Genomic DNA, 55,570 nt, shown 5'->3' with positions numbered 1-55,570 from the left:
CGGCGTACCTGATCGTAGAGAACGGCCGCGCTGCCTTCGTCGATTGTGGAACGTCGCTGGCCGTACCGGCGATGCTGCAGGCGCTGGCCGATGCCGGGCTGACACCCGATGCGGTGGACTGGCTGCTGTTGACCCACGTCCACCTGGACCACGCCGGCGGTGCCGGTCTGCTGATGCAGCAGTTGCCGAACGCACGCGCCGTGCTGCATCCGCGTGGCGCGCCGCACATGATCGATCCCGCGCGGCTGATCGCCGGCGCTACCGCCGTGTACGGCGAGGAAGAAATCGCACGCAGCTACGGCCGCATCGACGCGATTCCTGCCGAGCGGGTGGTGATTGCCGACGACGGTCACCGCATCGACGTGGGCGGGCGCACGCTGCTGCTGGTGCACACGCCGGGGCATGCCCTGCATCACTACTGCGTGTGGGATGACCGCAGTCGCAGCTGGTTCACCGGCGATACGTTCGGACTGTCCTACCGCGAACTGGACAGCGCACAGGGTGCTTTCATCATCCCGACCTCATCGCCAGTGCAGTTCGATCCTGATGCGATGAAGTCGTCCATCCAGCGCCTGCTGGCGTGCCAGCCCATTGCCATGTATCTCACCCACTACGGCCGCGTGGAGGGGGTCGCGGCGCGCGGCGATGATCTGCTGGAGCAGATCGATGCGATGGTGGCCATCGGTCGCCAGTGCGATGGGCGTCCCGACCGCCACCGGCACCTGCTGGCGGCGCTGCGCGCGCTGTACCTCGAACGTGCGTTGGCACACGGGTGTTCGCTGGACCAGGAGGCCGTGGCGCGGGTACTGGCGATGGATATCGAGCTCAACGCGCAGGGCCTCGCGTGCTGGCTGGACCGCGGCCGCCGCTGATCATTCCGCGTCATCGCGCTGTCACGTACACTCGGGAGCATCCCTGTTTTCCTGTCCCGGTGATCCGTGAATCCGATGCGCGTGCTGTTGTTGTCGTCCTGCCTGTTCGTCGGTGGCCTTGCCCATGCGGCGAATGATCTTCCTGGCGGCGGCATCGATCCGCAGGCGCTCTCCCGCCATGTGCGCGTGCTCGCATCGGACGAATTCGAAGGACGTGCGCCTGCCACCGAGGGGGAGGAGCGCACCGTGCAATACCTCATCGAACAGTTCCGCAGCTACGGCCTGCAGCCTGGCGGTGTCGATGGCACCTGGGTACAGCCGGTGCCGCTGGTGCGCGCGCAGCTGGCGGGTCCGGCGGTCGCGACGCTGTCGTTGAAGGGCGGCACGCGTCGCCTGGTGAACGGTGAGGATGTGACCCTGCAGAGCCTGCAGCCGCGCGACAGCGTGCAGCTGAAGGACGCGCCGCTGGTGTTCGTCGGCTACGGCATCGATGCGCCGGAGCGTAACTGGGACGACTACAAGGGCACGGATCTGCGCGGCAAGATCGCGGTGATGCTGATCAACGATGCCGACTTCGAGACCGATGCCCCGGGCGCGTTCGATGGCAAGGCCGTCACGTACTACGGTCGCTGGACTTACAAGTTCGAAGAAGCGGCCCGCCGCGGTGCGGCCGGCGTCCTGATCGTGCACGAGACCGCACCGGCGGCCTATGGCTGGGCCACGGTGAAGAGCTCGGGTACCTCGCCGCTGTTCGACATCCAGCGCAGCAACGACGACGCGATGGCGCAGCACACGCCGTTGCGCGGCTGGATGCAGCGCTCGCTGGCCGAGGCGATCTTCGCCGATGCCGGCCTCGATTTCGATGCGGAGAAGCGCAAGGCGCAGAAGGCGGATTTCAAGCCGGTGGTGCTGGACAATGCCACGCTGAGTGCGGCCTTCAAGCTCAAGCGCGAAGCGGTGGTCACCCGCAACGTGGTGGCCAAGCTGCACGGTGGAGAGCACGGCGATGAAGCGGTGATCTTCTCCGCCCATTGGGATGCCTTCGGCATCGGCCAGCCGGATGCCAAGGGTGACCGGGTGCGCCACGGTGCCATCGACAACGCCACCGGCGTGGCGACCGTGCTCGAACTCGGCCGCGTGTTCGCGGCGGGCCCGCAGCCGCAGCGCACCCTGTACTTCGTTGCGCTGACCGCCGAAGAAAAGGGCCTGCTGGGCGCGAGTTACTACGCCACGCATCCGCTGGCGCCGCTGGAGAAGACTGCGGCGGTGCTGAACATCGAGATGTTCAGTCCGGACGGCGCAACGCGCGATATTGCCTCATGGGGCAAGGGGCGTGTGTCGCTGGAAGGCGACCTGGAGCGGGTGGCGAAGGCGCGCGGCCGCACCTACAGCCCCGATCCGAATCTGGAAGCGGGTTTCTTCTACCGGGCCGACCACTTCGCGTTCGCCCGTCTGGGCGTGCCGGCGATCACCGTAGGCCCGGGCCTGGACAAGCGGGAAGGCGGTGTCGAAGCGGGCCGCGCGTTGCGGGAGAAGTACTTCGCCGACTGCTACCACCAGGCCTGCGATGCCTGGACCCCCACGTGGGATCCGGCCGGCCATGCCGCTGACACGCTGCTGGTTTACGACCTGGGCGCGGAACTCGCCAACAGCCGTACGTGGCCGACGTGGGAAGAAGGATCGGAGTTCCGCAAGGCACGCGAGGCCAGCGACGCCGCGCGGCGCTGAAGCGGGGCGATTACCCGGGAGGTAGCGGGGGTCGGCACGCGTTCGCTTGGCGAAACGGCGCTGCCCCCGGTTGGTGCGCGCTGTCGGCTTGCGTCCAACGTCCTGTCGGCCGCACGTGCACGTCAGGGCGTTGGTGACTTGCTCGCGGGCAGCAGCAGGTTCAGTGCGATCGCCACCACCGCGCACAGCGCGATGCCCTTCAGGCCGAAGTCATCCGGGCCCGTGCCGGTGCCGACCAGCACGCCGCCGATGCCGAACACCAGCGTCACCGATACGATCACCAGGTTGCGGGCTTCGCCCAGATCGATCCGGTGACGGATCAGGGTGTTCATGCCCACCGCCGCGATGGAGCCGAACAGCAGGCACAGGATGCCGCCCATCACCGGCACGGGAATGCTCTGCAGCAGCGCGCCGAATTTGCCGATGAAGGCCAGGCTGACGGCAAAGATCGCCGCCCACGTCATGATCTTCGGGTTGTAGTTCCTGGTCAGCATCACCGCGCCGGTCACTTCAGCGTAGGTGGTGTTGGGTGGGCCTCCGAACAGGCCGGCCGCGGTGGTCGCCACGCCATCACCGAACAACGTGCGGTGCAGGCCCGGCTTCTTCAGGTAATCACGCCCGGTCACGCTGCCCACCGCGATCACCCCGCCGATGTGTTCGATGGCCGGCGCCAGCGCCACGGGCACGATGAACAGGATCGCCTGCCAGTTGAAGGCCGGCGCGGTGAAGTGGGGCAAGGCGAACCACGGTGCGGCGGCGATACGCGCGGTGTCGACCACGCCGAACGCGAACGACAGCCCGAACCCCACCAGTACGCCGAACATGATCGGCAGCAGGCGGAACATGCCGCGCCCGAACACCGCCACCACCAGCGTGGTCAGCAAGGCGGGCATCGAGATCAGCATGGCGGTCTGGTAGGGGATGAGCACCGTGCCGTCGGCATCCTTGCCCATCGCCATGTTCGCTGCGATCGGTGCCATCGCCAGACCGATCGAGATGATCACCGGGCCGATCACGACGGGGGGCAGCACGCGATCGATGAACCCGGTGCCTTTGATCTTCACGGCGAAGCCAAGGAACGTGTACACGAAGCCGGCCGCCATCACCCCGCCCATGGTTTCGGCCAACCCGAATTGTTGCTTGGCAAGAATGATCGGGGTGATGAAGGCGAAACTGGAGGCCAGGAATACCGGCACCTGCCGGCCGGTCACCAGTTGGAACAACAAGGTGCCCAGCCCGGCGGTGAACAGCGCGACGTTGGGGTCCAGGCCCGTGATCAGCGGCATCAGCACCAGCGCGCCGAAGGCCACGAACAGCATCTGCGCACCGGACAGCACCTGGCGCCACAGCGGATCGTTGAATTCATCCTGCATCGTCAGGCCTTCCTCGGTGTGGCGCCGGCAAACTATTCGCGGGCAGTGCCGGAGCGCCATGATATAGACGGCTGCGGCCATCCGTCGAAAACAGCATGCCGCGTTATTGACTGCTCGCGGGGCCGGCAAAGGCCTAGAATCCCCCTTCCCCCGCATCGTGGTGGCCCATGGCCGTCGTCCCTGAATCTCCCGCCGCCCCGCGCGGTGGTGCCGTCGCCCTGGCCTTGCTGCTGGTCTATGTGGTGTGGGGCTCGACGTACCTGGGCATTGCCAAGGCGCTGCAGGCCGGCGTGCTGCCGCTGACGTCGGTGTCCGGGGCGCGCTTCATCGTGGCGGGCAGCCTGATGTATGCGGCGCTGCGGCTGTTCTGGAAGGTGCCCCGGCCGACGCTGCCCCAGTGGCGCAACCTGGCCATCATGGGCTTCACCATGCTGCTGCTGGGCAACGGCATGGTGGTGCTGGCCGAGCGGGATGTATCGTCCGGACTGGCGGCCACCGCGGTGGCATCGGTGCCCCTGTGGATGGCGTTGTTCTCCGCCGTGCGCGGCCAGCATGCCACGCGCGGGGAGTGGCTGGGCATCGCCATCGGGTTCCTCGGTGTGGTCTGGCTCAATGCGGGCAGCAGCCTGGCCGCCTCGCCGACCGGCCTGGTCCTGCTGCTGGTGGCACCGGTGGGTTGGGCCTTCGGCTCGGTCTGGGTGCGCGGGCAGAACCTGCCCACGCCGTTCATGACCGCGGCCGGGCAGATGATCTGCGGTGGCGTGCTGTTGGTCATCACCGGGCTGGCCGTCGGCGAGCGGCCGACCAGCCTGCCCACCCGCGAGGGCCTGTTGGCCGTGGCCTACCTGTGCGTGTTCGGTTCCATCATCGCCTTCACCGCCTACGTGTGGCTGCTGCACAACGTGCGCCCGGCGCTGGCCGGCAGCTATGCCTACGTCAATCCGGTGATCGCGGTGCTGTTGGGCGTGCTGCTCAACGGCGAGCATTTCGGCTGGCGCGACTTGGTGGCGATGGCGGTGATCCTGGTCGGCGTGGTGGTGCTGATGCTGGCGAGGGCGCGCAAGTGAGCGTGGCACTGGTCAGTGAGCAGGAGCAGCGACGCGGCTTTGCGGTTACCGCCTTCACCTTCGTGTTGTGGGGGCTGGTGCCGGTGTACTGGCATCTGCTGCGCGAGGTGCCCTCGTTCCAGATCATCGCCCATCGCATCATCTGGAGCACGGTGCTGGTGGTGGCGTGGCTGCTGCTCAGCAGCCGGCTGCAGTGGTTCAGGGCCATCGCCGCACAACCGCGGGCGCTGGCGACGCTGGCCATCAGCAGCATCGCCATTGCCTTCAACTGGGGGCTGTACATCTGGGCGATCAACGCCGGCCATGTGATCGATACCAGCCTCGGCTACTTCATCAACCCCTTGGTGAGCGTAGTGCTGGGCGTGGTGGTCCTGAAGGAGCGCCTGCGCCGCCTGCAGTGGCTGGCCGTGGCCTGCGCCGCAGTGGGAGTCGCGTGGCTGACCTGGCAGGCCGGCGCACCGCCGTGGATCGCCTTGGGTCTGGCCGGCTCGTTCGGCCTGTACGGCCTGCTGCGCAAATTGATCTCGGTGGATCCGGTGGCCGGATTGGCGGTGGAAAGCCTGTACCTGTTCCTCCCCGCGCTGGGCTTCGCGCTGTGGAGCGAAAGCGGTCATGGCGGCGGTTTCTTCGGCGGGTGGGGCTGGCGCAACGACCTGCTGCTGATCTTCGGTGGCGTGGTCACTGCCGCTCCACTGATCGGTTTCGCTTACGGCGTGAAGCGCATCGCGCTGTCGACCGTGGGCGTGCTGCAGTTCATCGCGCCCAGCCTGGGCCTGGTGTTGGGCGTGTTCTTCTTCAACGAACCGTTCGACAGCGCCCGCGCCGTCGGCTTCGCCGCCATCTGGGCCGGCCTGGCCCTGTTCGTCTTCGACGGCCTGCGCCGAACCCGCCGCTGAAAAAAGGGGACGGAGGGGATTAAGTCGTTTTTGGCTCTTCTGGTGCCAAAAACGACTTAATCCCCTCCGTCCCCGTTTCTTTGTGATTTGCAGCATTTATGGAAGTCCTGCAGCGGATATCCACTTTCAATGACGGCTCTTGCCCAGCGGGCTGCACGGAGAGTCACCATGCGATGCGTTGCATTGTTGTTCCTGCTTTTCGCCCCCTCGGCCTGGGCAGATGATCCGATCGCCTACACCTGCTACTACTGCACCCCGGCAGAGATGGAGCATGTCGCCCTCCAGCAGGGGCTGGGTGAGCATTACGTCTATGATGCGGCCCGCGTGGACATCACCGGATTCACGGTAACGGCGCAGGGCAACCAACTGCGTGCAGTGTCATTCACCCCAGCGGCCTGGATCAGGACCCAGTTCGAAGCCATGTTGGCGGCCTATGACACCGACCGTGACGAGACCATCCATGTGTTCTCGGACACCTTTCTCCATGCACCCGGCAGCTCCCATGGGCGGAGCATGACCGTCCTTTGGGGACATCACCTGGGTGGGCTTAATCCGGATCGCGAAACCGGGCGTGAGATCGTACGGCGGCACCTGTCTGACCAGCCTGGACTGGCCTACCTCTCCGCCGATGTGCAAGAGGGGCGCGTGCTGCGCTTCTGGTTCGAGCGTGATGATGCAAAGCCTTTGCTCGCTCGTCTTTACTTCACCAGTCTTCCCGGCTACCTGAGGCCACTCGGCACTGCGACTTTCTACTTCGACCGTGGCACGCGTCGATGGGAGTATCTGGCGTCGGAGGGAATCTCGTCCCGTGCCGTACCCGACAGTGCAGAGGATATTGTTGGTCCGGACGGATCTGAATCCTACAGCTTTCCCGTTTATACATCGGCCGGGGACGAGCTGCCGGCCTTTCTGCAGTGGCTGGACTGGGCGGGGATTCCGGTTACTGGCGAAGTAAAGCCCGGTAGTTCGGTCGCCTTCAACTGCAGAAAGACCAACGGGCACATTGCCTGCGAACGCAGATGAAAAAAGGGGACGGAGGGTGTTAAGTCGTTTTCCGCACCTTAAGGGCCAGAAACGACTTAATCCCCTCCGTCCCCTTTTTGCTCAGACCTCGCGCAGGGCGGTGGTGATTGGCAGGCGGGCGGCGCGCAGGGCGGGGAACAGGCCGCCGACCAGGCCGATGCCGAGTGCCCACTTCAGGCCGCTCCACAGCAGCTCCGGCGAGACGTGGAACTTGAACACCACGGCGCTGAAGTTGCTGCCGATCGTCGATACGCTGTAGCCGTTGAACAGCAGCCACGCTACCGCGCAGCCCAGCAGGCCACCCAGCAGGGCCAGCAGCATCGTTTCCAGCATCACGGCGGTCACCACGGGCAGGCCGCGGAAACCGATCGCGCGCATGGTGGCGATCTCGCGGGCGCGTGTGGCGACGGCGGCATACATGGTGTTCAGCGCGCCGAACACCGCACCGATGGCCATGATCGTGCCGATCACCTTGCCCAGGATGTTGATCAGGGTGGTCAGGCCGCCGCCCTGCTTGCTGTAGTAGACCCGGGTGGTTTCCACGTCGAGCTTCAGCCGGGGATCGCCGGCGACCGCTGCCTTGAACTGTTCGAAACCGGGCTCGCCGTCGGTGCGCACCGTCACCGACTGCAGGGCACTCCGCTGGTAGGTGGTGGCCAGCGTATCGACGTCGGTCCACAGCTCCGAATCGTGCGCATCGCCGGAGGCGAACACGCCTACCACCGTCCACGTCTGGTTGCCCAGGTTCAGCGTGCTGCCCACGTCCATGTCGCGGAACTGGGTCTTCGCCCCTTGGCCGACCACCATCTCGCGCTTGCCGCTGGCGAACTTGCGGCCTTCGATGATGCGCACCTTGTCGTGTACCGCCCAGGCCATGTCGCCCACCCCGCGGAACTGCGCGTTGACATCGGTGCCGTCGGACTTCGATACCAGGTTGACCACCTGTGACAGCTCCGGCGACAACAGGGCGCGTCCCTTGTCGTCCCGCGCTACGCCGGGCAGCGTCGACAGCAGCGGTACCTGCGTGCGGGTGATCACCGAGTTGGTCTCTGCCTGCGAGCCGCCACGCAGCACGATGGCGGTGGTGTCATCGCCGGTACTGTTGAGCGTGGCCTGGAAGCCGGCACCCATCGCCAGCATCGCCACCAGTACGCCGACCACGCCGGCGATGCCGACCACGATCACCGACGAGGCGCCCCAGCGCTGCGGCAGGCTGGCGATGCCGATGCGGGTGGCCGCCAGCGCAAGCCGTCCACTGCGGCCCAGCAGCAGCCACAGCGCCAGCAGCACGGTGACGGCCAGCACGCCCCACCAGGGCAGCCAGACCCAGAACGCCAGGCCGACCGCGAGCGCGAACAGCATCGCGGCATTGAGCAGCCACTTCTTCAGGGTGTTCTTCATGGTCATGTCCTCAGCGTCCGGCCAGCGCGTCGACGATCTTCAGCCGCTTGGCGCGCAGCGCCGGCAGCAGTCCGACCACGATGCCGATCACGATGATCAGGGCGATGCCCACCAGCCACGTGGCGGTGGGTACATGCGGCGGCAACAGGCCGCGCGTCTGTGGCGCCAGTACCGGCAGGATGAGCGCCGCCAGGCCCATGCCGATCGCACCGCCCAGACCGACCAGCAGGATGGCTTCCACCATCACCAGGGTCAGTACGGTGCGGTCCTGGAAGCCCAGTGTCTTCAGCGTGGCCAGCTCGGGTATGCGTTCGCGCACGGCCTGCGCCATGGTGTTGCCGGTCAGCAGCAGCAGGGTGAAGAACACCGCGCCCATGATCGAAGTAACGATCATGCCGATGTCCGCGAACTGCTTGACGAAGGCCTGCTGGAACGCCGATTCGGTCTGGGTCTTGGTCTCATGGTCGGAGTTGGCCGAGATCGCGTCGATGGCCTGGGCGACGCGCGAGGCGTGGTCCGGATTGTCCAGGGTGATGGTGTACCAGCTCACCTGGCTCTTGATGTAGTCGTTGGACTCATCGAAATATTTCCAGTTCATCACCAGCTGCTGCTCTTCATTGCCGGCCACGGTGCGGTCTTTGGAGCGGAACGTGCCGACCAGCTCCAGCGGCCAGTCATTGCTGCCACCGCGCGGGAAGATGGTGGCCTGCAAGGGAATGGTGTCGCCGACCTTCCAGCCGAACTTCTTCGCCAGGGATTCGCCGACGATGGCGCCGGTACGGGTGTCCTGCCAGCGCTTCAGCTGGTCGGGGGCGACCTCCAGCTCGCGGTAGATGTCGAAGTAGTTCGGTGCCACCGAGAAGTTGGGGAAGAAATCCTTGGGATCGCGGTAGATGCCCCCGAACCACATGCCGTAGGTGACGTCGCGTACGCCGGCGACCTGCCGGATCTGTGCGTCCAGGCGGATCGGCAGCGACTGGGTGATGGACAGCCGCGAGGCCGTGATCAGCCGATTGGCGCCTTCCACGCTGCCGCCCGCGGTGAACGCCACGCGGACCGAATCCAGCATGCCGAACAGCAGGAAGGCCGCTACCACCGACAGCAGGGTCAGCAGGGTGCGGGTGCGGCTGCGGAACAGCTGCGCCCAGACCAGTGAGAAGTATTTCATCAGCGTGCCCTCGGTCAGTGCGCCAGCGGTGCGGCGGCAAGTTCGCCCTTGTCCAGGTGCACGGTGTGGGTCGCGTACTCGGCGGCCTTCGGATCGTGGGTGACCATGATGATCGTCTTGCCGTGCTCGCGGTTGAGCTGCTGCAGCAACTGCAGGATCTCTTCGGCGGACTGGCGGTCAAGGTCGCCCGTAGGCTCGTCGCAGATAAGGAACGTGGGGTCGGACACGATCGCGCGCGCGATGGCCACGCGCTGCTGCTGACCACCGGACAGTTCATTGGGGCGGTGGCTGCGGCGGTCCGCCAGGCCGACCAGGGTCAGGGCGATTTCCGCGTTGCGCTTGCGCTGGGCCGCGTTGAGGTGGGTCAACAACAAGGGCAGCTCGACGTTCTTCTGCGCGGTCAGCATCGGCATCAGGTTGTAGAACTGAAAGACGAAGCCAACGTGGTGGCTGCGCCAGGTGGACAGCTGGCCGCCGCTCATCTGGTCGATGCGCTCGTCTTCGATGGTGATCTCGCCGTCGCTGGGCGAATCCAGTCCCCCGATCAGGTTCAGCAGGGTGGTCTTGCCCGAACCGGAAGGCCCCATCAGCGCGACGAAGTCGCCCTTCTCGATGTCCAGGTCGATCCCGTGCAGGACCTGCACCTGCTCTGGCCCGCGCTGGTAGGTCTTGATGATGTTGCGCAATGAAACCAGGGTCGACATGCCGATTCTCCAGAGGCGGGGCGGATGGCCACGGATCGCCGTAACGACGGCGCTGGCCATGGTAGTGACGGCCGCTGGCCGTCAGACAGAAAACCTACGGTTGTTCCTTTACCTTGCTGCCGTCGTGCAACGCGTCCGTCGGATCGGTGACCACCGCCTCGCCAGCGCGTACGCCCTGCAGGATCTGCCGGTCTGCGTTCAACGCCAGTCCCGGGGTCACCGCGCGCTGCTGCACGCGGTCATCGGCCAGCACGAACACCACGCTGCCTCCGTCGCGCTGCACGACCGCCGTGGCCGGGATGCGCACGCCCTTCGGCCTGTCCTGCGTGTCCGCCTTCGGCTGCTCCAGGAAGCTCACCCGCACGCCCATCTCCGGCACGATGCGTGGGTCGCGGGTCTTGATCGATACGCGCACCTTGACCGTCGCCTTGCCTCGGTCCGCCGTGGGAACGATGGCAATCACCTCCGCCGGGATCTTCCAGTCCGGGTAGGCATTGAGCGTGGCCTCGACCGGCATCTTCGGCTGCACGCGGCCGATGAAGGCCTCGCCGACCTCGACTTCGATCTCCAATGAATCCATGTCCACGATGGTGCCGATCCCGGTACGGGTGAAGCCACCGCCTGCCGACAGCGGCGATACGATCTCACCCGGCTGCGCCGCCTTGGCGGTGACCACCCCGGAGAACGGTGCGCGCACGATGTTGTTGTCCACGCCGAGGTCGGCGATGGCCAGCTGGTTGCCCGCCACCTGCACGTTGCGCTGTGCGGTATCCAGCTGCGCACGCAGGCTGTCGCGCTGGGCGATGGACTGGTCGAACTGCGAACGCGACACCAGCTGCTGCCCGACCAGGGACTGCAGGCGACCCGCTTCAGCATCCGCCTGTTTCAGCTGCGCCTGCAGTCCGGCCACCTGGCTGCGCGCCGCCTGCACCTGCGAGGCAGACAGGTCGCGCTGGGCGCCCGCATCGATCGGGTCCAGCGTCGCCATGATCTGGCCTTCCTCGACGCGCATGCCTTCTTCGATCATCACCTCGCGGACTTTGCCGGTGATCTTGGCCGATACCGTGGCCATGCGCCGTGCGACCACGTAGCCACTGGCATCAAGCACCGATGAGGATGCGCCCGCCCCGTCCAAGGCCACTGCGGGTGCCGTCTGTACCTCTACGGCCTGGGGGCGCAGCATCCACACCGCCGCGGCGATACCGATCAGCACCACCACGGCAATCACGATCCACAGCCAGCGGCGGCCACCCGGCGTGGGCGGCGGCGGCGTCTTGCGATCGATGCGAAGTTCTTTCAGGAGTTCACTGGAGGCGTTCATAGGGACCATGACGATGGATCGAGCGGAGTGTGACCCCCCGGTCCCCGAGGGGCAAACGGGAGCTCCGGTGCCTGCACAGAATGCGCGCTCCTGCGTTGCCGGGGCAGTGACAGCTGTCACCTGATATGGCTGACGGCGGGCACTGCGTGCCACGGGGGGAAAGCGCGAAGCTGCCAGCGTGATCCACGATCCATGCAGACCACCGCCCGCCCGCCAGGATGCCCCGCATGCACACGCCCTCCGTTACACCGCTCGCTTCACTGGACACCGTAAAGGTGACCTACCGCGCTGCCCCGGCGCTGCGTGGCATCAGCCTGCAGGTGCACGGCGGCGAGGTGCTTGCGCTGCTGGGTCGCAACGGGGCGGGAAAAAGCACCGCCATTGCCGTGCTGCTCGGCCTGCGCCCTGCCGACGCCGGCACCGCGGTGCTGATGGGCGGGGACCCACAGTCGCGGCGCCAGCGCGCGCAGGTGGGGGTGATGCTGCAGAGCACGGCGCTGCCGGAGAAACTGCAGGTCGGCGAGCTGGTCGATCAGTTCCGTGCCAGCTATCCGGATCCCCTGCCGCTGCAGGAGGCGCTGGCAACGGCCGGTATCGAATCCCTGCAGCATCGCCGCTACGGCCAGCTGTCCGGCGGTCAACAGCGGCGCGTGCAGTTCGCCATCGCGGTCTGCGGCCGGCCGCACCTGCTGTTCCTGGACGAGCCGACGACCGGGCTGGACGTCGATTCCCGACAGGTGATGTGGAAAGCGATCCGCCGCCTGGTCAATGACGGCTGTGGCGTCGTCTTGACCACCCACTATCTGGAGGAAGCCGAAGCCCTGGCGGATCGGGTGATCGTGCTGGAGCAGGGACGGGTCCTTGCCGATGGGCCGATCGCCTCGTTTCGTCCACAGTTGGCACCGCGCCGCATCCGTTGCCGCAGCGCCCTGCAGGTAGACGTCGTGCGGCACTGGCCTGGCGTGCGCGAGGTGCAGCGCGACGGTGCGTACCTGCAACTGCTGGCCGAACCGGCCGAAGCGGTGGTCGCGCGTCTGCTGGCCGACGACCCGCAGTTGCAGGAACTGGAGGTACGTGGCGGCGGGCTTGCCGAAGCCTTCGTCGAAATGACCCAGGAGGCCGCATGAACGCCACGTCCCGGACGTCCACCGCTGCGGCGCGTCGTCCTGCCACGCGCGCGTTGGCGCCCTATGTCGCCGAGCTCAAGGCAGAGCTGCGCCGTACGTGGCGCACGCCGGCCTTCGTGTTGCCGTGCCTGCTGTTCCCGGTGCTGTTCTATCTGATGTTCGGGGTGTTGCTGGGCCGCGGCCACGCGGCGCGTTACCTGCTGGCGACCTACTGTGTGTTCGGTGCGATGGGGCCGGCGCTGTTCGGCTTCGGCGTGCAGTTTGCTCTTGATCGCGCCGGTGGCCTGTTGACCCTGAAACGCGCCTTGCCGGTGCCGCCGTTGGCGCCGCTGCTGGCGCGCCTTCTGATGGCGGTGATCTTCGCGCTGATGGTTGCGGCATTGCTGATTCTTGCCGCGCGCCTGCTGGGAGGGGTGCAGCTGGCCCCAGGACAGGTCTTCGGACTGATGGGCGTGGCGGCGCTGGTTGCCTTGCCACTGGGTGCGATCGGCCTGTTGATCGGGGCCTGGGTCGGTGCCGATGCGGCCCCTGCCGTGGTCAACCTGGTCTACCTGCCGATGGCCCTGTTGTCAGGTCTGTGGGTGCCGTTGTCCGTGCTGCCCACGGTGTTCAGCACCTTTGCGCCGTTATGGCCGACGTGGCATGCGGCGCAGCTTGCGTTACCGGTGATGGGCGAGCCGACCAGCGGCAGCGCGACCGTGCACGTACTGGTGCTGGTCGCGGTGACGGTGTGCTGTGCACTGCTTGCCTCTCGCCGCCTGCGCCGCATCGGCTGACATGGCATGATCGGCCGCGACCGTCCCCTGCTGGAATCCCCCGTGCCATTGAAGTGGCTTGCCTCCCTCCTGCGCCCAGCGCCGGATTCCGCTGCAGCCGATCATCGCCGGCGGGGACAGTCCGCCTGGAGTGATTACATCCACCTGTTATGGACGTCGTGGGTGTTCCTGACGCCGCTGTTCGGTGGCGGCTACACCGCGCGCTGGGGGGTGCTGACGCTGATCAGCTACCCGACGTTCCTGTTCCTCTATGCGCGCACGATGCTGTCGCCGCGCCACCACGCACCCCGCTACGCGTTGGCGATGGTGGCGTTGAGCCTGGTGCTGGTGCCGTGGTATCCCTCGGGCATCAGCTACTTCGTGTTCGGTTGCGTGATGCTGCGCGTCTGCCGCAACGGCAGTACCTGGCGCTATGTTCTGCAGTTGCTGCTGCTCAATGCGGTGTATGTCAGCACGGCGTATCTCTCGGGGTGGGCATGGCAGAACCTGGTCTGGATTCCCTTCATGTCGGTGGTGATCGGGCTGATCTCCAACACCGAGTCGCTCAACAGGGACCGCGACGCGCAACTGCAGCTCTCGCAGGACGAAGTACGGCGCCTTGCCGCCACCGCCGAACGTGAGCGCATCGGGCGCGACCTGCACGATCTGCTCGGCCACACCCTGTCGCTGATCACACTGAAGCTGGAGCTGTCGCGCAAGCTGTACGATCGTGGCGACGCACGTGCCAGGCTGGAGATCGGCGAAGCGGAAGATATTGCGCGGCAGGCGCTTGCAGAGGTGCGCAGCGCCGTCACCGGATTCCGCTCCAGCGACCTTGCCGGTGAACTGGCATCTGCACGTCTGCTGCTGGAATGCCAGCAGGTGCACCTGGCGTACCAGCCACCGCCGCCCATGCCGCTGGAAACCGAGCGGGCGCTGGCCCTGGTGTTGCGCGAAGCGGTCACCAACATCGCCCGCCACGCGCAGGCCGGCACGGCGCAGGTCGACTTCGAGCGTGTGGGCAACACACTGCGGATGCAGGTCCGTGACAATGGCCGCGGCGGCGTGACGCGCGAAGGCAATGGTCTCGCCGGAATGCGTGAACGCCTCGTGGCACTGCAGGGCACGCTGCAGATCAGTACGGTGCCGCAGGGCGGCACCTGCATTGCGGCCAGCGTGCCGATGCCGGTAACGCCCAAGGGAACGCACAGTGTGCCTGCCCCCCTTCATTCCACGTCATCCAGGGAAGCACCATGATCCGGATCGTATTGGCCGAAGACCAGGCCATGGTGCGCGGCGCCTTGTCGGCGCTGCTCGGGCTTGAGCCGGATATCGAGGTGCTGGGCAGTGCAGCGGACGGCGAAGCTGCATGGCGCATGCTGCAGCAGGTGCAGCCGGACATCCTGGTCACCGACATCGAAATGCCCGGACTGACCGGACTGGAGCTTGCCCAGCGCATCGCACGGCAACAGCTGCCGATCAAGGTAGTGATCGTCACCACCTTCGCGCGTACGGGTTTCCTGCGCCGTGCGTTGGATGCCGGCGTGCTCGGCTACCTGCTGAAGGACGCACCGGCTGATCATCTCGCCGATGCGCTGCGGCGCGTAAAGCAGGGCGCCCGCGCGATCGACCCGCAGCTGGCCCTGGACGCCTGGTCGCAGGCCGACCCATTGAACGACCGCGAGCGCCGCGTGCTGCGCCTGGCCGGCGAGGGCAAGACCGCCGGCGAAATCGCCACCGACCTCGGCCTTTCACACGGCACCGTACGCAACTACCTGTCCGAGTGCATCGGCAAGCTGGGCGTCGCCAACCGCATCGAAGCCTACCGCCTCGCCCGCCAGAAAGGCTGGCTCTGAAAAAAGGGGACGGAGGGGATTAAGTCGCATCTGGCCCAACAGTGCCAGATGCGACTTAATCCCCTCCGTCCCTTTTTTTACTTCCTGGGGCCGCGGGCCATGGACGGGAACACGCCGTCGCGGCGGACCCAGGCGTGGTACAGCGCGGCGCCGATGTGCAGCAGCACTGTGGCGAACAATACGTAGGCGAGCAGGCTGTGCGCGCTGCGTAGTGCGGTGTAGACCGCCGGGGAGTGCGGCGCGATCGCGGGCAGGTTCATCCCGCTCCACAGCACGATGGGATAGCCACCGGCAGACAGCATCGACCAGCCGATCAAGGGCATCGCCAGCATCAGCGTGTACAGCAGCCAGTGCGAGGTCTTGGCGGCCAGGGCCTGCCACCATGGCAGGTCGGCCGGTAGCGGCGGTGGACGGTGACGCAGGCGGTTGTACAGGCGCAGCAGCACCAGCAGGCCGATCGCGATGCCCAGTGGACGATGGATATCGACCAGCATTGGACGCAGGTGCAGCGAGGCCACCATGGTCACGCCGATGAACAGCATCGCGAGGATCATCAGCGCCATCGTCCAGTGCAGCACCCGTGCCAGCAGATTGAAATAACCGGTGCTCTTGTCAGGCGTGTTCATCGTGGGACCCCTGCATCATTGCCGGCCTGGCCCCGCGCACTCTCGCGCTCGCGGCGGTTGAACGAATGGGAGTACACCGCGGAGCGTGTCGCCAGAATGGCGTCATCGCTGCCCTCGATACCTGCAGGCAGGATCAACGGATCGAAGTTGAGGTCGTTGCAGGCGCCGCCGGCCTGCGGCTGCAGGTGGTCCAGGGTCAGTACGCCCGCCTGCACCTGGCGGCGCTCGCTCGGCCACGGCGTGGACGGATCCTCGACCGCGTCACCGGCATCGGCCAGCGTGACGATCAGGTTCCAACGCACCGGCCCCTGCGCGAGACGCTGCTGGAACTCGTCCGCCAGATAGTCCAGTCCCGCCGTGCGCCGCGCCTGCTCATCCAGTTCGACGACCGGCGCTTGCGGCTGCCAGCTCCAGCGCACGGCCTGTCGTGTGCCGTCCGCAGCGATGAACCAGAAGCTGTTGACGCTGTTGAACGTGGTGTTGGCCCAACTGTTCGACCAGGGTGCGGTCTTTGCCCATTGCTGGAACGCGCGTGCGCTGGGGTACTTCGCCAGCACGGCGGCCATCTTTGCCGGGTCGGGCTTGCCCGTGGCCGGGTCGGGCAGCTGTGCGCGGGTCTGTTCGAGGAAGGCCTCCGGCGTAGGGACCGCGAAGAACGGGAAGCTGTTCATCGCCATCCGCCACTCCTGGCCATTCTGGCTGATGAGTTGCAGCGCGATGCTGCGCACGCGGGCCTGCGCGTCGGCGCCATGCGGGTCACCGCCGCCGATCGATAGCCGGCCCAGCACCGGGACGCGCGGCTGGGCGAAAACCTCTGCCTTGGACAGGGCGGCCCCTTCGGGCGAACCGGTAAACCAGCCGCTGACGCAGACGCCTTTGCTGTGCGCGCGGCGGAAGCCGGGGTGCGCGGCGCCGGTGGCCTCAATGGTGTCGGTGAACTGCTGCGCGGTAGGCCGATCGCGGCCGATCCAGCCGGCCAGCCAGGCGAAGGCCAGCGCCACGATGCCCAGGATCATCGCGATCAACGCGATCCAGGGCAGCGGCGAATGCGCTCGCGGGCCACGCGGTGTCCCGCCATGGCGGGTAAAGCGGAACAAGGGCATTGGCGGTTCCTGCCTGGCAAGAGACTTGCGGGGGTAGCGCCATCGTAAACAGAAAAGGGGACGGAGGGGATTAAGTCGCAATCGGCCTGAACGGGCCAATCGCGACTTAATCCCCTCCGTCCCCTTTTTCGGGGTTCAGGCGTAGCGGGTCTTCAGCATGGCCCAGGCCGAGCGCAGGGCGAGGGCTTCGCCGCCGGCCGGGCGGCCGGGGCGTTCGCCGTCGTTCCAGGCGTACACGTCCAGGTGGGCCCAGCGCTGGCCCTCGGCCAGGAAGCGCTCGAGGTACAGCGCGGCGGTGACGGCGCCGCCCATCCGCGAGCCAGCGTTCGCCAGGTCCGCAATGCCGCTGTGCAGGTAACGCAGGTACGGCCGCCACAACGGCATGCGCCAGACCGGATCGCGCGTCTGTTCGCCCGCCTGCAGCCACTGCTGGGCCACGGCATCGTCATTGCTGAAGAGTGCGGGCAGGTCCGGGCCCAGCGCGATGCGCGCCGCGCCGGTCAGGGTGGCGAAGTCCAGCACCAGGTCCGGCTGCTGCTCGCTCGCATACGTCAGTGCGTCGCCCAGGATCACCCGGCCTTCTGCGTCGGTGTTGTCGATTTCCACGCTCAGCCCCTTGCGGGTAGCGATCACTTCGCCAGGACGGAAGGCATCGGGCCCGATCGCGTTCTCCACTGCTGGCACCAGCAGGGTCAAGCGGACAGGAAGCGCCTGCGCCATCACCAGCCCGGCCAGCGCCAACGCGTGCGCGGCCCCGCCCATGTCCTTCTTCATGTTGCGCATGCCATCGGCCGGCTTGATGTCCAGCCCGCCGGTATCGAAGCACACGCCCTTGCCGACCAGCACCAGCGACGGATCGCTTTCCTTGCCCCAGCGCAGCACGATCAGCCGCGGGGCGCGATGCGATGCACGGCCCACCGCATGGATGGCCGGGAAGTTCTGCTGCAGCAGCGCATCGCCGGTGATCGCTTCGACCTGCGCGCCGTGCGCCTGCGCCATGGTGCGCGCCGCGTCTTCCAGCTGCTGCGGTCCCATGTCTTCGGTAGGGGTGTTGACCCAATCGCGGACCCGCAGGCTGGCGTGCACCAGGGCAACGACTTCCGCCGACGGACTGGCCAGCAGCTGGGCCGGTGCGCGGTTGCGCTTGCGGTAGCGATCGAACCGGTAGCTGCCCAGGCCCCAGCCCAGCTGCAGCAGCTCGTGCTGTGCGGCATCCAGTGAGCTGGCCAGCTGCCACACGCTGCCCTCTGGCAACGCGTGCGGCGCATGGGCGTAGCTGTAGGCATCGGCGGCGTCACCGATGCCGATCACCGCGCCGGCGATGCCCTGCTCACCAGGCAGCAGGGCGACGCTGTGCGCGCTGCCGTTGAAGCCCTGCGCCTGCAGCCATGCCTGCATGGCCGGCGGTTGGCCGGCGTTCCAGTCCTTGAAACCGGCGCGGTCCAGCACATGCAGGGGCAGTGCGTGCTCGGACGCGGCAACGAAACCGACGATATCGCTCATGGGTCAGGAACTCCTGGTGGCGGTGGCGGCGACGTTGGCATCAAGCCAGTCGGCCAGCCCGGTAAGGGTGTCGAACTGCAGGTCAGGCTGCAGCGATGGGTGGTTCCAGGACGCGGCCTCGCGGTTGATCCAGCAGCCACGCAGGCCCGCGGAGATGGCACCGGCTACGTCCATGTCGATGTGGTCGCCGACATGCAGCACGTGCTCCGGCGCGACGCCCAGCCGCGCGCAGGCGGCGTGGAAGATGCTGGCCACCGGCTTGGCGGCGCCGTGCTCGCGCGCGCCCAGCTGGAAGGCGAACAGGTGCGATACGCCGATGCGCTCCAGGTCCGCATTGCCATTGCTCAGCGCGGCCACGGGCACTTTCGCGGCGATCCGCTGCAGGGCCTCCAGCGCATCCGGGTAGTACTCCACCTGGTTGCGCGCGGCATGGAACGCTTCGTACGCCGGCTCGACCAGCGCGAGGTCGGCGCCGCTGGCCTGCAGCGCCTGCTGCAGCGTCAGGCGTCGCAGCGCGCTGAGGTCATGGTGCAGGTGGGGGTTGTCGACGTACGCACGCTCGCGCAGCTCACGCATGGCCGCCAGCGGGAACATCGCCGCGGTGGCCGGGCTGTGTTCCTGCATCCAGTCGTGCAGCACGGTGTCGATGCGTGCGCCGATGGGAGCAAAGGGCCACAGGGTGTCGTCGAGATCGAGGGTGATGGCTTGGATGGGAAAGTTCACCCGACCATTCTACGCCCGTCGCAACTGGCTTTCATTCCAGCAGCCGTGACCACCCCTGCATGCCATCCAGCCGCGCCAGCACCAGCTTCACGCACACCAGCAGCGGAACCGCCAGCAACAGGCCGACGAAGCCCCACAACCAGCCGAAGATCATCAGCGCAAGGATCAGCACCAGCGGGGAAATCTTCATCCGCCGGCCCAGCACGATCGGCGTGACCATCTGCCCTTCCAGGGTATGCAGGGCCAGATACGCTGCCGCCGGCAGTACCGCCTCCAGCGGGTCGGGGAACTCGACAAAGCCGACCAGCAGCATCAGCGCGACACCGATGAGCGGCCCCACGTACGGGGCGAAGTTGAGCAGCGCCGCCGCGGTGCCCCACAGCAGGGCATCCTGCATGTCCAGGCCCAACAGCATCAGCACGCCGGCGAACAGCAGGCCCACCAGGCTGTTGATCACCGAGATGGTGAGCACGTAGCGGGAGACCTCGCGCTCGATGGCGCGCAGGATATCGGTGGTGAAGCGCTGTTGCTGGCGGCTGGGGAACAGGGCGATCGCGTGGCGCTGCAGGTTCTGTCCGTAGATCATGAAAAACAGGGTCAGCAGCACCACCGCCAGCACCGAGGCGAGCAGGCGCGGTGCCTGGGTGATGGCTTTATACGGGTCATCGAGCTGGGTGCGCACCACCTGTACGCGTCGGGTGCCTTCGCCGGCAGCGACGCGGGCGAAATTCTCCGCCGCCTGGTTGGCCTGCTGCACCGGCTTGGTCAGGTTCTGCACCTGGCGTCCGATCTTGCGCAGCTGCTGCGGCGCCTCTTGGGCCCATTCCATCGTCGGTACCACCAACTGCACGGCCAGCGCCGTGGTGGCGCCCAGGCCGAGCACGATCACCAGGATCGCGCCCAGCGGACGCGGCACCCAGATGCGCTGCAGCAGCCGCAGGATCGGATTGCCGACCAGGGCAAAGAACATCGCCAGCAGGATCGGCAGCACGATCGCCTGCGCCGCCCACAGGGTGAACGCCACCGCCAGCGTCGCCAGCACCACGAGGGCAACCGGGGCACGCGGACGGGGGGAAGGAGGGGTGGGCGCTGTCTGCGCCGGACCGGTGGTAAGGGACTCGCTCATCGACGCACCGGCAGGGGAAAGTACGTCATTATCCGCCCGCCGCGATCAACGCGGCGGGGTGACCATGTCAACGTTCGGACAATTCCGTGGCGGCCTCTGCGGGACGCGGACCGGTGCCCGCATCACGCTCCTGCGGGACGCCGGTAGTTCCCGTTCGTGGCGCGTTCCGTGCGGCGGCTGCAGCACCCGCTGCCGCACCGGCCGCCGCTGCCGTTGCCGTCGGGTTGACGGCATCGTCTACCTTCTCCGCGGCCGCATCGGCCTGTTCGGCGGCATCGTCAGCGGTGCCGGCGGCATGGGCGGCCATCGCCGAAGCGAAGGCAGCCTGGCCGCTGGCCACGAGATTGGAGACCGACCCGACCATCTGCAGCCAGCGCGCGCCGCTGACCTTGCCGGGTAACTCCAGCTTGCCGGCGACGAAACCACTGGCCACGCCGGCCACGATGATGCGCAACGGCGACCAGCCACTGCGCCACACCTGGCTGAGCACGCCCCAGTTGTCCTGGGTGTCCACCAACCGCACGGCGACGACCTGTTCGCAGCGCTTCACGCGGCTGCGCAGGGTGCTGAACTTCATGGCTTGCCCTCCGGAATCTTGACGTCCGCATCCGGGTCTTCTTCGCTGGGTTCGTCGAACAGGCCCAGCTTGGACAGCTGCCGACGCGTGGAATGCATGCCAGTAAAGTTGAAGAAATAGGACACGCGCCAAGCGGCCAGCCCGGTCACTGCAAGGCTGATGACCGACGTCAGCAGCAATGCATGCAGCCATGACATGCCCCAGCTCTGCAGCAGGGCAATGAAGGTGGCCGCCAGGAACAGCCAAGCGGACGCACCGAATACGATGGCCACGCCGGCCCAGGCCAGCGCTCGACCGAATGCGCTGCGCGCAAGCGCGAAGTCCGCCGATGCCAAGCGCCGCAGCGAACGCAGCGAATGTTTCGCTGCGTCGGCCGTTGCGCGGCTGGCACGGGTGACCTCGCGGATGCTTTCATCCAGCGGCGGGGTGGCCGCTGGATCTGGACCGCGTGCGCTGTCTTCGCTTTCGCTCACGCCGCGGCTTACTTGTCGCTACCGCTGTTGGCGAACTTGGCGATCAGCCAGCCAGCCGCGAAGGCCACGCCGAACGAAGCCAGCGGACGCTCACGGATCAGCTCGGCAGCGCTGTCGACCAGGTCCTTGCCCTTGTCCATCAGCGCATCGACCTGTTCCTTGGCGGCGGCACCGCCGAACTCGGCAGCAGCAAGACCGGACAGGGCGGTGTCGGACAGCTCGGCCTTGACGTTGGCCTTGCCGATACGCAGTTCGTCGCCTGCCGCGCCAGCGGCACCCTTGATTGCGCCGCCTGCCGCATTGGCAGCCGACTTCAGGTGGGTGGACGCTTCGCCCAGCTGGTCTTTCAGGTTTTCGGTATTGGTGGGGCTCATGAAAAACTCCTGTTCTGTGGGATTGGCAGCCGCCATCCGGGAAGCGGAATGGCCACGGACGACATGGATACCACCGCCCGGGTATAGGGGGCGTTACGGTAGGGCATGCCGTCAGCGCATGACCAACTGCCCACGGGCATTGCCGCGCACGATGCGCAGCACCAGCTGCGGCGGGCGCTGCTGGAAGTTGGCTTTCCAGCTCGCCAGGTCGGCGAACTCACCGGCGCTGGCCTCGGTGACGATGTCGCCCTTGGCCAAGCCGGAAGCGGCAGCCCGGCTGCCACGCGTGACCTCGTTGACCAGCACCCCGCTGATGCCCGACTGCCGCAGTGACTCGGGCAGGTCGATGAACGTGGCGCCGCCCAGGCGCGGATCGAGGGTGTCGCCGGCGATGGCGCGGGCCTGTTCCTTCAACGTCGCCTTCAACTGCAGGGGTTTGCCATCCCGGCGCAGTTCAAGGGCCATGGTGCTGCCCACCGCCGCCAGCCCTTCGATGTTGTGCAGCGCCTGTGCGCTGTCCACCCGCTGACCGTTGGCGCTGAGCACGACATCACCCGCGCGCACCCCTGCCGCCGCGGCGGCCGATCCAGCCAGCACGCGGCTGACCAGCGCACCACGCGACTCCGACAAGCCCAGCCCCTGCGCCAGTTGAGGCGTCAGATTCTGGCTTTCGATACCCAGCGTGCCACGCACCACCACGCCATGTTTGACCAGCTGGTCGACGACGTTGCGTGCCAGGTTGGAGGGGATGGCCAGGCCGAGGCCGATGTTGCCGGCCATGCTGCCCTGGGGATTGAAGCTGGCGGTGTTGATGCCCACCAACTGCCCCTGCAGGTTGACCAGCGCACCGCCGGAGTTGCCCGGGTTGATCGATGCATCGGTCTGGATGAAATTCTGGTAACCGAGCCCACGGATGCCGCTGCGGCCCACGGCCGACACGATGCCCGAGGTCACCGTCTGGGTGAAGCCGAAGGGATTGCCGATCGCCACCACGAAGTCGCCCACGCGTAACTGGTCGCTGTTGCCGAGGCTGATGGCGGTGAGCCCATCGGCGGGAATCCGGATCAGCGCGATGTCGGTGTCGGCGTCGGAGCCCAGGAACTCGGCCTTTACGGTGCGCCCATCGGACAGCGTGACCTGCACATCGTCGGCGTTGTCGATGACATGGTGGTTGGTCAGCACCAATCCCTCGGCCGCATCGATGATCACGCCCGAGCCCAGCGACTCGTTGATCCGCTCCTGCGGGACGTCGGGGAACAGGCGGCGGAAGAACGGATCGTCGAAGAAGGGATTGCGCACCCGCACGACCTGCTTGGTGTTGACGCTGACCACGGCAGGGGTGACTTTCTCCAGCATCGGCGCCAGCGAGGGTACGGGCTGGCCTGCGACCGAGGCCGGCAGCGCGGTCGTCGTCGGGATGCTCACCGGCGCAGGCGCAGCTTCGGCGCGGTTATCCAGGTGTGCGTTGATGCCGGTGGCAACGAAGCCGCCGAAGGCAGCGGCCAGCGCGAGCGTAAGCAGGGTCGGAATCGGTCGCATGGGAATCGTGGTCCGTGCAGGAACAGGTAGTGGATGGAGCGAGCTTGCGTGATCGCGGCGGCAGCGTCGAGACCTGGCGATGCACACGATGCAGTTGGGTGGCTGCGTTGCCCGGGAGGGGCTGCCGCAGTGTCTCCCGCAAGGACTAAACATGCCATGAAAGTGGTCGCTTGCTGCTGGCAAAGTTGCGCAATTCCGCGCAAACACCGATGTCGATGCGCGCTTCGCATGTCACGCCGGGTGCGCTGCAGGCAGGTCCGCCCTGTTGCCTCCGGTACCGCGGTATTTGCTGGAAACCAGCATAAAAGCGCTGTTTTATCGATGTTGGTGATCGCGCATGCGGTGCATCTGCGGCACATAGGGGCCCAACGGTTGCTTGCACGCGCGCAGTTTCCCGTTCCACGATGCAGGCTGCCGGTATAGCATCGCCTCCGTTTTGACATTCCAGCCCCCCAGGAGGGCAAATCATGAGCAACGGTAATGGTGTGACGACGACGCTGAGCGAAACCGTCGAGAACGTGAAAGAAGCTGCAAGCAACGTTGGCGAGACCATCGCCCACACTGCCGAGGACGCCGTGGCTGCGGTCAAGACGACGGCCAAGCGTGTTCGCAAGGCGGCAACCACCCGCGTCGCCGCGGCGAAGAAGTCGGTCGCCAAGGTCGAAAAGGCCGTGGCAAAGAAGGCAGACGATGCAGCCAAGTCGGTCGGCAAGTCCCTCTCCAAGGCGCGCCAGAAGCTGGAAACGGCCAAGAAGAACGCCAAGGCTGAAGCCGCTGCGCTGACCAAGACGGTCGCCAAGAAGAAGGCCGCCGCCACCAAGGCCGTGACCAAGAAAGCAGCTGCAGTGAAGAAGACCGCGACCAAGAAGGTGGCCGTGGCCAAGAAGACTGCGACCAAGAAGGCCGCTGTTGCCAAGAAGACCGTCGGCAAGAAGGTGGCCGTGGCCAAGAAGACCGCGACCAGGAAGGCCGCTGTTGCCAAGAAGACCGTCGGCAAGAAGGTTGCCGTGGCCAAGAAGACCGCGACCAGGAAGGCCGCTGTTGCCAAGAAGACCATCGGCAAGAAGGTCGCCGTGGCCAAGAAGGCTGTCGCCAAGAAGGCAGTGGGCAAGAAGACGGCTGTTGCCAGGAAGGCCGTCGGCAAGAAGACGGCTGTCGCCAAGAAGACGGCGACCAGGAAGGTAGCGGTTGCCCGCAAGACCGTTGGCAAGAAGGCCGTTGCTGCCAAGAAGGCTGTCGGCAAGAAGTCCGCCGTTGCCCGCAAGACCGTCGCCAAGAAGAGCGCTGTTGCCAAGAAGACCGTCGCGCGCAAAGCCGCACCGGTGAAGAAGGCAGTGGGCAAGAAGACGGCTGTCGCCAAAAAGACCGTTGCCCGCAAGGCTGCACCGGCGAAGAAAGCCGTAGCGCGCAAGGCGCCGGCGAAGAAGGTTGCCGCACGCAAGGGCGCGACCAAGCGCGCCAAGTAAGCGCGTGGCCGTATCCCCTGCCGCCCGTCGGTGGGCAGGGGAGCGGACGATGATGCCATTGCACACAGCGTGCAGGGCATCATGGGCACCTCCCTTTGCGAGGCATGGCCCGATGCGCGGTCTCGATTTCAGTTCCTGGCAAGCCGTGCTGTCCACCCTGGGTGGGCTGGCAATCATCACCCTGCTCGGCGTAGGCATCCGCCTGTTGGTGATGCAGACCCTGCAGGCACGCCGCGAGCGCGAGAACCGGCAGATCAACGAACGCCTGCGCACGCTGATGGCCGCCTACAAGACGTTGGGCGGATCGTTCACCGGCGACCTGGACGTCAGCCCTGCACACCTGCGGCAACTGCGCGAGCGCGCGCATGTGGACGGTGTGATGGAACCCGGATCGGACCGGGCGCGTCGCATCCGCGATGCCGTCGAAGCCGCTTTGTCGGACATCCTGCTGCTGGGTACCGACGAGCAGGTGCGGCTGGCGGCCCACGCGGCAACCGAACTTGCGCAGGGGCGACCGGTGCATACCCACGAGCTGGTGCTGTCATTGCGCGACTTCGTCCGTGAGGCGCTGGACCTTGCGCCGATCCCGGCCGGCCTGGTCATTCCGCGGCAGGGCCCGACCCGCCCCGCCAGCAGTGGCGGTGGGGCAGGCAAGGGCCGCGGCGATGGCGGCGAACGCGGTGGTGCCGGCAAGGGCGGCGGTGGCGCGGGGGGCGCCGGCATGGGCGCCATGGGGGGCATGGGGGCAGGCATGGCGATAGGTGCGCCCGCCAGCGACGAGCCGGATCCACGCGCACCCTGAAAACGGCCGCCCTCTCTTACGGCAACTCGACCACCGGCACGAAGCCGCCATAGATCATCCGCTTGCCGTCGAAGGGCATGGGGTTGGTTGCCGGATCCATGCGCGGATCGTCCATCATCTTCTTCATGCCGGCATCGCGCGTGGCCTTGTCCGGCCACTCGATCCAGGAAAACACGACGGTCTCGTCGTCCTTGGCCTGTACGGCACCGAAGAAATCGGTCAGCTTGCCGCGCTGGACGTCATCGCCCCAGCATTCGACCACCCGTGTCGCACCGAACTCCATGAACACCGAGTCGCCCGTACGCGCGTGGTCGATGAAGGCCTGCTTGTTCGCCGTAGGTACGGCGAGAACGAATCCGTCGATGTAGCTCATGGCGGTGCTCCTGCTGGCCTGCGGACGCAGTGCCTTCATGGGTATGACGAACCCAGGCGACGGAAATCGACACGCTGCAGCCGCGGTGGGTGCGCTTTCCCGTCTGTTTACGCCGCGCGGCGGGCGTCTGCCGTGAACGCCCTCTGCACGCTTGGAAATGAAAGGCGCGCGCGTATGCCTGAAAACAGCTGAATACAGCCCCAAAATCACATTTCTGCTTTCAGGATGGGGTTAGGTCAAAAAACGGAAACTTTACATACCCGATGCGACGGCGCCCTGGCGCTGCTGCAACAAAACCAGAAAGACAAGAGGTTGTACCCCCATGAAGACTTCGCTGATTGCCCTGGCTCTGGCCACTGCCCTGCCGTTCGCTGCTTCGGCCGCTGAGAACCTGTCGTACAACTACGCCGAAGCCGATTACGTGAAGACCCAGGCCGATGCGCTGAAGGCCGATGGTTGGGGCGTGAAGGGCTCCTACGGCGTGCTGCCGAACATGCATGTGTTCGGTGAGTACAGCCAGCAGGAACTGGACGCAACCAAGACCGACCTGGACCAGTGGCGCCTGGGCGTCGGTTACAACGTCGAAATCGCGCCGTCGACCGACTTCGTGGCACGTGCGGCTTACAACAACCGCAACCTGAAGGGTTCGAACCTGGACTTCAATGGCTGGAGCACCGAAGCCGGTATCCGTACCGCGTTCGGTGAGCATGCCGAGGTCTACGCGATGGGCGGCTACGAAGATTACGACAAGAAGAAGGGCGTCAATCCGGAAGGCCAGTGGTACGGTCGCCTGGGTGCCCAGGTCAAGCTCAACCAGAACTGGGGCATCAACGGCGACATCAAGATGAACCGTGATGGCGACAAGGAATGGTCGGTCGGCCCGCGCTTCAGCTGGTAAGACCCTGCGCGCGTGCCATATGCACGCCCCGCGCATGACGAAAAGGCCCGGCAATTGCCGGGCCTTTTCCGTTCCAGCACACGGCCTGCGCGTTACTCGCCCTGGTACTGTTTTTCTTCCACCAGCGCCGAACCGGCGACCCGGTTGATCTCGTTCTTCACCTGCACCCGTTCGCCATTGGTGCCATAGACACCGCGCGCGAGCTGCACGAAGGCGTCGTCGAACACCTGCGCCGCTTCTTTATCGCGCAGCTGGTCCTGGATATCCCACATGCGCTCGTTGATGGCCTTCAGCTGCTGCTTCAGGGCATCCAGCGCCGGCTGGCTGCTGCGTTGCGCGGCGAACAACGGCAGCAGGCCGTCCAGTTCGGTGCGTACGTTGGCCAGTTTGTCCGCATCCGAGATGCGTTCGGCCTTGATTTCCAGGATGGTGATCTTGTCGATCAGCTCGCCGATCGATACAGGGGTCAGGATCGCGTCCACGCAGGTGCTCCGTTGAACAGGGAGCCATGATAGCGCGCGCGGACTTTACGTCGTCTTTGCGCGCAACCGGGGCCGGCGCCATCGATCGGTTACGCCCCGTCCTTCCACACTGCCCAGCTCCGACGGCCCTGCCGTCATTGCACAGGACACAGCAGCATGAAGTGGGATGGGATGCGCAGGTACACAGCGGCAGGGCTGCTGGTGGCAGGGATGGGGGCGCAGGCCACTGCGGGCGCATCGGGCAGCGGAAGCCTGGCCTTGGCCAGCGACTATGTCTGGCGTGGCAGCTCACAGACCGGTGGCGATCCTGCGGTGCAGGCGGGCGTGCGGCTCAGCGCGCGCAATGGGCTGTATGCCAGTGTGTGGGGATCGAATGTCGCGCTCACGCCGGACGTCGGTGCGCGTAGCGAGTTCGATGCGGCACTGGGGTGGAGCGGTGATCTGACGCCCGCATGGGGCCTGGACGGCAGCGTCGTGCGCTACGTCTACCCCGCTACTGGACGCGCGCTGGACTGGACCGAACTGTCCGCCACGGCGACCTACCGGCAACGCGCGTGGCTGCAGTTGGCGCATTCGCGCGATGCCCTGGCCGGTGGTGACGCCGGTACCTATACACAGATCGGTGGACGCCTCCCGCTGGGGGCCGACACGCGCCTGGAGGCCGTCTACGGCCGCTATTGGCTGGCCAGCGCGCAGGCGCGCAACTACCAGCATGTGCAGGTCAGCCTGATCCGCGCGATGGCCGAACGCTGGGAACTGCGCGTCACCGGCCACGCTACCGACGGCGCTGCCCGCACCTTGTTCCCCGGCAATGCCGGCGGCCGTCTGGAACTGGCGCTGCAGGCCAGCTTCTAGCCGCAGCGCCGAGCCGTGCCCGTCCGCCCGTCACGATGCCCTGATGTCGCCCGCCGGGCGGGGCTCGGCGCTACCGGGCGCGTTCGTTGCAGGGTGGCGCGAGGGCCCCTTACTCGTTCGCCGCGCCGCGCACCCGCAGTACCAGACCCTTCAGGAAATACCGCAGCAGCTGGTCGCCGGCCTTGCGGAAGTTCTTGTGGTCGCGCTGGCGGAACACGGCGCTCAGCTCCGGCTTGGTCACGGCGAAGCCGGCGTCGACGAAAATCTCGTGCAGGTCCACGTCCCGCAGCTGGAAAGCAACGCGCAGCTTCTTCAGGATCAGGTTGTTGTCGATGCGCGTCTCGATGGCGCGCTGTGGCTGGGTCTCGTCGCGGCCGCGCAGGTGCACGATCAGGCCGTCCAGCACATGGGCCAGCGCCTCATCGCTGCAGGGTTCGAAGCCTGCTTCGTTTTCCTGCTTCAACCAGGCATTGACCTGCTCGGCAGTCACCGGAAAGGCGGGATCGGCCAGTTCGCACAGCACCACAATGTGGTTGTCGCTCAGGTCGAGGGCAAAGCGCAGGCTGCGCAGGACATCGTTGTTGATCATGATCTTCCACACCACCGGTACGGCGTACCGGGACCCCCATTGTACCGTCCCCATCCCCTGTCATCCCGCGGTCACGGAACTGCAGCACAGTGCGCGCTGTGACCTTCTGCAGCAGGACCCCCGATGCGCGCTCGCTTTTTCCTTGCCTTGGCGGCCCTGATGCTGGCATCTCCGGCCTGGGCGCAGCCTGCCTTCGTGCCACTGCAGCAGCGGGTCGACCCGACGAAGCTGGCCGATATCGGACTGAGCACGGCGCAGCTTGATGCGCTGAACCGGCTGCTGCAGGACACAGAAGCCGCGCATCAGCAGAACGTGCCGGACGTCGCCCGAGCCGGCGTCCCGTCGGCGGCGGATGCGTCGCCACGGCCTGCCCCCATGCATATCGGCCTGGACGAGGGGCCCATCAAGGCACGCGCCACCGGCACCATCGCCGGGTGGGAGCCCGGCACGCTGTTCACCCTCGACAACGGCCAGCAATGGCAGGTGTTGAAGGGCCGGATGACTCTGCGACATGCCGTGCAGGATCCGCAGATCGAAGTGGTGCCCGGCATTGCCGGCCGCTGGTTCCTGCAGGTCGATCCGGACCTGCCGAAGGCGCGCGTGTTCCGCGTACGCTGAGCGCACCGCAACCGATCCGGCAACACAGGCGCTGGCCGACAGTGACAGAATGTCCGCCTGACCCCATGGAGTTGCCAGATGACCCGTACTGCCCTGATCACCGGCGCCACCTCCGGCTTCGGTGCCGCTGCCGTCCATCGCTTTGCCAAGGCGGGCTGGAACGTCATCGCGACCGGCCGTCGCAGCGAGCGACTGCAGCCGCTGGTGGACACCTACGGGGCTGACCGGGTACACGCCGCCGTATTCGACGTGCGCGATGCAGAGGCGATGGATGCCGCGCTCGCGGCGTTGCCGCCGGCGTTCGCGCAGATCGATCTGCTGGTGAACAACGCGGGCCTGGCGCAGGGCACCGCGCCTGCCCAGCTGGCCCGTCTGGAAGACTGGCGCACGATGATCGACACCAATGTCACGGCCCTGGTCACGCTGACCCACCGCCTGCTGCCGCAACTGGTCGCGCGCAAGGGCGCCATCATCAATATTTCGTCCGTGGCCGGCGTCTACCCGTATCCGGGTGGCAATGCCTACGGCGGCACCAAAGCATTCGTCAGCCAGTTCTCGCTGGGCCTGCGTGCGGACCTGCACGGCAGTGGCGTGCGGGTGACCACCATTGAACCGGGCATGGCGGAGACCGAGTTCACCGTGGTGCGTACGCACGGCGACCAGGCGGCGTCGGACAAGCTGTATACCGGTGCCAATCCGATGACGGCCGACGATATCGCCGAGCAGATCTTCTGGGTGGCCAGCCTGCCGCCGCACCTCAACATCAACCGCTTGGAAGTGATGCCGGTCAGCCAGTCCTTCGCCGGGTTCCAGGTCGCCCGCGAAGGCTGACCCCGAGCGCAGCAGGGATCGGATTCCTTTCGCTGGACGAAAGGGATCCGATCCCGGGCGGCCGGTTACTGTGCCTTGATCGCCATCGCCTGCAGGCCGGTACCGTCTACCTTCTGCTTGGCTTCTGACAGCTCGCCGGCGGTGCCGTAAGGCCCCATCCGTACGCGATAGACCGTCTTGCCGTTGATCTGTGCCGATTCCACGCGGGCCGGCAGGCCGATCATGGCCAGCTTGGCCTTGGTCGCTTCGGCATCACCGGACGCACCGAAGGCGCCGGCCTGCAGGATGTAGCGCACGTTGCTTTCCGCAGCGGCGATGGCCGGCGCGGGTGCTGCCGTTGCGTTGGGGGCCGCAGCGGCAGGCGCACTGGCCACCGGCGTGGCGGCCGCCGGCGGGGGCGACGCCGGACGCTCATTCAATGGGGCGGGCAGCGCCGTGCTGGCCGGCGCGGTGGCCGTGCCTGCCGTGGTCGTTGCCGCCGTGGACGACGGCGCGGGGGCCGCAGCGGGCGGTACCGGCTTGCCTTCCAGCGCCGCCTGCGCGCGCTGCGCTTCTGTCCGCACCCGACGCTGGTCTTCGGCACGCGCGCTGGCAGCCAGTTCCGCGTCGGACATCTCCACTTCCTTGCCGGGCAGCAGCGTGTAGAAGTCGTACTGCGTTGCGGCGGGCTTGGCGGGCTCGGCCGGCTTCGCCGCCGCAGGCGCTTCCACCTGCGAACCCACGTCGCTCTCGGCCTCGGCTACCGGCGCCGGCTGCGCATTCGGGTCCGGGCGCGGGCCCGCACGCAGGAAGCCGTCGGCATCGCCTTTGAACAGATTCGGTGCAGCCAGGAACACCACCGCGGCAATCGCCACGCCGGCGATCAGCCACACCCATCCCGGCGTTCCCTGGCTGCTGTTGCGCCGTGCCTGACTTTTGCCGCGTCGTGCTGCCATGTCTACTACGTCTCCAGTGCTTACATTTTTTCCGGGGCGCCCACGCCCAGGAGTTCCAGGCCATTGCTCAGCACCTGGCGCGTTGCGCAGGCGAGGGTGAGCTTGGCATCGCGGTCGGCGGCGTCTTCCACCAGCACCGGCGTCCCGTGATACCACGTGTGGAACGCGTGTGCCAATTCACGCAGGTACTGCGCAACCAGGTGCGGTTCCAGCGCAATGCCGGCGGCTTCCACCACCTCCGGATACCGCGAGATTTCATTCATCAGGTTCAGCGACGACTCGTCGTCCAGCGTACGCAGCGCGGTCAGTCCCTGCTCCTGTGAATACCCCATTCCCTTCTCGTTCGCCTGGCGAAGCAGGCTGCACACGCGGGCATGGGCGTACTGCACGTAGAACACCGGATTGTCGTTGCTCTGCTGCCGCGCCAGATCGATGTCGAAGGTCAGCTGCGAGTCCGGCTTGCGCGCGATCAGGAACCAACGGGTCGCATCGCGGCCGGCTTCCTCGATCAGGTCGCGCAGGGTGAAGTAACTGCCGGCACGCTTGGACAGCTTCACCTCTTCACCGCCACGCATCACCGTCACCATCTGGTGCAGCACGTATTCGGGCCAGCCCTGCGGGATGCCCACGCCCATTGCCTGCAGGCCGGCGCGAACGCGCGACAGCGAGCCGTGATGGTCTGCGCCCAGTTCAGTGATGGCGCGCTCGTAGCCGCGCTGCCACTTGGTCAGGTGATAGGCCACGTCCGGGACGAAGTAGGTGAAGGTGCCGTCGGACTTGCGCATCACGCGGTCCTTGTCGTCACCGAAGTCGGTCGAGCGCAGCCACAGCGCGCCGCCTTCCTCATAGGTATGTCCCGACTCCTGCAGGCGCTGCACCGCTTCGGCGACTTTGCCGTCGTTGTACAGCGAGCTTTCCAGGAAATAGATGTCGAAATCCACGCCGAATGCGGCCAGGTCGAGATTCTGCTCGTTGCGCAGGTAGGCCACGGCGAAACGACGAAGTGCCGCCATGTCGTCGGGATCCTTGGCGCCGACCACCATGGTGCCTTCCAGGTCGACGCTGGCGCCGCGCATGTACGCGTCGGCCACGTCCTGGATGTAATCGCCGCGGTAGCCGCCTTCCGGCCAGCCGGGCTCGTCGGGCTTGATGCCCTTGACCCGTGCGTGGGTGGACAGGGCGAGGTTCTCGATCTGCACGCCGGCATCGTTGTAATAGAACTCGCGCTTGGCGTTCCAGCCATTGGCATCCAGCACGCGGGCAACGCAGTCACCGATCGCGGCGGCACGGCCGTGGCCGACGTGCAACGGTCCGGTCGGGTTGGCGGACACATACTCCACGCCGACCGTACGGCCATTGCCGGACAGGTTGCGACCGTAGTCGACACCTTCCTTGATCACGCTGACGGCCTCGCGCTGGAACGCGCTGGCCGCGAGGTGGAAATTGATGAAGCCGGGGCCTGCGATCTCGACCTTGTTGACATCGGTGCTGTTCGGCAACGCCTCTACCAACGCCTGGGCGATGGCGCGCGGATTGCTGCGCGCAGCCTTGGCCAGCAGCATCGCGGCATTGGTGGCGAAGTCGCCGTGTTCCCGGGTTTTCGGGCGTTCGACCACGAATTCCGGCGGCAGGGAGTCGACGGGCAGGGTGCCATTGGCGCGCAGGGCTTCGATGCCTTGGCTGATCAGGGCGCGGAGGAGATTTTTCACGAGGCCTGCTGTGAAGTGAGCGGCGGAATCCCCCATTTTAGCCGATCTGTCCCCCCACGGCGGCAGCAACCGTACGTCGCAGCGTGGTGCCGCTCAGCTGGGGCCGCCGCAACCGCCGTGGATCCCCGTGGCGTGGGCGGGTCTGGCCTCCCCGGCCCGGCGCTAGCGGGGCGTGCGGGCGGCGACAGGCAACAGCCAACCGCGTTCAGCAAACGACACAGGGGGGCCTTCGCCGATGACCAGATGGTCCAGCAGGCGGATGTCCATGACCGCCAGCGCCTGCTGCAGCGCATGCGTCGCGTCATGGTCGGCGGAGGACGGTTCCGCATGGCCGGAGGGATGATTATGGCTGACGATCACCGCGGCGGCGTTGTGGGCCATGGCGCGGCGGACAACCTCGCGCGGATGGATCGACGCCGCATTGATCGTGCCCTGGAACAGTTCTTCATAGGCCAGTAGACGGTGCTGGTTGTCCATGAACAGCGCCGCGAACACCTCGTTGGGGCGTCCGCGCAACCGGTGTTGCAGAAAATGGGCTGCCACCGCCGGTGAATGTCCGACCACCTCGCGTTCGCCGAGCCGGGCGGCGAGATGACGCTGGGCGAGTTCCAGTCCGGCCACCAGCGCGCAGCTGCGCGCCGGCCCCAGTCCCGGCAGCCGAGCCAGCTGGGCGGCGGGGAGGTCCAGCAGGCGACGCAGCGGGCCGTGCGCGCCGAGCAGGGCGCGGGCGGTCTGCACCGCATCCTGGCCACGCGTGCCGGAGCCGAGGAAGAGGGCCAGCAGCTCGGCTTCGGACAGCGCTCCAGGGCCTTTGGCCAGGAGTCGTTCGCGGGGGCGCTCATTGGGGGGCCAGTCATGGATTGCCATGCCGGCAGTGTGCGGTGACCGCAGGCGGCGGCCCATCAGGTACCGGCGTGTCGCCGCTTCAGACCTTGGCAGGGACCCGGATCGGGCAAGTCTGCAGGAAGGCATGCAGCTCATGGTTGCCGGTCAGCCCCAGCTTCCGCATCGCGTCGGACTTCTGCCGGCTGACGGTCTTCGGACTGCGGCCACGACGCTGGGCGATGGCGTTGATGCTCAGGCCCACCCGCAGACCCTCCAGCACCTCGCATTCACCGGGCGACAAGCTGGCCGGGCGCGTCCGGTGGGCGAGGTCGCGGGCTTCCAGATGGGAGCGCAGGTGCTGCGACACATAGGTCTGGCCGGAAGCGGCCGTGCGTACCGCCTGTGCCAGTTCGTCGAAGTCGACGGCCTTGTCCAGCGCGCCGCGCACGCCGCTTCCCAGCAGCATGGCCAGCACGCTCGGGCTGGCGGTGCCGGTGAGCACCACCAGTGGCAGGTCGGGATGATCGGTCCGGATGCGGTCCAGCAGCTCGGGTCCGTCCAGCCCTTCGCCGGGCATGGTCAGGTCGGTTAAGACAACGTCGCAGGGCTGCCGGGACAGCAGGGCGAGCAGCGTTTCACCGCCTGGCGCCTCGCCGACCACGTCGATCTGTGCGTTCTGCAGGACCACGCGGGCACCGTACAGGATGATCGGATGATCGTCGGCGATGATGGTCCGGATATACAAAACGACGTCCTGCGCTGGAGCGGAACCGATAACAGACGCCCGCTTGTTGCAAGCGGCGGGGGCGACATCCGGCTTCGTTTGATGCTGCCATACATGTCCTTATATCCGTCGGTCATATCTCCTCAAATAGGGGGTCTACGGGGCTTTCGGCTAAGCTAATGTCTTTGCGCGCATAGGATTTTTCCGGTGGCTGACTCACCCAAGGCTTCCCCGGCACTGCCGCGCCCTCTGCAAGGGCGTCGGGTGCTGCTGTGTGTCGGTGGCGGAATCGCGGCCTACAAGTCGCTGGAGCTGGTGCGCCGGCTGCGTGATGCAGGTGCGCAGGTGCAGGTCGCGATGACCGCGGGTGCCCAGCAGTTCGTCACCCCGCTGAGTTTCCAGGCGCTGTCCGGGCATCCCACGCGGACCACCCTGTGGGACAGCGCGGCCGAACAGGCGATGGGCCATATCGAGCTGGCGCGCTGGGCCGATCGCATCGTGATCGCTCCGGCCACTGCCGACCTGCTGGCTCGGATGGCGCAGGGGCATGCTGACGATCTGGTCACCACGCTGTGCCTGGCCAGTACCGCAGCCCTCACCGTGTGCCCGGCGATGAACCACCGCATGTGGCTGCATCCGGCCACGCAGGCGAACATCGGGCTGCTGCGCGCGCGCGGTGCGCAGGTGGTCGGGCCGGTGGACGGTCCGCTGGCCGAGGGCGAGTCTGGTCCCGGCCGGCTGGCCGAGCCGGATGACATCGTGGCCGCGCTGGTGGCGGCCGAACGCGCTGACGCGGACACGCAGCAAGCGGTTGCCGGCAGCCAGTTGGCAGGCCTGCGCGTGGTGATCAGTGCCGGGCCGACGTATGAAGACATCGATCCGGTCCGCTACGTCGGCAACCGCAGCAGCGGCAAGATGGGCTATGCGCTCGCTGCCGCCGCCGCCCGACTGGGCGCCAGCGTGGTGCTGGTCAGTGGGCCGGTCCATCTGGCCACGCCGGCAGGCGTGCAGCGCATCGACGTACGTTCGGCGGCGCAGATGCGCGACGCGGTACTCGGCGCACTGCCCGCCGACATCTACATCGGGGCGGCCGCCGTTTCCGATTACACGCCGCGCCACGTAGCACCGCAGAAGCTGAAAAAAACCGCCGACAGCCAGTCACTGGTGATCGACCTGGTGCGTACGCCCGACATCCTGGCCGAGGTCGCCACCCAGACCCAGTCGTTGAAGCTGGTCGTCGGGTTCGCCGCGGAAACCCACGACGTGGAGAAGTACGCGCGCGGCAAGCTGGTCGACAAGCGCCTGGATCTGGTGATCGCCAACCAGGTGGGGCAGGGCACGGGCGGATTCGAGAGTGACGACAACGCCGCCACGGCCTACTGGCAGGGCGGCGAGCAGGTATTCCCGGCCACCTCGAAGACCGAACTGGCCACCCACCTCCTCGCCCTCATCGCGCAAAGGCTCAAAGCATGACCACCGCATCCCGTCCCGCCACGCCGTCCCTGCAGCCCTTGCAGGTGAAGCTGCTTGATCCGCGCTTCGGCGACAGCTGGCCATTGCCGGCCTACGCCACCGAAGCCAGCGCCGGCATGGACCTGCGTGCGGCGCTGGAAACCGCGCTGACCCTGCAGCCGGGTGACACCGCGCTGGTGCCCAGCGGGCTGTCCATCCACGTAGCCGATCCGAATCTGTGTGCGGTGATCCTGCCACGGTCCGGGCTGGGCCATCGCCACGGCATCGTGCTGGGCAACGGGACCGGCCTCATCGATGCCGATTACCAGGGACCGCTGTTGATCAGTGTCTGGAACCGGGGCCGCGATGCCTTCACCATCGAGCCCGGTGACCGGATCGCGCAGCTGGTCGTGCTGCCGATCGTGCGCGTCGGCCTTCAGGTAGTGGATACTTTCAGCGACAGCACGCGCGGCGCCGGTGGATTCGGCCATACCGGAGTGCGCTGAACTCTTGGGGGACAGGATGATCGGCAAGGGGAAGGGAGTAGCGGCAGGCGGGCGCACGGGACCGTTGTTGGCGGTGTTGCTGCTGTTGTTGGCCGGGTGGTTCGGTTGGAGTGCCGCGCAACAATGGCGGCAGACGCATACCGGCACGCAGCTGGAACAGGCGCGCGATACCGCCGTGCAGGGACTGCAACAAGCGCTGGCCGGTCAGGTGCAGCAGTTCGCCAGGCAGTTGCAGGCGCCGCGGGTGCAGCAGGCCCTGCAGGCCGGCGACACGACCGCTGCGGCAACGGCATTGCGTGAAAGCTGGACCGGCGTCGAAGACGTGCAGGTGTGGAATGGCACGCTGGACAGCGCCTACGCAGATCCGCCGGCCTTTGGGTACGCGCGTCTCGCCTTGCTGGAGGCCGCGCTGGGCGCGGAGGCGCCGGTTGCCCGGGTGGTGCGTGCAAAAGAGGGCGCGCGGTTCGGATTGGCCGCGCGTGTCCCGCTTGGCCCGGAAGACGCTGCCGTGGTCTACGTACAACAGCCGCTGATGCAGCTCACCGGACCGCTGGATGCCGTGCAGGCGCCGGAAAGCGGCTACCTCGCGCTGCGCCAGGGAAGTTTCAACGTGCTCGAACGCGGTAACCCAGCGCTTGCCGACAGTGGTGAAGTGCTGGCGCGCCCGATCAAGGGCAGCAGCCTGCGGCTGGCCGCCGGGGTGCCCTCCATCGAGGCTGGTCCGCTGGGACTGGGGCCGCTAGGCTGTTCCATCGTGGCCCTGTTGCTGGTGCTGGTTGCCGTGCTGGTGGTGGTGGGCAAGTCGCGCCTGCCATTGCCTTCGCGCACATCGCGCACCGCGGCCGAAGAACACGGGTTGACCCTGCGCGAAAGCCTGGCGCAGACCGCCGTCGACACCGAAGCAGACGCGCCCGCCCTGGATGACAGCAGGCCCGTCGCGCCGCCGGCCGCCGCCGCTACGCTGGCGGCAGGCATCTTCCGTGCGTACGACATCCGTGGCGTGGTCGGTGATGAGCTGAGCCCCAAGGTGGCCGCGCTGATCGGTCAGGCCATCGGCAGTGAAGTGGTGGAGCAGGGCCTGCGCGAAGTCGTGATCGGTCGTGATGGTCGCCTGTCGGGCCCGGAACTCGCGGCCGGCCTGGCCGAAGGGCTTCGCCGCGCTGGGTGCGATGTCATCGACATCGGCCTGGCACCCACCCCGGTGGTGTATTTCGCCAGCCATCACCTGCGTACCGGCAGCTGCGTGGCGGTGACCGGCAGCCACAATCCGCCGGAGTACAACGGCTTCAAGATCGTCATCGCGGGCCAGACCTTGTCCGGCGACGCGGTCACCGCGCTGTATACGCGCATCGTCGAGGGCCGCTTGACCCAGGCCGCGACGCCCGGCAACTACCAGCAGCGCGAAGTGAACGATGAGTACGTGCGGCGCATCGCCGACGACGTGCAGCTGGAACGGCCCTTGAAGGTCGTGGCCGATGCGGGCAACGGCGTGGCCGGTGCCCTGGTGCAGCCGCTGCTGGAAGCCATCGGCGCGGAAGTCATCCCGCTGTACTGCGATGTGGATGGCACCTTCCCCAACCACCACCCCGATCCAAGCGTGCCGGAAAACCTGCAGGACCTCGTGCAGACGGTGAAGCGTTTCGGTGCGGACCTGGGTATCGCCTTCGACGGTGATGGTGATCGCCTTGGCGTGGTCACGCCGGACGGCACGATCATCTTCGCCGACCGCCTGCTGATGCTCTTCGCCGCCGACGTGCTGCTGCGCAATCCGGGTGCGATGGTGATCTATGACGTGAAGTGCACCGGCAAGCTGGCCGACTTCGTGCTGCGCCATGGCGGCAGCCCGATGATGTGGAAGACCGGACATTCGCTGATCAAGGCACGGATGGCCGAGACGGATGCGGAGCTGGCCGGCGAGATGAGCGGCCACTTCTTCTTCCGCGAGCGCTGGTTCGGCTTCGACGATGGACTGTATGCCGCCGCGCGCCTGTTGGAGATCCTTGCCCTGCGCGAGGAAACGCCACAGGAGGTGCTGGAGGAACTGCCGCAGAGCCTCTCCACGCCGGAGATCAAGGTACCCGTCGCCGATGGCACGCCGCACGCGCTCGTATCGCTGGTGGTCAGTGCGGCGCAGGCGCCGGAGAACCCGTTCGTCGGCGGTCGCATCTCTACGATCGACGGTCTGCGTGTCGACTTCGCCGACGGGTGGGGCCTGGTGCGCGCGTCCAACACCACCCCGGTGCTGGTGCTGCGTTTCGAGGCCGACACCGATGCGGCACTGGAGCGCATCAAGGCCCAGTTCCGCGCGCAGCTGCAGCCCCTGCTGGGTGACCAGGACCTCGGTACCTGGTAGCGCCGACCCATGGTCGGCGAGCGCAGCGGCCGGAGCGGTCATTCATCATTCCGCCGAGCACGGCTCGGCGCTACCACGTGCACGAACCTCGGTAGCGCCGACCCATGGTCGGCGAGCGCAGCGGCACCTACCCCTTGAACCGCAATCCCACGCCCGGTTCGGTGAACAGATAGCGCGAGTGCAGCGCGGAATCGCCCAGCTTCTGCCGAAGCTTGCCGACCAGGATCCGCAGGTAATGCGTATCGTGCTGGTGGGTCGGCCCCCAGATGTCCTTCAGGATCTGCGGCTGCGTCACCACCCGGCCGGCATTCACCAGCAGCAGCGACAGCAGGGCGTACTCCTTGCGCGTCAGGGTGACGGGCACCCCCTCCAGCGCCACCTCGCGGCGCACCAGGTCGATGCGCAGATGCCCATCGTCGAACACCGGCGGCTGGCCGTCGAGCGGCAACGCGCGCGTGCGCAGCAGCATCCGTACGCGTGCCATCAGCTCCTGCGTGCCAAACGGCTTGGTCACGTAGTCATTGGCCCCGGCATCCAGCGCACGCACCTTTTCTGCTTCGCCTGCGCGGACCGTCAGCATGATCACCGGCACCTGGCTCCACTGCCGGAGGTCGGCCAGCACCTCGTGCCCTTCCCGGTCCGGCAGGCCGATATCCAGGATCACCAGGTCCACGTGCTCCGCGACCAGTCGTTCCAGCCCTTCCTGCCCGCTGGCGGCCTGCACCACCCGGTAGCCCTGCGCACGCAGGCTGATATCCAGGAAGCGGCGGATCTGCGCTTCATCGTCGATGACCAGCACGCAGGCGGGGGGGATGGAGGGAGCGGTGTCAGGCGGCAGCGGCATCGGGGTGACCGGCAGGGGTGAGCAGAGGCAGCGAAATCCGTATCAGCGTACCGCGTCCGTCCTGTCCCGCCAGCGCCTGCACGCTGCCTCCATGTGCGCCGATCATGCCCTGGCAGATGGCCAGGCCCAGCCCGGTGCCGTGGCGGCCGCGATCACCGCGTTCCACGCTGTAGAACATATCGAAGATGCGGGCCCGCTCATCGGCCGGGATGCCGGGCCCCTGGTCGAGCACGTCGACCACCAGCGTGGCGTTCTGCAACCGCGCGCTGACCGTGACCGGCGCGCCCGGCGGGGAAAACTTCGCGGCGTTTTCCATCACGTTGAACAGGGCCTGTTCCACCAGTGCAGGATGCACCCAGATCGGGGCAAGTGACGGCGGGATGTCCAGTACCAATTGCACCGTCGGCTGGTAACGCTGCAGTCGCCGTGCGGCCGATCCGACCAGCTCGTCCACGCCGATCCAGTCGCGGTTGATCGTCAGCCCGTCATGGCCGAGCCGGGTCATGTCCAGCAGATTCTGGATGTAGCGGTCCAAGCGTTCGCCTTCCAGCATGATGGTGTCCAGCAGCGCACGGCGGTCGCTGCCATCCATCGCCTCGCCATAGCTGGCCAGGCTGTCGGCCGACCCGATCATTGCGGCAAGCGGCGAACGCAGGTCATGGGAGACCGATGACAACAGCGCCGAGCGGAGCCGTTCGGTCTCGTTGCTGACGTGGGCCTGTTCCAGCTCGGCCACCAGGCGCGTACGCAGCGCGGCCTGGGCAATGTCATCCACCATCGCCATCGCCAGCTGCCGTTGTTCCGGTGCCAACCGCGCCAGCCCCTGCGGAAAGCACAGCGCCGCCACGCCGATGCAGCGTGCGTCGCCATCCAACAGGGGAAGGCACCACCACCGTGCGCCGGCCAAGGTATCGGTGAAACGGCCGCTGGCCTGCCCTTGGCGCTGCGACCAGTCGGCGGCGGCCAGGTCCGTATCGCCCGGCACGGCGCTGCCACTGCGGGCGACGTCGCTGCCGATGCGAAGCCATGCCGGCACCTCCAAGGCCTGCTCCAGGGCCTGCCGTCCGGCGCTGGCCACGGCTTCAATGCTGGCGGCGCGGGTGAGCTGCAGGCCCAGCTGCTGGCGGGCATGTGCATGCCGGTTGGCAGCGCGCAACGCGACCACCTGCATGCGCAGGCGTGACGCAAGGCGGCCCGCCACCAGCGCCGCAGCCAGGAACAGAAAGACCGTGATAACGCCTTGCCGCGCGCTGATGGCGAAGGTGAAGCGCGGTGCGATGAACAGGAAGTTGTACGCCAGGAAGCACAGGCCGGCGGCGAGCACCGCAGCGCTTGCGCGGGTACGGGCGGCGACCAGCACCACCGCGACGATGAACACCATTGACAGATCCGCCATGCCCACCCAGCGTTCGGCGACCCACGCCACCGCGCAGGCGAGCGTGCAGGCGACCAGGGCCTGCAGCATTTCCATGCCTTGGCCCGGTGCGGGCGACAGCTGGCGATCACGCCGCGATCTGGCGCGCGCACGCGGCGTGCTGATGATGGTGATCTCGTAGTGAGCGCCATGCTGGATCAGCTGCTGGGTGAGCGTCCGGTTGAGCATCCGGGCCAGTGGACGTTCGCGCGTACGCCCCAGCAGCAGCGTCGATACGTTGTTCTGTGCGGCATGGTCCAGCAACGCGTCAGCCACGCTGGCGCCATGCAGCAGTTCAGCGTCCGCCCCCAGCCGGCGTGCGAGCGCGAACGCTGCGTCGATTTCACGCTGGGTCGCTTCGTCGGCGCGCCGTCGTTGCACGGTGACCACGGTCCACGGCGCATCGCGGCGCTCGGCGATGCGCCGTGCCACGCGGACCAGATACTCGCTCTGCCCAGCCCCATCGATCGCCACCAGCACGCGCCGGCGCAAGGGCAAGGCCGCCTCCCCGCCCGCGGCGCGGACCTCGCGCAGGCTGCTGTCGACGCGGTCGGCGGCTTCCTGCATCGCCAGTTCGCGCAGCGCGGTCAGGTTGGCGGTGGAGAAAAAAGACTGCAGTGCCTGCGAGGCCTGTTCCGGTATGTAGACCTTGCCCTGCTGCAGGCGTGCGATCAGTTCGCGCGGCGGCAGGTCGACCAGCACGATGTCGTGCAGTCGATCCAGCACGACATCGGGCACGGTTTCGGTGACCCGGATGCCGGTGATGCGCAGGACGACGTCATTGAGGCTTTCAAGATGCTGGATGTTGACCGTGGTCCACACATCGATGCCGGCATCCAGCAGTTCCAGCACATCCTGCCATCGACGTTCGTGGCGGCTGCCCGGTGCATTGCGATGGGCCAGTTCGTCCACCAGCACCAGCGCGGGCGCGCGCTGCACGATGGCGTCCAGGTCCATTTCCTGCAGCGAACGGTCGCGGTAGGTCAGCTGCCGCTGCGGCAGCGCCGGCAGGCCGTGCAGCAGCGCGGCGGTCTCGGCGCGGCCATGGGTTTCCACCACGCCCGCCACCAGGTCCACGCCACGCCGCAGCTGTTCCTGCGCACGCGTGAGCATGCTGAAGGTCTTGCCCACGCCCGGTGCCGCGCCGAGGAACACGGTCAGCCTGCCCCCGGCATCGCGCTGCAGTCCTTCGATGAGGGCATCGGCCTGGCGGCTGCGGGAATCGGTCATGGCGCTGATTGTGCGCCAGCACGGTGCGCCACGACATCACCGTGCATGCGCAGCCGCCTGCACGGACTGGTTGAGCCGCATCACGTTGATCCGGGGTTGGCCGAACAGGCCCCAGCGCGGCGCCTGCACCTGCGCATCGACCAGCGCCTGTACGGCGGCAGGGGACAGCCCACGCGCATGCGCCACGCGGGCCACCTGCACCTGCACGGCGGCCGGCGAAAGATCCGGATCCAGGCCGCTGCCGGACTGGGTCACCAGATCAGCCGGCACCTGCGCCGCGGGGATGCCTTCGCGCGCCGCCACAGCGGCGGTGGCTTCGGCAACGCGGGCAGCCAGTGCGGGATTGCTGCGCGCCATGTTGGACCCAGCCGCCGCCATCGGATCGTGGCTGGCCGCGGACGGGCGCGTCTGGAACCAGCCATCGCCGACGAAAGGCTGTGCCAGCAGCGCTGAACCGCGTACCGTGCCCTGCGCGTCGTGCAGCAGGCTGCCGTCGGACTGCGCCGGAAAGGCCAGCCGTGCCAGCCCCGTGCCGACGCCGGCGTAAAGCGCGCCGGCCAGCAGCAGGCTGCCCAGCCCCAGCACCACGGCGGGGCGCCAAGTGGCGTCATGCTGCAGTCTCGCTTCGCGCTCGGCCGCAGCCCGGGCACGTGCACGCGCCGGTGCGGTGGTCTCTGCGGGGGTCATCATCGAACGATTCATGCGCCAATCACCATCATCAGGAGGAAGTCGATCGCCTTGATCGCCACGAACGGCAGCAGCACGCCACCGAGCCCGTACACCAGCATGTTCCGCCGCAGCAGCATCGTGGCCGTGGCCGGACGGAAGCGGACGCCGCGCAATGCCAACGGAATCAGGGCAGGGATCACCAGCGCATTGAAGATCAACGCAGCGAGCACCGCGTTGCGTGGACTGGACAGGCCCATCACGTTCAACGACGCCATCGCAGGCACGGTCGCGGCGAACAGCGCCGGCAGGATGGCGAAGTATTTGGAGATGTCGTTGGCCAGCGAGAACGTCGTCAGCGCACCGCGGGTGATCAGCTGCTGCTTGCCGATTTCGACCACGGCCAGCAGCTTGGCCGGATCCGAATCCAGGTCGACCATGTTGCCGGCCTCCTTGGCGGCCTGCGTGCCGGAGTTCATCGCCAGGCCGATGTCGGCCTGCGCCAGCGCGGGCGCATCGTTGGTGCCATCGCCGACCATCGCCACCAACCGTCCGCCGGCCTGCTCCTGGCGGATGCGCGCCAGCTTGTCTTCGGGACGGGCCTCGGCGATGTAGTCGTCCACGCCGGCCTCGGCCGCGATCGCGGCGGCGGTAAGCGGGTTGTCGCCGGTGATCATCACCGTGCGGATGCCCATCGCCCGCAGCTGGGCGAATTTCTCGCGCATGCCGTGCTTGACCACGTCGGACAGTTCGACCACGCCCAGCACATGGCGACCTTCGGCCACCACCAGGGGTGTGGCGCCATTGCGCGCTACCTGTTCCACGCGTCCGCTGAGTTCGGCCGGCACCTCGCCGCCCAGTGCCTGCACGTGCGCGCGGATGGCGTCGGCAGCGCCTTTGCGGATGCTTCTGGACGTCCCCAGGTCGACGCCGGACATCCGTGTCTGTGCGCTGAAAGCGAGGTAGTGGGCCTGTTCGGGCTCTGCGTGGCGGCAGCCCTGTTCGCGCCCCAGGCGCACGATGGATTTGCCCTCCGGCGTGGGGTCGGCCAGCGATGACAGCAGGGCCGCCTCGCGCAGCTGTGACACATCCACGCCCGCCAACGGATGGAACGCGGTCGCCTGCCGGTCGCCATGGGTGATGGTGCCGGTCTTGTCCAGCAGCAGCACATCAATGTCGCCGGCCACTTCCACGGCCTTGCCCGACTTGGCCAGGATGTTGGCGGACAGTGCCCGGTTCATGCCCGCGATGCCGATGGCCGGCAGCAATCCGCCGATGGTGGTCGGGATCAGGCAGACCAGCAGCGCAACCAGCAACAAGGGATCCACGCGTACGCCCACCGATGCGCCGATCGCCGGCAGGGTCGCCACCACCACCAGGAAGGTCAGCGTCATCGCGGCCAGCAGCAGCGTCAGCGCCACTTCGTTCGGTGTCTTCTGCCGGTTCGCCCCTTCCACCAGCGCGATCATCCGATCCAGGAAACTGTGGCCTGGTTCGGCGGTGATGCGCACCACGATCTGATCCGACAGGACCTTGGTGCCGCCGATCACCCCGGACCGATCGGTGCCGGCTTCACGCAGCACCGGTGCCGATTCGCCGGTGACGGCGGCTTCGTTGATGGTGGCCAGGCCTTGGACGATCTCACCATCGGCCGGCACCAGCTCGCCCTCGCTGACCAGCACGTGGTCACCCGGGCGCAGTTCGGCAGCGGCGACCTGTTCCTGCTGCGCATCAGGGTGCGCCGAGCGCAGGCGGCGCGCGACCAGATCCTGACGGGCGCGTCGCAGGGAGGCGGCCTGGCCACGGCCACGTGCTTCGGCCACCGCCTCGGCGAAGTTGCCGAACAGCACGGTGAGCAGCAGGATCGCGCTGACCGCCAAGCCGAAGCCGAGCGGTGCATTGCCGCTCAACGTGATGACCAGCGCCAGCAGGGTGCCGGCCAGCACCACGGCCATCACCGGGCTGTGCATCAGGTGCCGGGGGGAGAGCTTGCGGACGGATTCCAGCAGCGCGTGGCGCAGCCCGGCGGCATCCAGCAGGGCAGGGCGACGCGGCAGGGAAGAAGGAGCGACAGGGTTCATGGGCATTGCCTCAATGCAGGCCAAGGCTGAGGTGGTCGGCCACCGGACCGAGCACCAGCACCGGCAGGAACTGCAGGACGGTCAGGATGACGATCACGCTGAGCAGGGTCAGCGCGAAGGTGGGGGTTTCGATCTGCAGCGTGCCCGGCGACTCCGGTGCCCGGCGCTTGGCGGCAAGCTGTGCGGCGATCACCAGCGGCACGATCAGCAGCGGGAAGCGGCCCAGCAGCAGGACCAGCGAGCAGGTCAGGTTCCACCACGGCGTGTTGTCGCCCAGCCCCTCGAAACCCGAGCCATTGTTGGCGTAGGCCGAGGCGTACTCGTAGAACACCTGGCTGATGCCATGGAAGCCGGGATTGGACGTGCCGGACAACCCCGGTACGGCCAAGGTGATCGCGGTAAGCACCAGCAGGGTGATCGGCTGCAGCAGGACCAGCAGCGCGAGCAGGCGGATCTGCGGTGTTTCCAGCTTGCGACCGAACAGCTCCGGCGTACGGCCGGTCATCAGGCCGGCCAGGAACACGCCCAGCAGCAGGTAGACGATGAACTGCTGCAGGCCGCAGCCGATGCCGCCCCAGATGGCACTGACCAGCATGTTGACCAGCGACACCGCACTGGCCAGCGGACTCATCGAGTCGAGCATGCCGTTGACCGAACCGTTCGACACCTGGGTGGTGACGGCCGCCCACAACGCCGTGGCGTCACTGCCCAGGCGTACTTCCTTGCCTTCCATCAGCAGCGCGCTGGCGGCGGTGGGGGAGTGGCCTTCCAGCCAGACGGTGGCCGCGATGGAGACGGTGGACATGCTGGCCATGCAGCCCAGTACCAGCCAGCCGAAGCGGCGGCGTCCGGTGAAGGCACCGATCATGAAGATGATCGCGATGGGGATCAGCAGGATACCGACCAGCTCCAGTGCGTTGGACAGCGGCGTCGGGTTCTCCAAGGGAAACGCGCTGTTCGGCCCATACCAGCCGCCGCCGTTGGCGCCGAGCTGCTTGGCGGCGACCATCGCGGCGACCGGGCCCAGCGGGATCTTCTGCGTTTCCATGCCAGCGCTCGTGTCCATCGGCGTGGCCTGCGGGCCTGCCGCGAACGTGGACGGCACGCCCTGGCTCGCCAGCAGCACGGTCCACAGCAGGCACAGCGGCAGCATGAAACGCACGCACAGGCGCAGCACGTCGCGGTAGTAGTTGCCGACATCGATGCGGCGGTCGCCATCGTCGGTCACGTCCGTCCGTGTCGGCGCGAACATCGCGCGCAGCGTGGCCACCGCCAGTGCCAAGCCCATCATCGGCGTCACCACCTGCAGTCCGGTGATCCCGGTCATCTGCGAGAGATAGGACAGCTGCGCCTGGCCGGAATAATGCTGCTGGTTGGTGTTGGTGAGGAAGGACACCATCGTATGCAGCGCTGTATCCCACCGCAGGTTGGCAATGCCATCGGGGTTGAGCGGCAGCCAGGCCTGGGTCATGAACACCGCCCAGACCAGCACGGCGATGACCAGGTTGCTGAGCACGAACGCACCGACGTAACCCCGCCAGGACATGCCACGCGCCGGATCGACGCCGAGCACGCGGTACAGCGGTTTCTCAATCCAGTGGAACAGGGGGTCGATGCGCATGGGGGCGCCACGCATCACCCGCGCCAGGTACAGGCCCAGCGGCCAGGCCAGCAGCACGCTGGCGGCCAGCAGAACGAAGATCTCGGTCATGTCAGGGGCCCGTCAGAAGGATTCGGGCCGGAGCACGACGTAGAGCAGGTACGCGGCAGCCACCAGCACCAGCACGCCGCACAGCAGGGAAAGCCAGCCGGGCATGGTCAGCACCCCGCCTGGCAGGAATAGCAACGGCCGCCGGCCGGGTGGGCGGCGGTGCAACGCGAAGTCGATGACATGACAGTGATCGTCCTGGTGGAACCGCTCCACCTCAGGACGTCATGCTCCGCCTGGCACGCGTAAAGCCTCCATGGCGCGTTCCCTGCGGCCGCATAAAGTCAGCGTAAATACTGCGGCGAACGGGTGAGACCCCCTCGCGGCTGGCGCTGACAGCAGGTTGCGTGTCTGGGGCCGGGCGGTGGGGCTGGTCGGGGGAGGGGTCCACGTCATCGCATTCGCGCTGCCGCTCCCACGCTTTGCTTCGCAAACCGCGGGCCCCGTCTCACCAGCACCCACACCCCGCCGCTNGCGCTACCGCATTTTTTTTTCATACGCGGCGGGCGGCCACGGGAACCTGTCAAGGGCCGGGCGGTGGGGCTGGGCGGGGGCGTTGAGCGCCATGGATGGCGCGAAACGAGGCCCGCATGGATGCGGTTTTTGCCGTCCCCCGACCAGCCCCACCGCCCGGCCTCATGCCAGTAATACGCACGTCGCAGCCATGTCTCCTCAGGCCGCCGGCGTACCGCCTTTCAGCAGGCGGAAACGCTGCACCGTCTCATCGATCTCCACATCCAATTCCTTGCGCTGGCGCTCGAAGGTCGCCTGCATGCGTTGCTGTGCGATCAGTTCCCCATGCCGCTGGCGGATGGTGGCGGCGGGCTTGTCGCCCACGGGGCGGCCGGCCAGTTCCTGGTCGCCGGCGCTGGCCAGTGCAGTGAACAGCGCATCGCGCAGGCTGGCGACGTTGTACCGCGCCGTATTGATGTTGTTTTCGAGAATGCCGATGCGTTCGCTGAAGACCCGCCGCAGTTCGGCTTCACTGCCATAGGTGGACAGCATCGCCTGCTCGGTACGTTGGCGGGTCTCGCGCGCCATTTCATCCAGGCGCGCTTGCGCGTCTGCCACGGCGGCCTGTGCGCGCTCATCCTCGTTGAGCGCGCGCTGCACCTGGCCGCTGCGCAGGCCGCTGCTGGCGCTGAACTCTTCGCGCGCATTGTTGACCGCGTCGGCGGGCAGGGCATCGCTGCAGATGCGTTGAGTGCCCTGGTTCCAGCAATACAGCTTCTTCGGCTTGGGATCTGCCGCGCCCTGTGCGCTGGCCACGCAAGGCGCGGTCAGCAGCACGACCGCTAACAGCGATGAAATCCTCACCATGGCGACCACCCCCTTGGGCCGTTTCAGTGCGTAGGACGGCTGCCGTAGCGGGACCGATAGTCCTCCAGCGGCTGCCGGTAGCCGACAAGTTCCGGGTTTCCGGACGCGAAATCAAGCAGATCCGCCATCGTCGCAACGGCGATCACCGGAATGCCGGCTTCTTCGGCCACGGCCTGCGCGGCCGAGCGCTTGTCGGTTTCCGAGGCGATCTCCTGGCGATCCAGTGCCACCACGATGCCGGCCGGAATGCCGCCCGCCGCACGGATGATCGCCATCGCTTCGCGGATCGCGGTGCCCGCGGTGATGACGTCATCGACGATCAATACCCGCTTTCCGGTCATGTCGGCGCCGATCAGCTGGCCGCCTTCGCCGTGGTCCTTCACTTCCTTGCGGTTGAACGACAACGGCAGGTCGCGGCCACGCTGCGCCAGCTCGCAGGCCATCGCGGTGGCCAGCGGAATGCCCTTGTAGGCCGGGCCGAACACCACGTCGTACTTCAGGCCGACCGCATCGACGGCGTCGGCATAACACAGCGCCAGCTGCGCCATCTTGGAGCCGGAATCAAATCGGCCGGCATTGAAAAAATAGGGGCTCAGGCGGCCGGACTTCAGGGTGAACTGGCCGAAGCGCAGGGCGTCGGCGCTCAGGGCCAACTGCAGGAAACGGTGACGATGGTCGCTCATCTGACTCTATCTATCTTCTTCTTGGAACGTAAAGCGTACTGCAAAGCCCGCGTCAGGTCCCTTTCAACCGGGGAGAAAGGGGGCCGAGGCCGGTGGCAACAGGTATGCTGGGCCGGTTTCCGCCGACACCCTGAATCGACCGCATGCGCATCATCAGCTTCAACGCCAACGGCATCCGTTCGGCTGCCAGCAAGGGCTTCCTCGAGTGGTTCCGCGCCCAGGACGCCGACGTCCTGTGCATCCAGGAAACCAAGGCACAGGAGGCGCAGCTGTCCGATCCGATGTTCCGTCCGGATGGCCACCATTGCTTCTACCGCGACGCCAGCACCAAGAAGGGCTACAGCGGCGTGGCCATCTACAGCAAGCGCGAACCCGACCAGGTCATCACCTCGCTCGGATGGGCGCCGTTCGACGAAGAAGGGCGTTACATCGAGGCCCGCTTCGGCAATCTCAGCGTGGTCTCCTTCTATATTCCGTCGGGCAGTTCCGGCGATCTGCGCCAGGGCTTCAAGTTCGAGGTGATGGAATGGCTCCGGCCGATCCTCGACCAGTGGCTGCACAGCGGCCGTGATTACGTCCTCTGCGGCGACTGGAACATCGTCCGCTCGGCGCTGGACATCAAGAACTGGAAATCCAACCAGAAGAACTCCGGCTGCCTGCCGGAAGAGCGCGACTGGCTCAATGCGGTGTGCGCCGACCATGGCCAGGCCACCGACCTGGCCAGCGGGCGCGGCTGGGCGGATGCTTACCGCGTGCTGCATCCGACCGGCGAGGACTACACCTGGTGGAGCAACCGCGGCGCGGCGCGGGCCAACAACGTGGGGTGGCGCATTGACTATCAGTTCGTCAGCCCGGGCCTGCGCGACCGCCTGCAGGGGTGCTCGATCTACCGGGACGAGCGCTTCTCCGACCATGCTCCCTTCTGCGTGGACTACGCCCCATGACGGACGCGCCCGCGCCGGCGTCGTACAAGGGCTGGGCCGGCATCAAGCGCGCCTTCGGCACGCCCTCGGCCCTGACCATGGCGCTGCTGGGCTTCGGCAGCGGCCTGCCGTTCCTGCTGATCGCCTCACAGACCCTGTCCACGCGCCTGCGTGACGTCGGCCTGGAGCTGGGCAGCATCGGCCTGATCAGCCTGGCCAGCTTCTTCTACCTGCTCAAGTTCCTGTGGGCCCCGATGCTGGACCGCTACGCGGTGCCCCTGCTGGGTCTCATGGGACGCCGCCGTTCCTGGCTGCTGGTGTCGCAGGTCATGGTGCTGGTGGGTCTGGTCGCGCTGGCCTTCGTGCGGCCGGAACAGGGCGCGTGGCCACTGGTCTGCTGGGTACTGGTGGCGTCCTTCGCCGGCGCCACCCAGGATTCGGTGGTCGATGCGTACCGTATCGAGATCGCACCGGATGCCTCGCAGGCTGCATTGGCGGCCACGTACACGCTGGGCTACCGGATCGGCCTGATCCTGGCTGGGGCCGGCGCACTCTACCTGGCGCAGTTCGAAGGCTGGATCATCGCCTACCTGGCCATGGCCGCGCTGATGCTGCTGCCGATCCTCACCACGGTGTTCTGCCGCGAGCCGGCGTACCCGGAAGCGGCCGTCGTGCGCCGCATCGATGTGGCCGAAGCCTTCATCCAGCCGATCAGCAGCTTCTTCACCCGCAACGGGGTAGCGCTGGCGGTTGGCCTGTTGGCCTTCGTCGGGTTGTTCAAATTCCCGGATCAGGTGATCGGCGTGATGGCCGGTCCCTTCTATCTCGATTCGGGCTTCGACAAGGCGGACATCGCCACCGTGTCCAAGCTGTTCGGTGTCTGGATGGGCATCGGCGGGGCGTTCCTCGGCGGCATCGCGGTGGCAGCGTTCGGCTTCCGCCGGATGCTGCTGGTGGCGGCCCTCGGCGTCGCCCTGTCCAACCTCGCGTTCCTGCTGATGGCCCATAACCCCGGCCAGCTGTGGGCGTTCTATGCGGCGTTGAGTGCCGACAACCTGTTCCAAGGGTTTGCCGGCACGGTGCTGGTGGCGTTCATGTCATCGCTGACCGATCGCAACTTCACCGCCACCCAGTACGCACTGCTGGTCTCGCTGGCCAACCTGCCGGGCAAGTTCGTCGGCGGTGTGTCCGGATACATCGTGGAGGCCACTTCGTACAGCGTGTTCTTCATGCTCAGCGCGGTGACCGTGGTGCCGACGCTGCTGCTGCTGGCGTGGTTGTGGCCACGCCTGTCCGACACGGCATCGCCTGCAGGCTGATTGCCTGCGGGCGCGCGGTACGGGATGATCGCCTGTCGGCACCGTGGGGACGGGGCCATGCAAGGGGGAGCACACTCATGGCGGACCTGCTGCTGCAGGAAGTGGATCCGATGATCCTGGACCGTATCGCGCGGTTGGCGGTGGCGCGAGGGTGGACACAGGCGCAGGCCTGTGTCGCCGTGCTGGAACAGGGCCTGTTTTCCACCGAACTGGAAGTCCGCAGCGGCTTCGAGAATCCGGAAGTCGATGCATTGGCCGATGCCATCGCGGCCCTGCAGGCCCTGCCGGCCGGCCACGGCTTCTGACGCGTCGCCAAGTGCCGGGCCACGCTCGGCGAATCCCGAACGGCCTTACCCCGGATGGATCGCGCCCAGGATCCGCGGCCCCTGTGCGCCGGTGACGCTGGGCAGGTTGCCCGCCAGTCCGTCCAGCGTGCGCTGCGCCAGCCACGCGAACCCCATCGCCTCCATATAGTCCGGGTCCAGCCCGTGCACGGCGCTGGATTCCACCACCACGCCGGGCAAGCGTGCGCCCAGCCGCAGCAGCAGTTGGCCATTGCGGACGCCGCCGCCACACACCAGAAGACGACGGGTGCCAGGCTGGTTGCGCCGCAGCGCATCGGCGATGGTGGCGACGCTCAGCTCCAGCAGCGTGGCCTGCACATCGGCCGCCGGGCGCTGGCCATCGGCCAGGAAGCTCTGTGCCCATGGCAGGTGGAACTGCTCGCGGCCGGTGCTCTTGGGCGGCGGCAACTGGAACCACGGGTCGGCCCGCCAGCGCGCCAGCAGTCCCTCGTCGACCACGCCACTGGCGGCGAAGGCACCATCGGCATCGAACGCTTGGCCGGTGTGGCGCTGGCACCACGCATCCAGCAGGGCGTTGGCCGGGCCCGTATCGAAGCCGAGCAGGGTGCCCGATCGCGGGATCAGCGTCAGGTTGGCGATGCCGCCGAGATTCAGCACGGCACGGTCTTCGTCGGCCGTGCCCAGCATGGCCAGATGGAAGGCCGGCATCAGCGGCGCGCCCTGGCCGCCGGCGGCGACATCGCGGCGACGGAAATCGGCGACGGTGGTGATGCCGGTGCGCTCGGCGATGCGGTTGGCATCGCCCAGTTGCAGGGTGAACGCAGGCGATGCATTCGGGCGATGACGCACCGTCTGGCCGTGCGAACCGATGGCCCGCACCTGCCGTGCCGCCACACCGGACTGCGCAAGCAGGGCAGCGGCAGCCTCGGCGAAGGCCAGGCCGATGCGCGCATCCAGATCGCCCAGCTCGTCCAGTGACGCCAGTTCACCGCCTTGCCCCAGGACCACCAGGCGCTCGCGCAGTGTCGGCTCCCAGGCGCCGGTCAGGCCGTCGACGAAGCGGCATCCGCCCTCAGCGGGAAACTGCACGAGGGCCGCATCGATGCCATCGGCGCTGGTGCCGGACATCAGGCCTATATAGAGCGGGCACGTTGGATCGAACGAGGCGGTCATCGGAACTCCAGAAACGACAAGGGCGCCAGCTTGGGCGCCCTGTCATGAGCGGTCAATGCAGGAACAGGCTGCGGCCTCAGCCGCGCTTGTTGCCGGTCGCCACCCGCGGCGCACTCGCCACTTCAGTGCCGGAGGCACGTCCGGCCGGGGCCGGGCTGGCATCGGCGTAGATCATCTTCTCCATGCCCTGGATGCGCGCCATCGCCGGCGAGGTCTGCGCGCGGAAGGCCACCAGTTCGGCGCCACGCAGCGGCTCGGGCGGCGGCATGGTCACGCTGAGCGGATTGCGATGCTCGCCGTTGACGCGGAATTCGTAGTGCAGGTGCGGGCCGGTGGCCAATCCGGTGGAGCCGACGTAGCCGATCACCGTGCCCTGCGCCACGCGCTGGCCGGCCTTGATGTTGCCAAAGCGCGACATATGCCCGTACAGCGTGGTGTGGCCGCGACCGTGGTCCAGGATCACCACGTTGCCGTAGCCGCGCTGGGTACCGGCGAACTGCACGCGCGCATCGCCTGCGGCCATGATCGGGGTGCCGGTGCGTGCGGCGTAGTCCACGCCCTTGTGCATGCGCATCTTGCCCAGCACGGGGTGCTTGCGTGCGCCGAAGGTCGAGCTCAACCGCGCGAACTGGATCGGCATGCGGATGAAGCTCTTCTTCAACGGGCGGCCATCGAGATCGAAATACTCCGCCTTGCCGTTGCGGTCGAAGCGGAAGCCGGAATAGGTCTTGCCGCCGCTGCTGAAGGTGGCGGCCAGGATCTTGCTGGTGTCCACGCGCTCGCCTTCGCGCCAGGTTTCATCCATCACCACGCTGAAGCGGTCGCCCGGCTGCAGGTCTTTGGAGAAATCGATGTCGTATTTGAAGATCTCGTCGGTCATGGTCGCGATCGCCGAAGGCGAAAGCCCCGCCTTGCGCGCGGCGACGTACAGCGAACTGGTGATCTCGCCGCTGGTGACCACGGTGCGGGTGCTGGTCTCGCGCTTGCTGACCGTTTCCTTGATGGTGTCCCCGGCCAGCGCCAACTCCACCCGGTTGGCATCGTCCCGGTTGAAGCGGATGCTGCGCAGCTCACCGGACAACGGCATGTCGAAGGCGATCTCGGTGCCTGGGCGCAGCTTGACCAGCGCGTCGCGGGCACCGGGATGCTCGAGTATCCGGTGCATGGTGGTGGCCGGGATACCCGCCTGGTCGAACAGATCGCTCAGGGTCTGGCCGCGCTGCACGCGCAGCACCTGCCAGCTGTCGCCCGGGGTGTGCTGCTGGCGCGCGAGGGACAGCGGCGGCAGCGGCAGCGCCAGACTGGTGTGCGCGTTCGGGTACGGGGTTTCGATGGTGCTGGAGAAACCCGGCACGATCGTGGCCACCAGCATGCCGATGGTGGCGAACAGGCTGGCGTGCACCCAATGACGCCGGGTCCAGCGTTCATTGAATGCAGCGGGGAGGTGGTGCCTGAGCTTCCGGTGCAGGGCGTTGTCGTGAAGGACGTGGAGCCGTTCCTTGAAGCGCTGTTTGCGCGCGCGGCCGTGATCGGAATTGAGCATCAGTGGTGTTTTCCTGGCGGGCCCGGGAACACGGGCTGGATCGCCGGTTACCATAGACACCTATGAAAAGCGCGTCAAACCCTTGTGCCTATTGGCTTTTGTGAAGCCGATGCGGTTAACTTGGTCTTAACACCCCACAAGAAAATACGGCGTTGCCGGGAGTAGTGAACGTGTCCTCCATTGATGAAGCCCTTGCCCTGATCAGCCGCGGTGCCGACGAGATCCTGAAGGTCGACGATCTGCGTGCACGCCTGGAAAGCGGCAAGCCCCTGCGGGTAAAGGCGGGGTTCGACCCTACCGCCCCCGACCTGCACCTGGGCCACACCGTGCTGTTGAACAAGCTGCGGCAGTTCCAGGACCTCGGTCACCAGGTGATCTTCCTGATCGGCGACTTCACCGGCATGATCGGCGACCCGTCCGGCAAGAGCCTGACCCGCAAGCCGCTGAGCCGTGAGGATGTGCTGGAGAACGCACGTACCTATGAAGAGCAGGTCTTCAAGGTGCTGGACCGGGAAAAGACCGAGGTCCGCTTCAATTCGGAATGGTTCGGCAAGATGTCCGCCGCCGACATGATCCGCTTGGCCGGCCAGCACACCGTGGCCCGCATGCTGGAGCGCGACGACTTCGCCAAGCGCTATGCCGCCCAGCAGTCCATCGCCATCCATGAGTTCCTGTACCCGCTGGTGCAGGGCTACGACTCGGTCGCGCTGGAAGCGGACGTGGAGCTGGGCGGTACCGACCAGAAGTTCAACCTGCTGATGGGCCGCGGCTTGCAGGAGCACCACGGGCAGAAGCCGCAGGTGGTGCTGACCATGCCGCTGCTGGAAGGCCTGGACGGCGTCAACAAGATGTCCAAGTCGCTGCACAACTATATTGGTGTCAGTGAGCCGGCCATCGACATCGTCACCAAGACCATGAAGGTGGACGATGCCCTGATGTGGCGCTGGATCGAGCTGTTGTCCTTTGACATCAGCCAGGCCGAAGCAGCCGCGTTGCGGGAACAGGTCGCGTCCGGCGGATTGAACCCGCGTGAGGTGAAGCTGCGCCTGGCCCGCGAACTGGCCACGCGGTTCCATGATGCCGCCGCCGCCGAACAGGCCGTGGTGGGCTGGAATGCCGCCGTGACCGGGCAGGGTGACATTACCCAGTTGCCGCTGCAGGACGTCGCGGTTCCTGCCGAAGGCCTGCGCATGGCCGCGCTGCTGACGGCCGCCGGGCTGACCCCGAGCAACTCCGAGGCCAACCGCAAGCTCAAGGAGCGCGCGGTCAAGGTGGACGGTGTCGTGGTGGAAGACGGGCAGCAGGTGCTGCCGCCGGGTTTCGAAGGCCTGCTGCAGGTAGGCAAGCGGACCTTCGCCCGCATCCATCTGGTCATTGCCTGATACCTCTCTATAGAGGAGGAGCGGGCCCACGGCCCGCTCTGGATGCCGATACACGAGCAACTGCAAGGCGATGTGAAAAAATATCGCCAAACCCCTTCCCAAAGTCTGGGGAAAGGGACATACTTCACCTCCCCCGTCGCAGGGGTCGCCACCAAGGGGCTTCAGCGGCAAAAGGAACGCCACCACCGCCGAACGATTTAATCGAACGAAGGTGTTGACGGACTCG

At 67.0% G+C, this 55,570-nt stretch carries 53 protein-coding genes (1 of these 53 cut by a window edge); 22 read left to right on the top strand and 31 right to left on the bottom strand.

Annotation, left to right across the window (positions count from 1 at the left end; all coding sequences use genetic code 11):
• Together IFT58_RS18395 and IFT58_RS18390 are read left to right on the top strand one after the other, a co-directional pair.
• Positions 1–872, top strand: the 3' portion of a protein-coding gene (locus IFT58_RS18395) for an MBL fold metallo-hydrolase (protein ID WP_192096514.1). 61 nt of this gene lie to the left of the window's left edge; 872 of the gene's 933 nt are visible here — the last part of the coding sequence; its start codon lies beyond the left edge, outside the window; its stop codon occupies positions 870–872.
• A 75-nt stretch (positions 873–947) separates the two neighbouring features.
• Positions 948–2,600 carry a M28 family metallopeptidase gene (locus IFT58_RS18390; protein ID WP_192096532.1) on the top strand — a complete coding sequence of 551 codons (1,653 nt, stop codon included), beginning with the start codon at positions 948–950 and terminating at the stop codon, positions 2,598–2,600.
• Positions 2,601–2,722: 122 nt separating this feature from the next.
• Here IFT58_RS18390 and IFT58_RS18385 read toward each other — a convergent pair whose 3' ends face one another.
• Complete coding sequence (locus tag IFT58_RS18385) at positions 2,723–3,973, bottom strand: uracil-xanthine permease family protein (protein WP_192082107.1); 1,251 nt, start codon at positions 3,971–3,973, stop codon at positions 2,723–2,725.
• A 167-nt stretch (positions 3,974–4,140) separates the two neighbouring features.
• Between IFT58_RS18385 and yedA the strand changes: the two genes are divergently transcribed.
• From yedA to IFT58_RS18370, 3 genes are all read left to right on the top strand, one after another.
• Complete coding sequence (yedA, locus tag IFT58_RS18380) at positions 4,141–5,040, top strand: drug/metabolite exporter YedA (RefSeq protein WP_188325786.1); 900 nt, start codon at positions 4,141–4,143, stop codon at positions 5,038–5,040.
• Positions 5,037–5,936, top strand: a complete 900-nt coding sequence (rarD, locus tag IFT58_RS18375) for an EamA family transporter RarD (RefSeq protein ID WP_192082106.1) — start codon at positions 5,037–5,039, stop codon at positions 5,934–5,936. Before yedA ends, rarD begins: the two co-directional genes overlap by 4 nt.
• A gap of 168 nt (positions 5,937–6,104) precedes the next feature.
• A complete protein-coding gene (locus tag IFT58_RS18370) occupies positions 6,105–6,959 on the top strand; it encodes a hypothetical protein (RefSeq protein ID WP_192096512.1) in 855 nt (284 codons plus the stop codon).
• 81 nt (positions 6,960–7,040) lie between these two features.
• On the opposite strand, the gene IFT58_RS18365 is transcribed toward IFT58_RS18370, so the two are convergent.
• From IFT58_RS18365 to IFT58_RS18350, 4 genes are all read right to left on the bottom strand, one after another.
• The gene (locus IFT58_RS18365; RefSeq protein WP_192096511.1) at positions 7,041–8,360 is read right to left on the bottom strand and encodes an ABC transporter permease; all 1,320 of its coding nucleotides are present in this window, start codon (positions 8,358–8,360) and stop codon (positions 7,041–7,043) included.
• 10 nt (positions 8,361–8,370) lie between these two features.
• A complete protein-coding gene (locus IFT58_RS18360; RefSeq protein ID WP_188325790.1) occupies positions 8,371–9,528 on the bottom strand; it encodes an ABC transporter permease in 1,158 nt (385 codons plus the stop codon).
• Positions 9,529–9,542: 14 nt separating this feature from the next.
• The gene (locus IFT58_RS18355; RefSeq protein ID WP_192096509.1) at positions 9,543–10,232 is read right to left on the bottom strand and encodes an ABC transporter ATP-binding protein; all 690 of its coding nucleotides are present in this window, start codon (positions 10,230–10,232) and stop codon (positions 9,543–9,545) included.
• A 94-nt stretch (positions 10,233–10,326) separates the two neighbouring features.
• The gene (locus IFT58_RS18350) at positions 10,327–11,553 is read right to left on the bottom strand and encodes an efflux RND transporter periplasmic adaptor subunit (protein WP_192096507.1); all 1,227 of its coding nucleotides are present in this window, start codon (positions 11,551–11,553) and stop codon (positions 10,327–10,329) included.
• Between the two features lie 227 nt (positions 11,554–11,780).
• Here IFT58_RS18350 and IFT58_RS18345 point away from each other — a divergent pair, with 227 nt between their 5' ends.
• The 4 genes from IFT58_RS18345 to IFT58_RS18330 are packed head-to-tail and all read left to right on the top strand — an operon-like array spanning position 11,781 to position 15,291.
• Positions 11,781–12,680, top strand: a complete 900-nt coding sequence (locus IFT58_RS18345) for an ABC transporter ATP-binding protein (RefSeq protein WP_249405749.1) — start codon at positions 11,781–11,783, stop codon at positions 12,678–12,680.
• Positions 12,677–13,456, top strand: coding sequence for an ABC transporter permease (locus IFT58_RS18340; protein ID WP_192096504.1), 780 nt, complete (start codon positions 12,677–12,679; stop codon positions 13,454–13,456). Before IFT58_RS18345 ends, IFT58_RS18340 begins: the two co-directional genes overlap by 4 nt.
• Positions 13,457–13,462: 6 nt before the next feature.
• Positions 13,463–14,692, top strand: a complete 1,230-nt coding sequence (locus IFT58_RS18335) for a sensor histidine kinase (protein WP_192082101.1) — start codon at positions 13,463–13,465, stop codon at positions 14,690–14,692.
• Positions 14,689–15,291: a response regulator transcription factor gene (locus IFT58_RS18330; protein WP_192096502.1), complete on the top strand. Its 603-nt coding sequence runs from the start codon at positions 14,689–14,691 to the stop codon at positions 15,289–15,291. Before IFT58_RS18335 ends, IFT58_RS18330 begins: the two co-directional genes overlap by 4 nt.
• 77 nt (positions 15,292–15,368) lie before the next feature.
• On the opposite strand, the gene IFT58_RS18325 is transcribed toward IFT58_RS18330, so the two are convergent.
• From IFT58_RS18325 to IFT58_RS18285, 9 genes are all read right to left on the bottom strand, one after another.
• On the bottom strand, positions 15,369–15,917 hold the full coding sequence (locus tag IFT58_RS18325) for a cytochrome b (protein WP_192096500.1): 549 nt from the start codon (positions 15,915–15,917) through the stop codon (positions 15,369–15,371).
• Positions 15,914–17,020: a catalase family peroxidase gene (locus IFT58_RS18320; protein ID WP_192096497.1), complete on the bottom strand. Its 1,107-nt coding sequence runs from the start codon at positions 17,018–17,020 to the stop codon at positions 15,914–15,916. The genes IFT58_RS18325 and IFT58_RS18320 overlap by 4 nt, the downstream gene beginning before the upstream one ends.
• A 135-nt stretch (positions 17,021–17,155) precedes the next feature.
• Positions 17,156–18,523 carry a leucyl aminopeptidase family protein gene (locus IFT58_RS18315; protein WP_188325798.1) on the bottom strand — a complete coding sequence of 456 codons (1,368 nt, stop codon included), beginning with the start codon at positions 18,521–18,523 and terminating at the stop codon, positions 17,156–17,158.
• Positions 18,524–18,526: 3 nt separating this feature from the next.
• A complete protein-coding gene (locus tag IFT58_RS18310) occupies positions 18,527–19,246 on the bottom strand; it encodes an HAD family hydrolase (RefSeq protein ID WP_188325799.1) in 720 nt (239 codons plus the stop codon).
• Positions 19,247–19,277: 31 nt separating this feature from the next.
• Positions 19,278–20,372, bottom strand: a complete 1,095-nt coding sequence (locus IFT58_RS18305; RefSeq protein WP_188325800.1) for an AI-2E family transporter — start codon at positions 20,370–20,372, stop codon at positions 19,278–19,280.
• A gap of 67 nt (positions 20,373–20,439) precedes the next feature.
• Positions 20,440–20,949, bottom strand: coding sequence for a protein sip-5 (locus IFT58_RS18300; RefSeq protein WP_192096495.1), 510 nt, complete (start codon positions 20,947–20,949; stop codon positions 20,440–20,442).
• Positions 20,946–21,422 carry a phage holin family protein gene (locus tag IFT58_RS18295; RefSeq protein WP_192082095.1) on the bottom strand — a complete coding sequence of 159 codons (477 nt, stop codon included), beginning with the start codon at positions 21,420–21,422 and terminating at the stop codon, positions 20,946–20,948. Before IFT58_RS18295 ends, IFT58_RS18300 begins: the two co-directional genes overlap by 4 nt.
• Positions 21,423–21,430: 8 nt before the next feature.
• Positions 21,431–21,796: a hypothetical protein gene (locus IFT58_RS18290; RefSeq protein WP_192082094.1), complete on the bottom strand. Its 366-nt coding sequence runs from the start codon at positions 21,794–21,796 to the stop codon at positions 21,431–21,433.
• A 111-nt stretch (positions 21,797–21,907) separates the two neighbouring features.
• Positions 21,908–23,335 carry a Do family serine endopeptidase gene (locus tag IFT58_RS18285; protein ID WP_188325804.1) on the bottom strand — a complete coding sequence of 476 codons (1,428 nt, stop codon included), beginning with the start codon at positions 23,333–23,335 and terminating at the stop codon, positions 21,908–21,910.
• Positions 23,336–23,802: 467 nt separating this feature from the next.
• On the opposite strand from IFT58_RS18285, the gene IFT58_RS18280 reads away from it, so the two are divergent.
• Positions 23,803–24,801, top strand: coding sequence for a histone H1-like repetitive region-containing protein (locus tag IFT58_RS18280; protein ID WP_192096493.1), 999 nt, complete (start codon positions 23,803–23,805; stop codon positions 24,799–24,801).
• Between the two features lie 112 nt (positions 24,802–24,913).
• Positions 24,914–25,603, top strand: coding sequence for a hypothetical protein (locus IFT58_RS18275; RefSeq protein WP_192096491.1), 690 nt, complete (start codon positions 24,914–24,916; stop codon positions 25,601–25,603).
• Positions 25,604–25,619: 16 nt separating this feature from the next.
• Here the strand turns inward: IFT58_RS18275 and IFT58_RS18270 are convergent, their stop codons facing one another.
• Entirely contained in the window at positions 25,620–25,976 is a 357-nt protein-coding gene (locus tag IFT58_RS18270; protein ID WP_192082090.1) for a DUF1428 domain-containing protein, read from the bottom strand.
• A gap of 322 nt (positions 25,977–26,298) precedes the next feature.
• Here IFT58_RS18270 and IFT58_RS18265 point away from each other — a divergent pair, with 322 nt between their 5' ends.
• Positions 26,299–26,874, top strand: coding sequence for an Ax21 family protein (locus tag IFT58_RS18265; RefSeq protein WP_188325808.1), 576 nt, complete (start codon positions 26,299–26,301; stop codon positions 26,872–26,874).
• A gap of 92 nt (positions 26,875–26,966) precedes the next feature.
• Here the strand turns inward: IFT58_RS18265 and IFT58_RS18260 are convergent, their stop codons facing one another.
• A complete protein-coding gene (locus IFT58_RS18260; protein ID WP_192082089.1) occupies positions 26,967–27,356 on the bottom strand; it encodes a DUF6165 family protein in 390 nt (129 codons plus the stop codon).
• Positions 27,357–27,527: 171 nt separating this feature from the next.
• Between IFT58_RS18260 and IFT58_RS18255 the strand changes: the two genes are divergently transcribed.
• Complete coding sequence (locus tag IFT58_RS18255; protein WP_192096489.1) at positions 27,528–28,211, top strand: TorF family putative porin; 684 nt, start codon at positions 27,528–27,530, stop codon at positions 28,209–28,211.
• A gap of 109 nt (positions 28,212–28,320) precedes the next feature.
• Here the strand turns inward: IFT58_RS18255 and IFT58_RS18250 are convergent, their stop codons facing one another.
• The gene (locus IFT58_RS18250; protein ID WP_192096487.1) at positions 28,321–28,800 is read right to left on the bottom strand and encodes a DUF1456 family protein; all 480 of its coding nucleotides are present in this window, start codon (positions 28,798–28,800) and stop codon (positions 28,321–28,323) included.
• A gap of 123 nt (positions 28,801–28,923) precedes the next feature.
• Between IFT58_RS18250 and IFT58_RS18245 the strand changes: the two genes are divergently transcribed.
• The gene (locus tag IFT58_RS18245) at positions 28,924–29,418 is read left to right on the top strand and encodes a hypothetical protein (protein ID WP_192096485.1); all 495 of its coding nucleotides are present in this window, start codon (positions 28,924–28,926) and stop codon (positions 29,416–29,418) included.
• A 78-nt stretch (positions 29,419–29,496) separates the two neighbouring features.
• Positions 29,497–30,249, top strand: coding sequence for an SDR family NAD(P)-dependent oxidoreductase (locus IFT58_RS18240; RefSeq protein ID WP_188325813.1), 753 nt, complete (start codon positions 29,497–29,499; stop codon positions 30,247–30,249).
• Positions 30,250–30,314: 65 nt separating this feature from the next.
• Here IFT58_RS18240 and IFT58_RS18235 read toward each other — a convergent pair whose 3' ends face one another.
• The 4 genes from IFT58_RS18235 to IFT58_RS18220 form a co-directional block, all read right to left on the bottom strand.
• Positions 30,315–31,184, bottom strand: coding sequence for an SPOR domain-containing protein (locus tag IFT58_RS18235; protein WP_192096483.1), 870 nt, complete (start codon positions 31,182–31,184; stop codon positions 30,315–30,317).
• A 20-nt stretch (positions 31,185–31,204) separates the two neighbouring features.
• On the bottom strand, positions 31,205–32,893 hold the full coding sequence (argS, locus tag IFT58_RS18230) for an arginine--tRNA ligase (RefSeq protein ID WP_192096482.1): 1,689 nt from the start codon (positions 32,891–32,893) through the stop codon (positions 31,205–31,207).
• Positions 32,894–33,055: 162 nt separating this feature from the next.
• On the bottom strand, positions 33,056–33,760 hold the full coding sequence (gene radC, locus IFT58_RS18225; protein WP_192096531.1) for a DNA repair protein RadC: 705 nt from the start codon (positions 33,758–33,760) through the stop codon (positions 33,056–33,058).
• Between the two features lie 58 nt (positions 33,761–33,818).
• Positions 33,819–34,463 (bottom strand): response regulator transcription factor, encoded by a 645-nt coding sequence (locus IFT58_RS18220; protein ID WP_188325817.1) that lies wholly within the window; start codon positions 34,461–34,463, stop codon positions 33,819–33,821.
• A 186-nt stretch (positions 34,464–34,649) separates the two neighbouring features.
• On the opposite strand from IFT58_RS18220, the gene coaBC reads away from it, so the two are divergent.
• The 3 genes from coaBC to IFT58_RS18205 are packed head-to-tail and all read left to right on the top strand — an operon-like array spanning position 34,650 to position 38,753.
• Positions 34,650–35,915, top strand: coding sequence for a bifunctional phosphopantothenoylcysteine decarboxylase/phosphopantothenate--cysteine ligase CoaBC (gene coaBC, locus IFT58_RS18215; protein WP_192096480.1), 1,266 nt, complete (start codon positions 34,650–34,652; stop codon positions 35,913–35,915).
• A complete protein-coding gene (gene dut / locus IFT58_RS18210) occupies positions 35,912–36,400 on the top strand; it encodes a dUTP diphosphatase (RefSeq protein WP_188325819.1) in 489 nt (162 codons plus the stop codon). The genes coaBC and dut overlap by 4 nt, the downstream gene beginning before the upstream one ends.
• Before the next feature lie 16 nt (positions 36,401–36,416).
• On the top strand, positions 36,417–38,753 hold the full coding sequence (locus tag IFT58_RS18205) for a phosphomannomutase/phosphoglucomutase (protein ID WP_192096478.1): 2,337 nt from the start codon (positions 36,417–36,419) through the stop codon (positions 38,751–38,753).
• A 127-nt stretch (positions 38,754–38,880) separates the two neighbouring features.
• Here the strand turns inward: IFT58_RS18205 and IFT58_RS18200 are convergent, their stop codons facing one another.
• The 8 genes from IFT58_RS18200 to pyrE form a co-directional block, all read right to left on the bottom strand.
• Positions 38,881–39,597, bottom strand: a complete 717-nt coding sequence (locus IFT58_RS18200; RefSeq protein ID WP_192096476.1) for a response regulator transcription factor — start codon at positions 39,595–39,597, stop codon at positions 38,881–38,883.
• Positions 39,581–42,241 carry a sensor histidine kinase KdpD gene (locus tag IFT58_RS18195; protein ID WP_192096474.1) on the bottom strand — a complete coding sequence of 887 codons (2,661 nt, stop codon included), beginning with the start codon at positions 42,239–42,241 and terminating at the stop codon, positions 39,581–39,583. The genes IFT58_RS18200 and IFT58_RS18195 overlap by 17 nt, the downstream gene beginning before the upstream one ends.
• Positions 42,242–42,277: 36 nt before the next feature.
• Entirely contained in the window at positions 42,278–42,943 is a 666-nt protein-coding gene (kdpC, locus tag IFT58_RS18190; protein ID WP_192096472.1) for a potassium-transporting ATPase subunit KdpC, read from the bottom strand.
• On the bottom strand, positions 42,940–44,994 hold the full coding sequence (gene kdpB / locus IFT58_RS18185; protein WP_192096470.1) for a potassium-transporting ATPase subunit KdpB: 2,055 nt from the start codon (positions 44,992–44,994) through the stop codon (positions 42,940–42,942). Before kdpB ends, kdpC begins: the two co-directional genes overlap by 4 nt.
• Positions 44,995–44,998: 4 nt before the next feature.
• A complete protein-coding gene (gene kdpA / locus IFT58_RS18180; protein ID WP_192096467.1) occupies positions 44,999–46,699 on the bottom strand; it encodes a potassium-transporting ATPase subunit KdpA in 1,701 nt (566 codons plus the stop codon).
• A gap of 12 nt (positions 46,700–46,711) precedes the next feature.
• Positions 46,712–46,804: a potassium-transporting ATPase subunit F gene (locus IFT58_RS18175; RefSeq protein ID WP_188327166.1), complete on the bottom strand. Its 93-nt coding sequence runs from the start codon at positions 46,802–46,804 to the stop codon at positions 46,712–46,714.
• A gap of 564 nt (positions 46,805–47,368) precedes the next feature.
• Positions 47,369–48,016 carry a hypothetical protein gene (locus IFT58_RS18170; protein ID WP_192096465.1) on the bottom strand — a complete coding sequence of 216 codons (648 nt, stop codon included), beginning with the start codon at positions 48,014–48,016 and terminating at the stop codon, positions 47,369–47,371.
• Positions 48,017–48,039: 23 nt separating this feature from the next.
• Positions 48,040–48,699 (bottom strand): orotate phosphoribosyltransferase, encoded by a 660-nt coding sequence (gene pyrE / locus IFT58_RS18165; RefSeq protein WP_188325827.1) that lies wholly within the window; start codon positions 48,697–48,699, stop codon positions 48,040–48,042.
• Between the two features lie 143 nt (positions 48,700–48,842).
• Between pyrE and IFT58_RS18160 the strand changes: the two genes are divergently transcribed.
• The 3 genes from IFT58_RS18160 (at position 48,843) to IFT58_RS18150 (ending at position 51,246) form a co-directional block, all read left to right on the top strand.
• Positions 48,843–49,643 (top strand): exodeoxyribonuclease III, encoded by an 801-nt coding sequence (locus IFT58_RS18160; RefSeq protein ID WP_192082076.1) that lies wholly within the window; start codon positions 48,843–48,845, stop codon positions 49,641–49,643.
• On the top strand, positions 49,640–50,941 hold the full coding sequence (locus tag IFT58_RS18155; RefSeq protein WP_192096464.1) for an MFS transporter: 1,302 nt from the start codon (positions 49,640–49,642) through the stop codon (positions 50,939–50,941). The genes IFT58_RS18160 and IFT58_RS18155 overlap by 4 nt, the downstream gene beginning before the upstream one ends.
• A gap of 77 nt (positions 50,942–51,018) precedes the next feature.
• Positions 51,019–51,246: a hypothetical protein gene (locus IFT58_RS18150; RefSeq protein WP_188325830.1), complete on the top strand. Its 228-nt coding sequence runs from the start codon at positions 51,019–51,021 to the stop codon at positions 51,244–51,246.
• A gap of 45 nt (positions 51,247–51,291) precedes the next feature.
• Here the strand turns inward: IFT58_RS18150 and IFT58_RS18145 are convergent, their stop codons facing one another.
• Together IFT58_RS18145 and IFT58_RS18140 are read right to left on the bottom strand one after the other, a co-directional pair.
• Positions 51,292–52,419 (bottom strand): anhydro-N-acetylmuramic acid kinase, encoded by a 1,128-nt coding sequence (locus IFT58_RS18145; RefSeq protein ID WP_192096463.1) that lies wholly within the window; start codon positions 52,417–52,419, stop codon positions 51,292–51,294.
• A gap of 76 nt (positions 52,420–52,495) precedes the next feature.
• Positions 52,496–53,962: a peptidoglycan DD-metalloendopeptidase family protein gene (locus tag IFT58_RS18140; RefSeq protein WP_192096461.1), complete on the bottom strand. Its 1,467-nt coding sequence runs from the start codon at positions 53,960–53,962 to the stop codon at positions 52,496–52,498.
• A gap of 170 nt (positions 53,963–54,132) precedes the next feature.
• Here IFT58_RS18140 and tyrS point away from each other — a divergent pair, with 170 nt between their 5' ends.
• Positions 54,133–55,344, top strand: a complete 1,212-nt coding sequence (tyrS, locus tag IFT58_RS18135) for a tyrosine--tRNA ligase (RefSeq protein ID WP_192082072.1) — start codon at positions 54,133–54,135, stop codon at positions 55,342–55,344.
• Positions 55,345–55,570: the final 226 nt, after the last annotated feature.

The organism is Stenotrophomonas sp. CFBP 13718 (assembly GCF_014842145.1).
Taxonomy (GTDB): domain Bacteria; phylum Pseudomonadota; class Gammaproteobacteria; order Xanthomonadales; family Xanthomonadaceae; genus Stenotrophomonas.
The sequence above is the reverse complement of the archived record's forward strand: the minus strand, read 5'-3'. Positions and strand labels throughout refer to the sequence as shown.

What these genes read in the sequence shown, in the direction of transcription:
- IFT58_RS18350 (WP_192096507.1), bottom strand. Translation starts at nt 11,553, where the DNA reads ATGAACGCCTCCAGTGAACTCCTGAAAGAACTTCGCATCGATCGCAAG.
- IFT58_RS18345 (WP_249405749.1), top strand. Translation starts at nt 11,781, where the DNA reads ATGCACACGCCCTCCGTTACACCGCTCGCTTCACTGGACACCGTAAAG.
- IFT58_RS18370 (WP_192096512.1), top strand. Translation starts at nt 6,105, where the DNA reads ATGCGATGCGTTGCATTGTTGTTCCTGCTTTTCGCCCCCTCGGCCTGG.
- kdpC (WP_192096472.1), bottom strand. Translation starts at nt 42,943, where the DNA reads ATGAATCGTTCGATGATGACCCCCGCAGAGACCACCGCACCGGCGCGT.
- IFT58_RS18200 (WP_192096476.1), bottom strand. Translation starts at nt 39,597, where the DNA reads ATGCCGCTGCCGCCTGACACCGCTCCCTCCATCCCCCCCGCCTGCGTG.
- IFT58_RS18355 (WP_192096509.1), bottom strand. Translation starts at nt 10,232, where the DNA reads ATGTCGACCCTGGTTTCATTGCGCAACATCATCAAGACCTACCAGCGC.
- IFT58_RS18240 (WP_188325813.1), top strand. Translation starts at nt 29,497, where the DNA reads ATGACCCGTACTGCCCTGATCACCGGCGCCACCTCCGGCTTCGGTGCC.
- IFT58_RS18155 (WP_192096464.1), top strand. Translation starts at nt 49,640, where the DNA reads ATGACGGACGCGCCCGCGCCGGCGTCGTACAAGGGCTGGGCCGGCATC.
- radC (WP_192096531.1), bottom strand. Translation starts at nt 33,760, where the DNA reads ATGGCAATCCATGACTGGCCCCCCAATGAGCGCCCCCGCGAACGACTC.
- IFT58_RS18145 (WP_192096463.1), bottom strand. Translation starts at nt 52,419, where the DNA reads ATGACCGCCTCGTTCGATCCAACGTGCCCGCTCTATATAGGCCTGATG.
- IFT58_RS18290 (WP_192082094.1), bottom strand. Translation starts at nt 21,796, where the DNA reads ATGAGCCCCACCAATACCGAAAACCTGAAAGACCAGCTGGGCGAAGCG.
- IFT58_RS18315 (WP_188325798.1), bottom strand. Translation starts at nt 18,523, where the DNA reads ATGAGCGATATCGTCGGTTTCGTTGCCGCGTCCGAGCACGCACTGCCC.
- IFT58_RS18275 (WP_192096491.1), top strand. Translation starts at nt 24,914, where the DNA reads ATGCGCGGTCTCGATTTCAGTTCCTGGCAAGCCGTGCTGTCCACCCTG.
- IFT58_RS18205 (WP_192096478.1), top strand. Translation starts at nt 36,417, where the DNA reads ATGATCGGCAAGGGGAAGGGAGTAGCGGCAGGCGGGCGCACGGGACCG.
- IFT58_RS18340 (WP_192096504.1), top strand. Translation starts at nt 12,677, where the DNA reads ATGAACGCCACGTCCCGGACGTCCACCGCTGCGGCGCGTCGTCCTGCC.
- IFT58_RS18385 (WP_192082107.1), bottom strand. Translation starts at nt 3,973, where the DNA reads ATGCAGGATGAATTCAACGATCCGCTGTGGCGCCAGGTGCTGTCCGGT.
- IFT58_RS18195 (WP_192096474.1), bottom strand. Translation starts at nt 42,241, where the DNA reads ATGACCGATTCCCGCAGCCGCCAGGCCGATGCCCTCATCGAAGGACTG.
- IFT58_RS18305 (WP_188325800.1), bottom strand. Translation starts at nt 20,372, where the DNA reads ATGAGCGAGTCCCTTACCACCGGTCCGGCGCAGACAGCGCCCACCCCT.
- IFT58_RS18160 (WP_192082076.1), top strand. Translation starts at nt 48,843, where the DNA reads ATGCGCATCATCAGCTTCAACGCCAACGGCATCCGTTCGGCTGCCAGC.
- IFT58_RS18320 (WP_192096497.1), bottom strand. Translation starts at nt 17,020, where the DNA reads ATGCCCTTGTTCCGCTTTACCCGCCATGGCGGGACACCGCGTGGCCCG.
- IFT58_RS18285 (WP_188325804.1), bottom strand. Translation starts at nt 23,335, where the DNA reads ATGCGACCGATTCCGACCCTGCTTACGCTCGCGCTGGCCGCTGCCTTC.
- IFT58_RS18250 (WP_192096487.1), bottom strand. Translation starts at nt 28,800, where the DNA reads ATGATCAACAACGATGTCCTGCGCAGCCTGCGCTTTGCCCTCGACCTG.
- kdpB (WP_192096470.1), bottom strand. Translation starts at nt 44,994, where the DNA reads ATGCCCATGAACCCTGTCGCTCCTTCTTCCCTGCCGCGTCGCCCTGCC.
- IFT58_RS18245 (WP_192096485.1), top strand. Translation starts at nt 28,924, where the DNA reads ATGCGCGCTCGCTTTTTCCTTGCCTTGGCGGCCCTGATGCTGGCATCT.
- yedA (WP_188325786.1), top strand. Translation starts at nt 4,141, where the DNA reads ATGGCCGTCGTCCCTGAATCTCCCGCCGCCCCGCGCGGTGGTGCCGTC.
- dut (WP_188325819.1), top strand. Translation starts at nt 35,912, where the DNA reads ATGACCACCGCATCCCGTCCCGCCACGCCGTCCCTGCAGCCCTTGCAG.
- IFT58_RS18280 (WP_192096493.1), top strand. Translation starts at nt 23,803, where the DNA reads ATGAGCAACGGTAATGGTGTGACGACGACGCTGAGCGAAACCGTCGAG.
- IFT58_RS18255 (WP_192096489.1), top strand. Translation starts at nt 27,528, where the DNA reads ATGCGCAGGTACACAGCGGCAGGGCTGCTGGTGGCAGGGATGGGGGCG.
- IFT58_RS18270 (WP_192082090.1), bottom strand. Translation starts at nt 25,976, where the DNA reads ATGAGCTACATCGACGGATTCGTTCTCGCCGTACCTACGGCGAACAAG.
- IFT58_RS18265 (WP_188325808.1), top strand. Translation starts at nt 26,299, where the DNA reads ATGAAGACTTCGCTGATTGCCCTGGCTCTGGCCACTGCCCTGCCGTTC.
- kdpA (WP_192096467.1), bottom strand. Translation starts at nt 46,699, where the DNA reads ATGACCGAGATCTTCGTTCTGCTGGCCGCCAGCGTGCTGCTGGCCTGG.
- IFT58_RS18360 (WP_188325790.1), bottom strand. Translation starts at nt 9,528, where the DNA reads ATGAAATACTTCTCACTGGTCTGGGCGCAGCTGTTCCGCAGCCGCACC.
- IFT58_RS18175 (WP_188327166.1), bottom strand. Translation starts at nt 46,804, where the DNA reads ATGCCCGGCTGGCTTTCCCTGCTGTGCGGCGTGCTGGTGCTGGTGGCT.
- IFT58_RS18330 (WP_192096502.1), top strand. Translation starts at nt 14,689, where the DNA reads ATGATCCGGATCGTATTGGCCGAAGACCAGGCCATGGTGCGCGGCGCC.
- pyrE (WP_188325827.1), bottom strand. Translation starts at nt 48,699, where the DNA reads ATGAGCGACCATCGTCACCGTTTCCTGCAGTTGGCCCTGAGCGCCGAC.
- IFT58_RS18170 (WP_192096465.1), bottom strand. Translation starts at nt 48,016, where the DNA reads ATGGTGAGGATTTCATCGCTGTTAGCGGTCGTGCTGCTGACCGCGCCT.
- IFT58_RS18150 (WP_188325830.1), top strand. Translation starts at nt 51,019, where the DNA reads ATGGCGGACCTGCTGCTGCAGGAAGTGGATCCGATGATCCTGGACCGT.
- IFT58_RS18235 (WP_192096483.1), bottom strand. Translation starts at nt 31,184, where the DNA reads ATGGCAGCACGACGCGGCAAAAGTCAGGCACGGCGCAACAGCAGCCAG.
- IFT58_RS18300 (WP_192096495.1), bottom strand. Translation starts at nt 20,949, where the DNA reads ATGAAGTTCAGCACCCTGCGCAGCCGCGTGAAGCGCTGCGAACAGGTC.
- IFT58_RS18365 (WP_192096511.1), bottom strand. Translation starts at nt 8,360, where the DNA reads ATGAAGAACACCCTGAAGAAGTGGCTGCTCAATGCCGCGATGCTGTTC.
- IFT58_RS18390 (WP_192096532.1), top strand. Translation starts at nt 948, where the DNA reads ATGCGCGTGCTGTTGTTGTCGTCCTGCCTGTTCGTCGGTGGCCTTGCC.
- IFT58_RS18335 (WP_192082101.1), top strand. Translation starts at nt 13,463, where the DNA reads ATGATCGGCCGCGACCGTCCCCTGCTGGAATCCCCCGTGCCATTGAAG.
- IFT58_RS18140 (WP_192096461.1), bottom strand. Translation starts at nt 53,962, where the DNA reads ATGCTCAATTCCGATCACGGCCGCGCGCGCAAACAGCGCTTCAAGGAA.
- IFT58_RS18325 (WP_192096500.1), bottom strand. Translation starts at nt 15,917, where the DNA reads ATGAACACGCCTGACAAGAGCACCGGTTATTTCAATCTGCTGGCACGG.